48 protein-coding genes and 2 pseudogenes (2 of these 50 only partly in view) are annotated in these 57,303 nt (G+C 71.9%); 27 read left to right on the forward strand and 23 right to left on the reverse strand.

Annotated features, from left to right (window positions below; translation table 11 throughout):
- The 4 genes in view from RPX00_RS32085 to RPX00_RS32100 are tightly spaced (each overlapping or abutting the next) and all read right to left on the reverse strand, a layout consistent with a single transcriptional unit that may run on beyond the window.
- Positions 1–918, reverse strand: partial view of a non-ribosomal peptide synthetase gene (locus RPX00_RS32085; protein WP_406630961.1) — the beginning only. It extends 3,495 nt beyond the left edge of the window; the window shows 918 of its 4,413 coding nt (coding positions 1–918); the start codon lies at positions 916–918; its stop codon lies beyond the left edge, outside the window.
- Complete coding sequence (locus RPX00_RS32090) at positions 915–4,061, reverse strand: amino acid adenylation domain-containing protein (RefSeq protein WP_406630962.1); 3,147 nt, start codon at positions 4,059–4,061, stop codon at positions 915–917. The genes RPX00_RS32085 and RPX00_RS32090 overlap by 4 nt, the downstream gene beginning before the upstream one ends.
- Positions 4,058–4,753 (reverse strand): DUF6875 domain-containing protein, encoded by a 696-nt coding sequence (locus tag RPX00_RS32095; RefSeq protein WP_406630963.1) that lies wholly within the window; start codon positions 4,751–4,753, stop codon positions 4,058–4,060. Before RPX00_RS32095 ends, RPX00_RS32090 begins: the two co-directional genes overlap by 4 nt.
- Positions 4,753–6,111, reverse strand: a complete 1,359-nt coding sequence (locus RPX00_RS32100; RefSeq protein ID WP_406630964.1) for an FAD-dependent oxidoreductase — start codon at positions 6,109–6,111, stop codon at positions 4,753–4,755. The genes RPX00_RS32095 and RPX00_RS32100 overlap by 1 nt, the downstream gene beginning before the upstream one ends.
- A 516-nt stretch (positions 6,112–6,627) precedes the next feature.
- Between RPX00_RS32100 and RPX00_RS32105 the strand changes: the two genes are divergently transcribed.
- From RPX00_RS32105 to RPX00_RS32170, 14 genes and pseudogenes are all read left to right on the forward strand, one after another.
- On the forward strand, positions 6,628–9,210 hold the full coding sequence (locus tag RPX00_RS32105; protein WP_406630966.1) for a LuxR C-terminal-related transcriptional regulator: 2,583 nt from the start codon (positions 6,628–6,630) through the stop codon (positions 9,208–9,210).
- 173 nt (positions 9,211–9,383) lie between these two features.
- Positions 9,384–10,100: an HAD family hydrolase gene (locus RPX00_RS32110; RefSeq protein ID WP_406630967.1), complete on the forward strand. Its 717-nt coding sequence runs from the start codon at positions 9,384–9,386 to the stop codon at positions 10,098–10,100.
- A 911-nt stretch (positions 10,101–11,011) separates the two neighbouring features.
- Positions 11,012–11,842, forward strand: a complete 831-nt coding sequence (locus RPX00_RS32115) for an IclR family transcriptional regulator (RefSeq protein WP_406630969.1) — start codon at positions 11,012–11,014, stop codon at positions 11,840–11,842.
- A gap of 392 nt (positions 11,843–12,234) precedes the next feature.
- Positions 12,235–12,525, forward strand: a pseudogene (locus RPX00_RS32120) (universal stress protein); the annotation flags it as partial.
- Positions 12,526–12,598: 73 nt separating this feature from the next.
- Positions 12,599–13,048 carry a universal stress protein gene (locus tag RPX00_RS32125; protein ID WP_406643156.1) on the forward strand — a complete coding sequence of 150 codons (450 nt, stop codon included), beginning with the start codon at positions 12,599–12,601 and terminating at the stop codon, positions 13,046–13,048.
- Between the two features lie 137 nt (positions 13,049–13,185).
- Positions 13,186–13,587 (forward strand): Hsp20/alpha crystallin family protein, encoded by a 402-nt coding sequence (locus tag RPX00_RS32130; RefSeq protein WP_406643157.1) that lies wholly within the window; start codon positions 13,186–13,188, stop codon positions 13,585–13,587.
- A gap of 52 nt (positions 13,588–13,639) precedes the next feature.
- The gene (locus tag RPX00_RS32135; protein ID WP_406630971.1) at positions 13,640–14,137 is read left to right on the forward strand and encodes a universal stress protein; all 498 of its coding nucleotides are present in this window, start codon (positions 13,640–13,642) and stop codon (positions 14,135–14,137) included.
- A 472-nt stretch (positions 14,138–14,609) separates the two neighbouring features.
- The gene (locus RPX00_RS32140) at positions 14,610–15,284 is read left to right on the forward strand and encodes a CBS domain-containing protein (protein ID WP_406630973.1); all 675 of its coding nucleotides are present in this window, start codon (positions 14,610–14,612) and stop codon (positions 15,282–15,284) included.
- A 187-nt stretch (positions 15,285–15,471) separates the two neighbouring features.
- A complete protein-coding gene (locus RPX00_RS32145; protein ID WP_406630975.1) occupies positions 15,472–16,239 on the forward strand; it encodes a universal stress protein in 768 nt (255 codons plus the stop codon).
- A 17-nt stretch (positions 16,240–16,256) separates the two neighbouring features.
- Complete coding sequence (locus RPX00_RS32150) at positions 16,257–16,820, forward strand: CBS domain-containing protein (RefSeq protein ID WP_406630977.1); 564 nt, start codon at positions 16,257–16,259, stop codon at positions 16,818–16,820.
- A 171-nt stretch (positions 16,821–16,991) separates the two neighbouring features.
- A complete protein-coding gene (locus RPX00_RS32155; protein ID WP_406630979.1) occupies positions 16,992–17,588 on the forward strand; it encodes an HPP family protein in 597 nt (198 codons plus the stop codon).
- Positions 17,585–18,478 (forward strand): universal stress protein, encoded by an 894-nt coding sequence (locus RPX00_RS32160; protein ID WP_406630981.1) that lies wholly within the window; start codon positions 17,585–17,587, stop codon positions 18,476–18,478. Before RPX00_RS32155 ends, RPX00_RS32160 begins: the two co-directional genes overlap by 4 nt.
- 376 nt (positions 18,479–18,854) lie before the next feature.
- Positions 18,855–20,567, forward strand: coding sequence for a GAF domain-containing protein (locus RPX00_RS32165; protein ID WP_406630983.1), 1,713 nt, complete (start codon positions 18,855–18,857; stop codon positions 20,565–20,567).
- 79 nt (positions 20,568–20,646) lie between these two features.
- On the forward strand, positions 20,647–21,300 hold the full coding sequence (locus RPX00_RS32170; protein ID WP_406630985.1) for a response regulator: 654 nt from the start codon (positions 20,647–20,649) through the stop codon (positions 21,298–21,300).
- Here RPX00_RS32170 and RPX00_RS32175 read toward each other — a convergent pair.
- Positions 21,297–22,277 carry an Acg family FMN-binding oxidoreductase gene (locus RPX00_RS32175; protein ID WP_406630987.1) on the reverse strand — a complete coding sequence of 327 codons (981 nt, stop codon included), beginning with the start codon at positions 22,275–22,277 and terminating at the stop codon, positions 21,297–21,299. The genes RPX00_RS32170 and RPX00_RS32175 overlap by 4 nt on opposite strands.
- Positions 22,278–22,410: 133 nt before the next feature.
- Between RPX00_RS32175 and RPX00_RS32180 the strand changes: the two genes are divergently transcribed.
- On the forward strand, positions 22,411–24,132 hold the full coding sequence (locus tag RPX00_RS32180) for a GAF domain-containing protein (protein WP_406630989.1): 1,722 nt from the start codon (positions 22,411–22,413) through the stop codon (positions 24,130–24,132).
- On the opposite strand, the gene RPX00_RS32185 is transcribed toward RPX00_RS32180, so the two are convergent.
- Positions 24,071–24,385, reverse strand: coding sequence for a dsRBD fold-containing protein (locus RPX00_RS32185; protein WP_406630991.1), 315 nt, complete (start codon positions 24,383–24,385; stop codon positions 24,071–24,073). The two genes, RPX00_RS32180 and RPX00_RS32185, sit on opposite strands and share 62 nt — an antisense overlap.
- A gap of 324 nt (positions 24,386–24,709) precedes the next feature.
- Here RPX00_RS32185 and RPX00_RS32190 point away from each other — a divergent pair, with 324 nt between their 5' ends.
- The 3 genes from RPX00_RS32190 to RPX00_RS32200 all read left to right on the forward strand — a co-directional run bounded on the left by RPX00_RS32190 (position 24,710) and on the right by RPX00_RS32200 (position 26,933).
- Positions 24,710–25,447, forward strand: coding sequence for a GAF and ANTAR domain-containing protein (locus RPX00_RS32190; protein WP_406630993.1), 738 nt, complete (start codon positions 24,710–24,712; stop codon positions 25,445–25,447).
- 70 nt (positions 25,448–25,517) lie between these two features.
- A complete protein-coding gene (locus tag RPX00_RS32195) occupies positions 25,518–26,282 on the forward strand; it encodes a GAF and ANTAR domain-containing protein (protein ID WP_406630995.1) in 765 nt (254 codons plus the stop codon).
- A gap of 252 nt (positions 26,283–26,534) precedes the next feature.
- Positions 26,535–26,933 carry a hypothetical protein gene (locus RPX00_RS32200; RefSeq protein WP_406630996.1) on the forward strand — a complete coding sequence of 133 codons (399 nt, stop codon included), beginning with the start codon at positions 26,535–26,537 and terminating at the stop codon, positions 26,931–26,933.
- 4 nt (positions 26,934–26,937) lie between these two features.
- On the opposite strand, the gene RPX00_RS32205 is transcribed toward RPX00_RS32200, so the two are convergent.
- The gene (locus RPX00_RS32205; RefSeq protein WP_406630998.1) at positions 26,938–27,378 is read right to left on the reverse strand and encodes a hypothetical protein; all 441 of its coding nucleotides are present in this window, start codon (positions 27,376–27,378) and stop codon (positions 26,938–26,940) included.
- Positions 27,379–27,784: 406 nt separating this feature from the next.
- Here RPX00_RS32205 and RPX00_RS32210 point away from each other — a divergent pair, with 406 nt between their 5' ends.
- The 3 genes from RPX00_RS32210 (at position 27,785) to RPX00_RS32220 (ending at position 30,325) form a co-directional block, all read left to right on the forward strand.
- Entirely contained in the window at positions 27,785–29,407 is a 1,623-nt protein-coding gene (locus RPX00_RS32210) for a carboxylesterase/lipase family protein (RefSeq protein ID WP_406631000.1), read from the forward strand.
- Between the two features lie 134 nt (positions 29,408–29,541).
- Complete coding sequence (locus tag RPX00_RS32215; protein ID WP_406631002.1) at positions 29,542–30,036, forward strand: hypothetical protein; 495 nt, start codon at positions 29,542–29,544, stop codon at positions 30,034–30,036.
- Positions 30,008–30,325, forward strand: a complete 318-nt coding sequence (locus RPX00_RS32220) for a hypothetical protein (RefSeq protein WP_406631004.1) — start codon at positions 30,008–30,010, stop codon at positions 30,323–30,325. Before RPX00_RS32215 ends, RPX00_RS32220 begins: the two co-directional genes overlap by 29 nt.
- On the opposite strand, the gene RPX00_RS32225 is transcribed toward RPX00_RS32220, so the two are convergent.
- Entirely contained in the window at positions 30,303–32,351 is a 2,049-nt protein-coding gene (locus RPX00_RS32225) for a HelD family protein (RefSeq protein WP_406631006.1), read from the reverse strand. The genes RPX00_RS32220 and RPX00_RS32225 overlap by 23 nt on opposite strands.
- 142 nt (positions 32,352–32,493) lie before the next feature.
- Here RPX00_RS32225 and ligA point away from each other — a divergent pair, with 142 nt between their 5' ends.
- Positions 32,494–34,485 carry an NAD-dependent DNA ligase LigA gene (gene ligA / locus RPX00_RS32230; protein ID WP_406631008.1) on the forward strand — a complete coding sequence of 664 codons (1,992 nt, stop codon included), beginning with the start codon at positions 32,494–32,496 and terminating at the stop codon, positions 34,483–34,485.
- 577 nt (positions 34,486–35,062) lie between these two features.
- Here the strand turns inward: ligA and RPX00_RS32235 are convergent.
- Positions 35,063–36,016 (reverse strand): ketopantoate reductase family protein, encoded by a 954-nt coding sequence (locus tag RPX00_RS32235; RefSeq protein ID WP_406631010.1) that lies wholly within the window; start codon positions 36,014–36,016, stop codon positions 35,063–35,065.
- A 91-nt stretch (positions 36,017–36,107) separates the two neighbouring features.
- Between RPX00_RS32235 and RPX00_RS32240 the strand changes: the two genes are divergently transcribed.
- Together RPX00_RS32240 and RPX00_RS32245 are read left to right on the forward strand one after the other, a co-directional pair.
- Positions 36,108–36,674 (forward strand): TetR/AcrR family transcriptional regulator, encoded by a 567-nt coding sequence (locus RPX00_RS32240; RefSeq protein ID WP_406631012.1) that lies wholly within the window; start codon positions 36,108–36,110, stop codon positions 36,672–36,674.
- Positions 36,675–36,756: 82 nt separating this feature from the next.
- Entirely contained in the window at positions 36,757–37,143 is a 387-nt protein-coding gene (locus RPX00_RS32245) for a hypothetical protein (RefSeq protein ID WP_406631014.1), read from the forward strand.
- Between the two features lie 52 nt (positions 37,144–37,195).
- Here RPX00_RS32245 and RPX00_RS32250 read toward each other — a convergent pair whose 3' ends face one another.
- The 5 genes from RPX00_RS32250 to RPX00_RS32270 all read right to left on the reverse strand — a co-directional run bounded on the left by RPX00_RS32250 (position 37,196) and on the right by RPX00_RS32270 (position 44,876).
- Entirely contained in the window at positions 37,196–38,905 is a 1,710-nt protein-coding gene (locus tag RPX00_RS32250; protein WP_406631016.1) for an ATP-binding cassette domain-containing protein, read from the reverse strand.
- On the reverse strand, positions 38,902–40,554 hold the full coding sequence (locus RPX00_RS32255; RefSeq protein ID WP_406631018.1) for an ABC transporter ATP-binding protein: 1,653 nt from the start codon (positions 40,552–40,554) through the stop codon (positions 38,902–38,904). The genes RPX00_RS32250 and RPX00_RS32255 overlap by 4 nt, the downstream gene beginning before the upstream one ends.
- Before the next feature lie 115 nt (positions 40,555–40,669).
- Positions 40,670–40,804, reverse strand: a complete 135-nt coding sequence (locus tag RPX00_RS32260; RefSeq protein ID WP_182894993.1) for a class III lanthipeptide — start codon at positions 40,802–40,804, stop codon at positions 40,670–40,672.
- A 32-nt stretch (positions 40,805–40,836) separates the two neighbouring features.
- Positions 40,837–43,374 carry a class III lanthionine synthetase LanKC gene (gene lanKC / locus RPX00_RS32265; protein ID WP_406631020.1) on the reverse strand — a complete coding sequence of 846 codons (2,538 nt, stop codon included), beginning with the start codon at positions 43,372–43,374 and terminating at the stop codon, positions 40,837–40,839.
- Between the two features lie 608 nt (positions 43,375–43,982).
- A complete protein-coding gene (locus RPX00_RS32270) occupies positions 43,983–44,876 on the reverse strand; it encodes a LysR family transcriptional regulator (RefSeq protein WP_406631022.1) in 894 nt (297 codons plus the stop codon).
- Positions 44,877–44,958: 82 nt separating this feature from the next.
- On the opposite strand from RPX00_RS32270, the gene RPX00_RS32275 reads away from it, so the two are divergent.
- Positions 44,959–45,855, forward strand: coding sequence for a DMT family transporter (locus RPX00_RS32275; protein WP_406631024.1), 897 nt, complete (start codon positions 44,959–44,961; stop codon positions 45,853–45,855).
- A 37-nt stretch (positions 45,856–45,892) separates the two neighbouring features.
- On the forward strand, positions 45,893–46,612 hold the full coding sequence (locus RPX00_RS32280; RefSeq protein WP_406631026.1) for a DinB family protein: 720 nt from the start codon (positions 45,893–45,895) through the stop codon (positions 46,610–46,612).
- Positions 46,613–46,993: 381 nt separating this feature from the next.
- On the opposite strand, the gene RPX00_RS32285 is transcribed toward RPX00_RS32280, so the two are convergent.
- From RPX00_RS32285 to RPX00_RS32325, 9 genes and pseudogenes are all read right to left on the reverse strand, one after another.
- Entirely contained in the window at positions 46,994–47,767 is a 774-nt protein-coding gene (locus RPX00_RS32285; RefSeq protein ID WP_406631028.1) for a class I SAM-dependent methyltransferase, read from the reverse strand.
- A 52-nt stretch (positions 47,768–47,819) separates the two neighbouring features.
- Positions 47,820–48,650 carry an endo alpha-1,4 polygalactosaminidase gene (locus tag RPX00_RS32290; protein ID WP_406631030.1) on the reverse strand — a complete coding sequence of 277 codons (831 nt, stop codon included), beginning with the start codon at positions 48,648–48,650 and terminating at the stop codon, positions 47,820–47,822.
- A 178-nt stretch (positions 48,651–48,828) separates the two neighbouring features.
- Positions 48,829–50,133 (reverse strand): alpha-glucosidase/alpha-galactosidase, encoded by a 1,305-nt coding sequence (locus RPX00_RS32295; protein WP_406631032.1) that lies wholly within the window; start codon positions 50,131–50,133, stop codon positions 48,829–48,831.
- Positions 50,130–51,071 (reverse strand): carbohydrate kinase family protein, encoded by a 942-nt coding sequence (locus tag RPX00_RS32300; protein ID WP_406631033.1) that lies wholly within the window; start codon positions 51,069–51,071, stop codon positions 50,130–50,132. The genes RPX00_RS32295 and RPX00_RS32300 overlap by 4 nt, the downstream gene beginning before the upstream one ends.
- 26 nt (positions 51,072–51,097) lie before the next feature.
- On the reverse strand, positions 51,098–51,985 hold the full coding sequence (locus RPX00_RS32305; RefSeq protein WP_406631035.1) for a carbohydrate ABC transporter permease: 888 nt from the start codon (positions 51,983–51,985) through the stop codon (positions 51,098–51,100).
- The gene (locus RPX00_RS32310) at positions 51,982–52,896 is read right to left on the reverse strand and encodes a carbohydrate ABC transporter permease (RefSeq protein ID WP_406631037.1); all 915 of its coding nucleotides are present in this window, start codon (positions 52,894–52,896) and stop codon (positions 51,982–51,984) included. The genes RPX00_RS32305 and RPX00_RS32310 overlap by 4 nt, the downstream gene beginning before the upstream one ends.
- Positions 52,897–52,906: 10 nt before the next feature.
- Positions 52,907–54,190, reverse strand: coding sequence for an ABC transporter substrate-binding protein (locus RPX00_RS32315; protein WP_406631039.1), 1,284 nt, complete (start codon positions 54,188–54,190; stop codon positions 52,907–52,909).
- A gap of 37 nt (positions 54,191–54,227) precedes the next feature.
- The gene (locus RPX00_RS32320; RefSeq protein ID WP_406631041.1) at positions 54,228–55,409 is read right to left on the reverse strand and encodes a Gfo/Idh/MocA family protein; all 1,182 of its coding nucleotides are present in this window, start codon (positions 55,407–55,409) and stop codon (positions 54,228–54,230) included.
- A 75-nt stretch (positions 55,410–55,484) separates the two neighbouring features.
- Positions 55,485–56,356: pseudogene (locus RPX00_RS32325) on the reverse strand (DeoR/GlpR family DNA-binding transcription regulator).
- Between the two features lie 139 nt (positions 56,357–56,495).
- On the opposite strand from RPX00_RS32325, the gene RPX00_RS32330 reads away from it, so the two are divergent.
- A protein-coding gene (locus tag RPX00_RS32330) for an SIS domain-containing protein (protein WP_406643159.1) crosses the window boundary here: on the forward strand, positions 56,496–57,303 show its 5' portion. It continues 20 nt past the right edge of the window; the window shows 808 of its 828 coding nt (coding positions 1–808); the start codon lies at positions 56,496–56,498; the stop codon falls past the right edge of the window.

Consider the following 57,303-nt stretch of genomic DNA (forward strand, 5'->3'; position numbering starts at 1 on the left):
CATCCCGACGGACTGCTCGATCCCCGGCGCGGTCTCGTCGCGCATCGGCATGCCGACCACCACGTCGTCCTGGCCGGCGTGGCGGGACAGCAGGAGGACGTAGGCGGTAAGCAGCACGGTGTTGGCCGTGACGCCGTGCCGGTGGCAGAACTCGGTGAGATCGGCGGACAGGTGGAAGGAATGGCCGTTGCCGCGGAAGGATTCCGCGGGCGGTCGCGGACGGTCGGTCGGCAGTTCGAGCAGGGCTGGCGCGTCGTGGAGCTGCGAGCGCCAGTACCGTTCGCCCGCTTCGAGCGGCTTGGTCGCTTGCCAGGCCGCGTAGTCGCCGTAGCGCACCGGCGGTTCGGGCAGCGCCGGAGCGTTCGCTGGGTAAAGCGCGGACAGCTCGCGCAGCAGGATTCCGACGGACGCGGCGTCGGCGACGATGTGGTGCAGCGTCAGCACGAACAGGTGCACGTCGTCGGCGACCGCGACCAGGAGGCCGCGCACCAGCGGCGGTCTGGTCAGGTCGAACGGGCGGGCTCGTTCGGCGGCGAGGACCGAGTCCGCGGACTCCGGCGCGTCCCGGAGGTCTACATAGGACAGTTCGGGTGCGGTGCCCGGCAAGGCTGGCACCTGGACTGGTTCGCCGTCAGATTCAGCAAACCCGGCCCGCAGCGCCTCGTGCCGATCGACCACCGTGGCCAGCGCGCGGCGCAGCGCTTCGACGTCGAGGGCACCGGAAAGCCGCCAGGACTGGGAGATCGTGTACACGCCGTCGCGCGCGCCGAGCCGGTCCAGGAACCACAGCTGCCGTTGCGCGGGCAGCAGCGGGACGGGGGCGTCGCCGGTCCGGCGGGGGATCGAGCCGGTCGCGGTGCCGAGCCCGTCGCGCGCGGCCAGCAGCCGGAACAGCCGCTCACGCTCGTTGTGCGTCATCGATGCGCTCCTGGAGGGGAATCGGCTCGCAGCAGGGCGAGGACCTCGGCGTCGGGCAGTGCGGCGATCCGTTCCCGCAGGAGCGCGACCTCGTCGGTGGCCCCGGGTTCGGCCTCCGCCGCCCGCAGCGCGGTGGCGAAGGCGGCGATGGTGCGGGCGGCGAACAGCGTGCGCAGGCCGACGCTGGACTGGAAGTGCTCGCGCACCTTCGCCAGCAGCCGCGCGGCGAGCAGCGAATGGCCGCCGAGATGGAAGAAATCGTCGTACACACCGATCTCCTCGACGGCCAGCACCTCCCGCCACAGCCCGGCCAGCTCCCGTTCGACAGCGTCGCGCGGGGCGACTCGGTCTGCCTTGCGGGATTCCCAGACGGGTTCCGGCAGCGCGGTCCGGTCGGTCTTGCCGTTCTTGGTCAGCGGCAGCGCGGGCAGGAACACCGCGGTCTGCGGGACCAGGTACGCGGGCAGCTGGCCGGACAGCCGCTCCCGCAGCGGCGGCCACTCGTTATCGTCGGACACGACATAGGCGACTAGCCGCACGTCGTCCGGACCGGCCCGGCGGGCCAGCACGACCGCGTCCGAGACCTGCGGATCCGCGCGCAGCCGGGCCTCGATCTCGCCGAGTTCGATGCGCAGGCCGCGGATTTTCACCTGGTGGTCGGTCCGGCCGAGGAACTCCAGCGTCCCGTCGGCCCGCTGTCGCGCGAGGTCGCCGGTGGCGTAGAGACGGCTTCCGCCGGCGGCGAACGGATCCGGAACGAAGCGCTCCGCGGTGAGCCCGGGACGGCTCCGGTAGCCCCGGCTGACCCCCGCGCCGCCGACGTAGATCTCGCCCGCGACGCCGGACGGGACCGGGTTCAGGCCGGCGTCGAGCACGTGCAGCCGGGTGTTGGGCAGCGGCGGTCCCAGCGGCACGACCGGGCCGTCGGCGGTCACGGTGCCCGCCGAGACGATCATCGTGACTTCCGTTGGGCCGTAAAGGTTCCACACTCGCGCGCCGCCGGAGGACAGTGCGCCGACGAGTTCGCGGTCGAGCGCTTCGCCGCCGCACAGCCGTTCCCGGACGTTCGCGGGCACTCCGCCGGACGCCAGCAGCATCCGCCAGCGCGTCGGCGTGGCCTGCAGGATCGTCGCGCCGCAGTCGGCCAGCCGCCGCGCCAGCGCGACCGGCTCGGCTGAGTCCTCGGTGCTGATCACCGCGACGGCGGCGCCGCGGATCAGCGGGATCAGCAGCTCCCGCACCGACATGTCGAACGCCAGCGTGGTGACGGACGCCCAGACGTCGGTCCTGGTGACGCCGAGCCGGTCGGCGAAGCCGGTGAGCAGGTTGACCACGCCGCGGTGCGGGACCGCGACGCCCTTGGGCCGTCCGGTCGAGCCGGAGGTGTAGATGAGGTACGCCAGGTCGGCCGGGTCGTGCGCCACCTCCGGCGCGGTGTCCGGTTCGGCGTAGTCCAGGTCGACGTCCAGCACCGTGTCGAACCGGGGCAGCCGTCCGGCGTTTTCGCGGTCGACCACGGCGATCCGGACGCCGGCCTCCTCGACGACGTAAGCGTGCCGTTCCAGCGGCCACTCCGGGTCGAGCGGAACGTAGGCGCCACCGGCTTTCCAGACCGCGAGCAGCGCGACCACCATCTCGGCCGAACGGCGGACGCAGAGGCCGACCGGGACGTCCGGGCCGACGCCGCGGCGGCGCAGGGCGTGGGCGAGCCGGTTCGCGCGGGTGTCCAGTTCGCGGTAGCTCAGCGAACCGGCGATCGCGGTCGCCGAACCGCGCTCGCGGACGTGCGGCGCGATCAGGTCCAGCGCGGTCGCCGCGGCGGGCAGGGCCGGGACGCTGGCGAGCACCGGGCGGCTTTCCAGCAGGGCGACCGCGCCGATCCGCTGGGCCGGGTCGGCGGTGACGGAGGTCAGGAAGGTGCACAGGTGCTCGGCGAAGCGGACGACCGTGGCTTCGTCGAAGAGATCGGTGCGGTACTCGAGGTAGCCGTGCAGGGTGTCGCCTTCGTCGCGGACGCCGAGCATCAGGTCGAGCTTCGCGGTGCCGGTGTGCGGACCGGCGACGTCGGTGACCGTCAGCCCGGCCAGCTGCGGCAGCCCGCCGTCGCCGTGGCCGTTGAAACCGACCTGGTAGATCGGCGAATGGCCGAGACTGCGTTCGGGACGGACCGCCTCGACGACACGCTCGAACGGGATCTCGGCACCGCCGAGCGCGTCGACCAGGCTGTCGCAGACGTCGAGCAGCAGCTCGTCGAAGGTGGGGTCGTCGGCGGTCGAGATCCGGACCGGGACGGTGTTGACGAAGAAGCCGATCAGGTGCTCGGTGTCGACCTGCGAGCGTTGCCCGACGACGGTGCCGACGACCACGTCGTCCTGACCGCTGTGCCGGGCGAGCAGTGCGTGATAGGCGGCTAGCACGGTCATGAAAACCGTTGCGCCGGAAGCGTTCGCGAGCGCGCGCACGGCCTCGGTGAGCGCGGGCGGGAACCGGAACTCGTGGATGCCGCCCGCGTAGGTCGCGGTCGCCGGCCGGGGACGGTCGGTCGGCAGGGTGATCAGCTCGGGCGCGCCGCGCAGCCGGTCGGCCCACTCCTGCAGGAGGTCCACGCCTTCCGGGCCGCCGAGGTATTCCCGTTGCCACTGCACGAAATCCGCGTACTGCATCGGAAGCGGCGGCAGGTCCGGTTCGGTGCCGGACAGTTCGGCGCGGTAGCTCTCGGCCAGCTCGTCCAGCAGCAGCGAGACCGACCAGCCGTCGGCGATCGCGTGGTGCAGCGTGAGCACCAGGACGTGCTGGTCCTCGGCCTGACGCAGCAGCAGGACCCGGGCGAGCGGTCCGGCGGTCAGGTCGAACGGGGTCCGGATCTCGGCTTCGGCGGCCGCCTCGTCCTGGCTCTCGCGGACGGTGAAAGAGAAGTCGTTCTCGGTGACGACCTGCTCCGGAACGCCGTCCCGCTCACGGAAAACCGTGCGCAGGGCGTCGTGCCGGGCCGAGATCCGGGCGAAGGCGCGGCGCAGGGCTTCGACGTCGAGCGGTCCGGACAGCCGCAGCACGGTGGGCACGTGGTAGACCGGCGAACCCGGGTCGAGCCGGTCGAGGAACCACAGCCGCTCCTGGCCGGGGGAGCACGGGAAGACGTTCACGGCGCCCCGATCCCGGTCTCGTCGAGTTCGCGCGCGAGCCGGTCGTGCTCGACCAGTTCGCGCAGCTGGACCGGCACCTGGTCGCCGAACAGCCGCAGGTACGCGCGCGCCTGGTCCGGATCGGCGCGCAGGAACGGATAGTCGGTCGGCACCATGTGCCGCACCACCAGCATCGGCACCGGGCTGCGCAGCGGGCGGAACGCGGGGTTCCACAGGCCGCCCTTGTCCGGCGGCCCGTTGTGGAACTCGCCGATCATCAGCCCCTCGGCGACGTACTCCGACTTCAGCGCGTGCTGCACGGTGTCGACCACGCCGGAGCGGTCGTCGGCGGGCGCGTCCGGGAACAGCAGCAGGATCGTGGTCAGCTGCGCGCCCGGGGCACCGCGCGGCGCGAGGTCGAGGAACCAGTCGCGGTAGCAGTGCAGGGTTTCGGTCAGGCGCGGGCCCGCGGCCGGGACGCCCGGTTCGACGGCGAGGTAGAACCGGCCGCGCTCCAGGGACGGCTGGGCGAACGGGCAGACGTTGCCGCCGCGCCCGAGGTCCGGATGCGGGCCGGACAGGTACCCGCGTCCCCAGTCGAAGATCGCCCGCAGGTGGATCTCGTACCGCAGCAGGCGTTCGGGCAGGGCGAGCGGGTCGAGGTCGTGCCGCTCCACCAGGACGCGGCCGGGATCGGTCGGATGGATGAGCATCAGCTTCGGTCTCCAGGCGAGTGCGGTCCGGCGGCGCGGCGCCGGGCGAGCGCGCCGCCGGCCAGCGCGGCGGCGAGAGCACCGCCGGCCCAGGCCAGCGCGGCGTGCTGGCGGCGGGAGCGGCGCAAGGCGTCCGCGTACGGGATCGTGGTGTGCGAAACCATGGTGTAGAGCGGCATCCAGCGCTTCGGGAAGACGCGGCTGAGCACCAGGTCCGCCTTCTTGCGGGCCAGGAACAGCGGTGAGGCGACCCGGGTGCGCAGTTCGTCGAAGTTCTGCTCGGAGAGGTCGGCGAGGACGTCGGTGTGCGGCTTGCGGCGTCGCTCGAAGGTGCGCAGCGCTTCGGCCCAGTCGTCGTCGGCGAGGCAGTCGCGCAGCACCGCGCAGTCCTCCAGCGCCGAGTTCATGCCCTGGCCGTAGAAGGGGTACACGGCGTGCGCGGCGTCGCCGATCAGCACCACGCGGCCCTCGTGCTGCCACGGCGAACTCCGGACGGTCACCAGGTGTCCGGTCGGATGCGCGAGGAACTGCTCGACGATGTCGGGCACCAGCCGCCGCACGTCCGGGAACCGGGTGTCGAACAGCTCCCGCACGAGACTTGCGGTGGTGAGCGTGGCGAAGCTCCGCTCGCCCGAGAGCGGCAGGAACACCGTCGCGGTGAGTGAGCCGTTGACGTTGGGGTGCGCGACGATCAGGCCGTCGTCGCCCGGCCAGACGTGCAGTGCGTCCGGGCTGCTGCGCACCTCGCCGGAGCGGCCGGCGGCGATCGCGAATTCCTTGTAGCCCCAGGGCAGGACCCGCTGCCGGAAGTCGGCGGGCAGGCCGCGCAGCAGCCGGGTGCGCACCGCCGAGAACGCGCCGTCCGCGCCGACGACCAGGTCTGCGGAGGCGTGGTATGGACCACTGGCGCTGTCGAACGTGCAGACCGGTTCCGTCGCCGCCGACCCGCGGTCGAGATCGGTGAGCGTCACGCCGAAGCGGGCGCTGACGTTCGGGTACTCCAGGGCTTTGGCGAGCAGGATCCGGTTGAGGTCGTCGCGCAGCACCGAGCGCAGGATCTGGTCCTCGTGGCTGCCGTAGGGCTGGAAGTCCAGCTCTCCGTCGCGCTGGTGGATGACCCGCCCGCGCATCGGGGCCGCCGCGGCCAGCACCGGGTCGAGCAGGCCGACCTGGTCCAGCGCGCGGATTCCGCGCTGGGAAAGGCCGAGGTTGATGGAGCGGCCGCCGCCCGCGCCGGCCCCGCGCGGGTCCGGGCGGCGTTCGTGGATCTCCACCCGGTGCCCGAGCTGGGCGAAGTGGATCGCGGCGAGCGAACCGGCCAGCCCGGCCCCGGCGACGAGAACCCGCCTGCCGCTCATTCCGGCCGCCGGGCGGGCGCGTGAGGGCAATTGTGCCGTCGCCGTTCGGCGCGCTTTTCCGTTGAGCGGTTATTGCCGATCGGACGCGCAATCCGGCCGATCGGAGCAGTAATGCGCGCGGCTCGCCCGCGGCGCTCACCAATGGTGACACCGAAGAACGCCGGAGTAATCGCAGTCGAACGGTATCCGGTCGGCTGCGGAAAGTGTCGGGACCATTCCGGTAACGTTTCGCACGGGAGATCCGATTGCCTGCCCGGCCTTCGTCCCGGCCGCGGTAAACGCCCAGGTCCGCTGCTGCTCACCGATCCTCCTGCGAGATTCGTGGCCGATCGCACGCGCGGCCGAGGTTCTCCCTGTTGGCCGATAGCCCGGGCCGGGGCGCGGGCACTAGCCTGTTCCCGCTTGCCCGGCTGATTTACCGGCGTTCGTCTCGAGCACCAAATAAACCGGAAGATATCGGGTGGCAGCATCCGTAGAATTACCGAAAATTCGCCGGTCCGGCGAAGGGGGAGAAGCGTGGTCGAGAAGGAGTTTGTCGGCCGGTCGGCGGAACTGGCCGCGTGCCTGGACCGCGCGGCCGCGGTGACGGTGGTGGAAGGCCGGCCGGGGATCGGGAAAACCCGGCTGCTGGCCGAGGTCGCCCGGCGCGCGCCGGATCCGGTGTGCGCGGTGCCCGCGGCCGAGCACGGCGGCGAGGGGCCGCTGGGGTTCGCCCGCCGCCTCGCCGCGGCTCTCGGCACGGAAACGCGGGAAGCGCTCGTGGTCGTCGACGACGCGCAATGGGCCGACGAACCGTCCTTGCGGCTGCTGATGTCGCTGGTCGCGAGACCGGGCAGCGACCGGCGGCTGGTGCTGTCGGTGCGCGACGGGCAGCAGCAGCCCGCGCTGGCCCGCCTGCTGCGCGCCGGACGCGTGCCCGCCCGCTACGTGCCGCTGCCCGCGTTCACCGACGACGAGGTCGCCCGGCTCCTGCCGGGGCACGACGACGTCGAGCGCGCGCGGATCGCCGCCGCGGCCGAGCGCGTCCCGCTCTATCTGTTGCTGCTGGCCGATTTGCCGCCGCACGAGTGGCCGGGGCCCGACGGCGGCGCGACCGCCGGAGACCGCCCGATGCTGCCGGCGGAACGCGTGCTGTTCGCCGAAGTCTCGGCGCTGCCGGAACCCGAACGGCTGGTTGCCCAGGCCGCGGCGTGCGGCGGCGCGACGATCGACGCGGATCTCGTCCAGGCGATGACCGTGCTGCCCCGGGCCGAGGTCGGCCTGGCGATCGAACGGCTGCTGTACCGCGGCGTGCTGGCGGGCGGAGCCGCTGGGCTGCGCTTCCGGCATCCGCTGGTCCGCGCCGCCGCCGCGCGGCTGGCCGGGCGCGGCTGGGCGGCGGGCGCGCATCACCGGGCGGCGGAGTACCTGCGCGAACTCGACGCGCCGCTCACCTTGCGCGCCTATCACCTCGAGAAGTCGTTGTACCGCCACGATCTGGTCGCGGTCGGCGAGTTGGCGTCGGCGGGGGAGGAGGTGCTGGGCACTGATCCGGCGGCGGGCGCGCGGTGGCTCGGGGCGGCGGTGGCGAACCTGCCGGAACGGATGCGCGGCGGGCACGAACACTGCCGCCTGTCGGTGCTGCGGGCCGAAGCTCTGCTGACGTCCGGGCGGCCGGCCGAGGCCCGCGCGCTGCTGGTGGCGCTGCCGGACTCGCCTCGCGTGCTGGCCCTGCTTTCCCGGTGCGAGCACGCACTCGGCCGGACCCGGCGGGCGCGGGCGATCGCCGAGGCCGCCATCGCCGCCTCGGGCAAGGCCGACGCGCGGGCGCAACTCGAACTGGCGCACCTGGAATTGCTCGACGGCGACACGGCCGGCGCGCAGGAACGGCTCCGCCGGACCGCCGCGGACCCGAGTGCCGGACCGGCGGTGCAGGCGGCGATCGCGGCGCTCGCCGCCATCGGGCTGGCCTGCGCCGGGCGGACCGCCGAGGCCCGGCACGCCCAGCAGGCGGCGGCCGACGGCTTCGACCTGCTCGACGACAGCCAGGCGCGTTCGGTGCTCGACACCGTGCCCGCGCTGTGCTGGGCCTCGTGTTTCCTCGACGACGACCGGCGCGCGCTCGCCCTGCTGGACCGGGCGCTGCACCTCAGCGCCGCCGGATCGCGCCACGGCCTGCCGTTCTTGTATTCGGCGCGCGGCTACGTGCTCTGGAAACTGGGCAGGCTCGCCGAAGCCGCGGAGGCCGCCGCCGAGGCGGAAGCCGCCGCGACCCGCTCCGGCCACCACGACGTCGTGCCGATGGCCGCCGCGATCCGCCTGCGGGTCCTGCTCGCGACCGGGGACCGGACGGCCGCCGAACAGCAGTGGCGGACGGTGGAGAAACTGCCGCGGCCCACCGTCGAATGGTGGCGGCGGACGGTGGAGCACATCCTCGCCGAGGCCGGTTTCGAACTCGGGATGTTTCCCGGCGCGGTCGAACAGCCGGCGCGGCATACGGAGAATCCGTTGCTGGTGGCCAGATTGGCACAGGACTGCCGGGTCGCCCTCGCCGAGGGGATGCCCGCGGAAGCGCGCCGGTGTGCTGCGGCGGCGAAGGAACGCGCGGCGGCGACCGGGCTGAACAGCGACCTCGGCCTCGCGCTGCTGGCTCGCGCGACGGTTTTGGCGGCGGACAACGACCTCGCCGCCGCGCTGACCGACGCGACCGCGGCGGCCGTCGCGTTCGGCCGGGCGGCGATGGTGCTGCACCGCGGCCGTGCGGTGCTGCTGGTCGCGGAAGTGCTCGGCAGGCAGGGAAACTTCGACGCCGCGACCCAGCGGATCGGCGAGGCGCGGGAGGTGTTCCACAGCGCGGGTGCCGGCGCGCTGCTTCGGGAGACGACGAAGGTGCAGCGGCGCTTGGCGGGCCAGCGCAAGCTGGAGTCGCCGACCGGTGGGCGGGCCCTTTCACGTCGGGAACGCCAAGTGGCGGAAATGGTGGTGCGCGGGCTGACGACGAAGGAAATCGCGGCGGAGCTGTTCCTCAGCCCGCGCACGGTGGACGCGCATGTAGCTCGGGTGCTGAACAAACTCGACCTCACCACCCGCGCGGGGATCGCGCGCAGGCTGATCGGCTGAACCAATTCGCGATTATTCCCGTTCCGGACGGGCCGGGCAGCGGTGTCCCGGGGCATGGAACAAACCGCCGGACCGGGCTGCCCGCCGTTGTACTGTCAGCGCGGAAAAGGAGAATGCCTCAAGCGCGCGGAGGGCTGTTTCGTGACTGCGCCGGATCAGAAAGCGCGCGAAGAATGAACCGCGCGCCGAAATACGCCATTCTGAACTTGGACGGGACGCTGCTTCCCGGGCACACGTCGACGCATTACCTGCGAGTGCTCGTCGACGACGGAACCTGCGACCGGCGGGCCGGGCTGTCCTGCCTGGAAGCGGTCGAGCGGTTCGAGTCCGGGGAGAAAACGCCGGAGCTGCGGGCCGAGATCTACCGGCGGTACGCGGCCGCGATGAAGGGCGCGTCCGTCGCGCAAACCCGGTTCGCCGCCGCGAAAACGTGGCGGGCGAGCCGGGGAAAGCTGTTTTCCTTCGTGCCGGAACTGCTTTCGCTGCTGCGCTCGGGCGGATACCGGATCCATCTGCTTTCCGGCAATCACGATTTCCCGGTGCAGGCGGCGGCGCTCGACCTCGGCCTGTCCGGCGGGCACGGCGCCGTCGTGGAGGTCGTCGGCGGCACGTTCACCGGACGCCTCCTGTCCGCGCCCGGCACGCCGGGCGGCAAGCTCGCGTTCGTGCGCTGCCTCGCCGAAGCGGCCGGGCTCGACGCGGGGAACTCCCTCGCGATCGGGAACTCGCGCTCGGACGCGGAGATCTTCCCGTGCCTGGGCAACGCGATCGCCTTCGAACCGGACGCGGAGCTTCGGCGGCTCGCCGCCGAGCGGAACTGGCAGGTGGCCGACCGGCGCACGATCCTGCGCGTCTGCGCGCGAGTGGTCGGCGGCGCGGAAGCCGCGTGACCGAAAGGCTTGCCCGGCGGGAAGATCCATGCTTGGTCTGTCCGTCCGCGTACTCCGGATTCTCGAAGGCAACACCCGGTCGCTGAGCGCATTACGTTGCGATACAACGGCAACGCGACGGATTACGCAGCCGGGCTTGAGTCCTTCCCGTTCGTCGCGCGAAAATCAAGGGGTTGTTCCGCGCCCCGGAACATCGCTCTGCGTCCCCAAGTTGTCGCTCGCTGTCGACTGAGTGCTGGTATCGTCTGGCGGCGGAGGTGCGACGGCGGCCGCAATCGGCTCCGCCCGCCCTCCTGCCGGCACGGACGGCGCCATCCCCGCCGCCGTGGCCCCGGAACCGGCATCCGCCCGCCGATCGCGGGGATTCCGGCCCGGAGCGGCGACGGCCTGACCCGCTCCCGCGGCGGAAACGCGGGCCGCCGGGAATATTCTCCGTCCCCTATTCGCACGACGTTTCGCCCCGTTTTCCGCGGCGGGCGGGAAACGACTAAGCGGGCCATTGTCACGGCCGGCGACCGGGCCGGCGCGGCAGGCGCGCGAATGCGTTGCGGCGACGCAGCGTGATCGGTCGCGGCCGCGTTCCGGGGCAGTTCTGTCGCGCGACGAGGCGACCGGGCCACGACGCTGCGCCACTGGGGCGATCTCTTTCAGTGAACGGGTGCGTCCGGTTGTGCCGGAGGCGGTACTGGGCAAGCATGAAGGCGCAGGGCATCCGGCGGGAGAACAGGAATCCTTCGGAAAGACGCCGGTGGCGAGAAGCGGACGGCAGCGGGGCGCGGTGCCGGACGCGGCAAGGAGAGGGCGTCTGAGACCGCTCAGGGCAGCGGTCGCGCGGCCGCGCCGGGCGGGGTCCCCGGCGGCAGGACGGCGCGCGCGAGAGAGGAATCGTGGATTCGGTGGAGGTTGCAGTCGTGACTACGAGCGACGAAAACGGGCAATGGGATTGTCCGAGCGTGGCGCCGCGCAGACCCATTCCCCGGGCGCTTTCGATACTGAGCGCCATTCGCGAATCGGGCGGGATCGAAACGCTGAGCGAGATATCGCGGTCGACCCGGCTGCCGAAGAGCACGGTGCACCGGCTCCTGGCGGAGATGCAGGGATACGGAATGGTCGTGCGCGCCGGATACCATTACCGGCACGGGGAAGCCGTGTGCCGGCTCGCCCGGCCCGGTTCGACCCAGGAACTGCAACGGCTGCGCCGGGGCATTCTCCCTTCGCTGATCGACATCCACTGGCGGACCGGCTATCTGGTCGGCCTCGGCGTGGCCAGCGGCAACCTGGTCGATTTCGTGCACCTGATCTACAGCAGCGGCTACTGTTCGCTCGCCGAGCGGATCGAGAACGATTCGCAGCTGGCGGGCAGCGCGGCGGGCCGCGTGCTGATGGCGTTCGACCCCGGCCTCGCGGCGCGCTTCGCGGTGTTCGCCGGCTACCGCGGCGAGGACGAGAACGACGGGCTCCCGGCCTGGCTGAGCGCGGAACTGCGCGACATCCGGCGGCAGGAGCTGTCGTTCAACCCGCGAGTCCCAGGCACCCTGATCGCGGCGGCGGTCCCGGTCTTCAACGTGACCGGGACGGCGGTGGCCGCACTGAGCGTCGCGGCCCCGCGCCGGGTGTTCAACTGCCGGGAAGCGCAGGCATCGCTGCAGGCGACCAGGATGACCGCACAGCGCATCCTGCGCGAAACGGTGGCGGCCGACTGGCGGCAGCGCAGCCCCGGCGCCGGACGGCCGGTCCAGTAGCCGGAACCGGCCGGTACCGGTTTCCGTTGTGCCGCACCGAATGCCGCATCGGGCGCAGGCGGCGCATCCGGCCCAGTGCGGGGCACACTGCAGGAAAAGCGCCAGCGCGAGCCGGGTTTCTGTCCGCCGAACCCGTGCGAAGGGCCGCAGCGCCTCTCGAACCGGGACCAAAGACTCCCGCGCCGCGGACGTCCGCCCGCAGTGGCGCGCGGGTGCGTCCGCCTAGCCTCTGCCGGGTCACGACAAGGACCCGGCCGGAGGAGGCACGTGATGGACGAGGAGGGAACGGCCCCGATCGAGGGGACCGCCCGCCAGCCCGCCGGACGCGGCAAGCACGGGGCCGCGGGACGCGGGCGGGACGGAAAACGGGGTGCGAACGGCGAAAACGGGCCATGGCGGTGAGCCGGCCGGTGGTCGTCGGGGTCGACGGGTCCGCCGCCGCGCTCGCCGCGGTGCGCTGGGCGGCGGCCGAGGCCGGGCGGCGCGGCATCGGGCTCGTGGTCTTCCACGCCGAACTGTGCGACGACCCGGATCTCCTGCCGCACGGGAAACCGCCCGGAGACGCGGAAGCACTGCTCGAACCGGCGCACCGGCTGCTCCGCCAGGCGGCCGAAACCGCCCGGCTGGCCGCGCCGGCGGTTCCGGTGCGGAGGTGCGTCCGGCTTGGCACCGCAGCCGATCTGCTGGCGGCGCTGTCCGACGAAGCCGGGTTGCTGGTGCTGGGATCGCACGGGCTCTGGCGGCGCGCGCGGAGGGGTGATCGGGTCGGTGGCGCTGCGGGCGGCGGCGTCGGCGCGGTGCCCGGTGGTGGTCGTCCGGGGCAGCGCGGCGGCGGACGGCCCGGTGGTGGTCGGCCTCGACGATTCCGACGGCGGCGAGCGCGCGCTGGCCTTCGGGTTCGAGGCCGCCGTCGCGCGCGGGACCGGGCTGGAAGCGGTGCACGCGTGGCACGACGGACGTCCGGGGCGGGAAAGCAGGCTGCGGGAACAGGTGGCCGCGTGGTCGCGCAAGCATCCGCTCGTGCCGGTTCGCGTGCACGTGGTGCGGGTGCGCTCGGCGGCGCGGGCGCTGTCCGGGATTTCCGCTGGTGCGCAGCTGATCGTCGCGGGAGCCAGGGCGCGCGGCCCGGTCGCGGGCGGCCTGCTCGGCTCGACCGGGTACTGGCTGCTGGCGCACGCGGCCTGCCCGGTCGCGGTGGCCCGCTGACCCGTCCGTCCACAGTGGACAAGTGGCGGATTCGGGGACTTTCTGCCTTCGGCTTCGGGCAGTCCGGCCGCGTCGCGGCGGCGGGCGTTCGCGGTTTCCTAGAGGGGCGACCCAGTTCCCGAAGAGAGGAGTGCGCAATGACGTCGCTGTTGCCCGGTTCCCGGATGGCGCTGCCGAACATCGCGGCCTGGCTCGACCGTCCGTGGCCGTTCGCCGACCACAACCCGGTGCGCATCGAGGAATCCACCGACGGCGGGACCTACACCGTCCGCGCCGAGCTGCCGGGCTTCGACCCCGAGAAGCACATTTCCGTGACCACGCACGACGGGCTGCTGACCGTCGAGGCGGACCGAGAGGAACGCAAGCACGCCGACGGCCACAGCGAGTTCTCCTACGGCAAGTTCAGCCGCACGATCACCCTTCCCGCCGGAGCGGTGACCGCCGAGGTGACCGCCCGCTACGCCGACGGCATCCTCGAGATCTCCATGCCGCTGGCCGGACAGCCGCACGAGAAGCAGGTCAAGATCGAGATCGGGTAGCCCAGAAGTCCACTGTGGACTGAACGCCCCTCGCGACCGGAAGGAGCGGGCCATGACCGCGGCGAGCGAACAGGACATCGTCGTCGGCGCCGACGGATCGGCGGGCAGCGCGGCGGCGGTGCGCTGGGCGCTGGCCGAGGCGGAGGCGAGCGACCGGACGGTCGCCGTCCTGCGGGCCTGGACCTTCGACCCGCTCGCCGACCTGGAATCGGCGGTCGCCCGCTCGTACGAGGAGATCGCGGCCCGGTACCGGCGCGAGCTGGACGCCGTGGTCGCGAGGGCGTGCCCCGGCGCGGACCTGGCGCGGATGCGGACCGCCGCGATCGACGGCGCGCCCGGTCCCGCGCTGGTCCGCGCGTCGGCGGGCGCGGCGATGCTGGTGCTCGGCAGCCACGGGCACGGCCGGATGCTGCGGATGCTGGTCGGCTCGGTGTCGGAGTACTGCCTGCGGCACGCGCGCTGCCCGGTGGTCATCGTCCCGGTCCGGTCGCGGGAGGAGCGGGGTCCGTTGCCGGACGCGAGGGCGGCGGGTGCGGATCCGTTGTCGTGAGGAGTGTGGGATGAGGTGGCCCTGTCGGGTCGGTGCGGTGATGGCGGGCGGTGTTGCCGGGGTGGGGGCGTGCTGCCCGGTCCCGGTCCGGTCGCGGGAGGAGCGGGGTTCGTTGCCGGACGCGAGGGCAGCGGGTGCGGATCCGTTGGGGTGAGGAGTGCGGGATGAAGTGGCCCTGTCGGGTCGGTGCGGTGATGGCGGCCGGTGTTGCCGGGGTGGGGGCGTGCTGCCGGATCCCGGTCCGGTCGCGGGAGGAGCGGGGTTCGTTGCCGGACGCGAGGGCAGCGGGTGCGGATCCGTTGGGGTGAGGAGTGCGGGATGAAGTGGCCCTGTCGGGTCGGTGCGGTGATGACGGGCGGTGTTGCCGGGGTGGGGGCGCGCTGCCCGATCCCGGTCCGGTCGCGGGAGGAGCGGGGTCCGTTGCCGGACGCGAGGGCGGCGGGTGCGGATCCGTTGTCGTGAGGAGTGCGGGATGAAGAGGACCCGTCAGGTCCGCGCGGTGATGACGGCCGAGGTCGTCGCGGTCGCGCCGGGCATGCCAGTCAAAGCGGCCGCCGCGCTGCTGGAGCGGCGAGGCGTGGGCGGCGCGCCGGTAGCCGACGAGGACGGCAAGGTGCTGGGCGTCGTCACGCGCGGCGATCTGGCGGCGCGGAAACCCCGGCGGCGGGGCGGATTCGGCTGGCGCAAGGCCGGGGCGCTGTCGGTGGCCGAGGTGATGAGCACGCCGCCGGTCACCGTGCGGGCGGACGACGACGTCGTGTGCGCGGTCCAGCTGATGAACGACCGCCGGGTGCACCGCCTGCCCGTGCTCGATGCCGGCCGCATCCTCGCCGGCATCGTGGCGCGCGCGGACCTCGGGCGGGTGTTCCTGCGGCCGGACAGCGACATCCGCGACGAGGTGCGCGACGAGGTCCTCGACCGGGAGATGTGCATCGACCCGGCGTCGCTGGACGTCGCGGTGCGCGACGGGGTGGTGTCGCTCAGCGGGACGGTCGAACGGCACAGCATGGTGCCGGTGATCCCGGTGATCCTGGCCCTGGTCGCCCGGGTGGACGGCGTGCTGGCGGTGAAAGAGCATTTGCGGGTGGGAGTGGACGCCCGGATCGTCCTGGCCGACGAACCGGCCGGGGGCGGTCTGCCAGGGTGACCCCCGGTTCCCCGTCTCCGGACGGGAAGAACGGCCACCGTCCGCACCGGACGGTGGCCGCTTGCTTTCTCCGGCGACGCGCTTTCGTCCCTTCCGGAAGGGACTTCGGGCCCTGACCCGAGTGCTTCCCGGTGGTCCACCGTGGATCACGGCCGCCGGAAGCGGCGGCGGGACGGGAGGCGAGGCGGTGGCCGGGAGGAAACCCGACAGCACGGTGCTGGTCGGGGTGGACGAGTCGGAGGCTTCGCTGGCGGCGGTCCGCTGGGCGGCCGCGGAGGCGGTGCGCCGCGACGGCCGGCTGCGGCTGTTCCAGGCCGGTGTCCGCGAGGGGCGGGCGCACCGGTGGCTGAGCCGCGCCGCGCAGGTCGCCGAGGAGGCGGCACCGGGCGTGGCGACCCAGCCGCTCGTCCGGGCCGGGCTCGCGGTCGAGCTGCTCGTCGAGATGTCGCGGTCGGTTTCGCTGGTGGCGCTGGGCGCCCACGGGCTCGGCGGGCTGCGCGGCGCGGCGATCGGCTCGGTCGCCCTGCGGACCGCGGCGTGCGCGCACTGCCCGGTGGTCGTCGTGCGCGGCCGCGCGGCGGCGGGCGGGGCGGTCGTGGTCGGGGTGGACGGCGACGAGCGCGTCGGCGAGTTCGCGTTCGAGGCCGCGGCGAGCAGGCAGGTGCCCCTCGTCGCGGTGCGGGCCTGGCGGTCCGACCAGCCGGGCCGGGCCGACGCGGAGGACCGCGCGCTGCGCGAGTGCGTCGCCGCGCTGGCGGACAAGCATCCGGACGTCCCGGTGCGGACCCGGGCGGTGCGGGAACGTTCGGCGGGGCGGGCGCTGATGGCGGTCGAAGGCGCGCAGCTCGTCGTGATCGGCGGCCGGAGACCGGTCGGGGGAGGGCTCGGGTCGACCGGCAACCGGCTGCTCGCGCGCGCGGCGTGCCCGGTCGCGGTCGTCCGGGCGCTCCGGTGAAGAGGCGGGAGAAAACGGTGCGGGCACGGGACATCATGACGTGGCCGGTGGTCAGCGTCGGACCGGGCGAGCTGGTCCTCGACGCGGTCGCGGTGCTGGCCGGACACGCGGTCGCGGCGCTGCCGGTGGTCGGCGAGGCGAACCGGGTCGTGGGCATGTTCACCGAGGCGGACGCGCTGGCGGGCGTCCGGACGGGCGAACCGGGACTGCGGGTGCACGCCGTCATGACGAAACCGGTCGACCCGGTGGACGTCGAAGCGGGCATCGGGGCCGTGGCCGTCCGCATGCTCGCCGACCGGCTCCGCAGCGTCCCGGTGACCGACCGCGGCGAGCTGGCCGGGATCGTGAGCCGGCGCGATCTCCTTGCCCGGCTGGTGTGCCGGGACGACGCCATCGCGTCCCGGCTGCGCGCGCTGCTGAACGACTACGCCGGGCACCGGAACGAGTGGGAGGTGTCGGTGGCGGGCGGGGTCGTCACGATCCGCGGCGTTTTCGCCGACGAAGCCGAGCACCGGCTCGTCAAGGCGCTCGCGCTGACCGCGGAAGGCGTTGTCGCGGTGCGGCTTTCGCCGCCCCGGTGACGCCCTCGGCCGTGCCCGCCGAGGCCGGCCGGAGAGCCGTACCGCCGAACGGCGCAACGGCACGGGACGGTGGTGAGGACGTTGGTCCTTCGCGCCGGTGACTCCGGACCGGCGTGCGCGGCCGGTTCCGTGACTTACTTTCGGGTCAGCACAGGGGAAAGGACGAGTGTGATGCGCGCACGCGATCTGATGTCCTCGCCCGCGGAGACGGTCCGCCCGTGGACCTCCGCCGACGAGGCCGCCGAGATTCTGGCCGAACGCGGGTTCCCGGCGCTGCCGGTGGTGGACGACGACGGGCGGCTGGTCGGCATCGTCACCAGCGCCGAACTGGCCCGCGTCCGGACCCCGCCGGAACCGCGCCGTCCTTGCCACCCCGGCGCGATCGAGACGACCGTCGGCGCGGTGATGGCCTCGCCCGCCGCCGGCATGCCGCCCGGATGCGACCTCGCCGACCTCTGCCGGGCGCTGGTGGACGGGAAGAGCCAGGCGATGCCGATCGTCGAGGACTCCCGGGTGGTCGGCATCGTGACGCGCGGCGACGTGGTCCGCGTCCTCGCCCGCGCCGACACCGCGATCGCGGCGGACGTGCGGCACCGGCTCGAGGTCTACGGCGGGACCGGCCGCTGGAAGGTCGAGGTGCACGAGGGGATCGTGCGCATCACCGACCGGTACGACGACGAGACCGACCGGGACGTCGCGACCCTGCTGGCGCTCGCGGTGCCCGGCGTCGTCGGCGCGGGCCCGGCGGACGACGGGGCGGGGAGATGACCGGCCGCGACCGCACGGTGCTCGTGGGCATCGGCGGATGGGACGGGGCCGCCGAGGCGGTCCGCTGGGCCGCCCGGCTCGCCGAGGGACGCGACCTCGAACTGGAACTCGTGCACTGCCTGCAGACCGCGGCGCCGGCCGGTTTCGCCGGGCCCGACGTGCTTTTCCCGGATTCGCCCGCCGACAGCGGCTGCCTCGCGCCCGTAGACCGCGACCTGGCGGTTTCGGTCGAGGACGCGCCGCCGGTCCGCACCGAGGTGTACACCGATTCCGCGCCCGCCCTGCTGATCGACCGGTCCCGGGACGCCCGGATGGTCGTGCTCGGCCGCACCGGGACCGACGGCGTCTCCGGCATGCTCGCGGGCGCGACGGCCGCGGCGGTGGTGAGCAACGCGGGCTGCCCGGTGGCGGTGGTCCGCGGCCGCCGGGGCGACGGCCCGGTCCCGCTCGACGGCCCGGTGGCGGTCGGCGTCGACACCAGCCCGAACAGCGAGGCGGCCATCGCGGCGGCATTCGAGGAGGCGAGTTTCCGGAAGGTCCCGCTCGTCGCGGTGCACGCGTGGGCCGACGTCGTCTGCGACGCGATCGAGCGCTCCGCGCGCCCAGTCCCGGAGCGGGAACCGCGCCGCCAGCCGGTCGAGGAACGGCTGCTGGCGAACCGGCTCGACGGCTGGCAGGAGAAGTACCCGGACGTCGAGGTGCACCGGAAGCTGGTCCGCGACCGGCCGCGGCAGGTGCTGCTGGAGGAGTCGGAGCGGGCGCAGCTGATCGTCGTCGGCAGCCGCGGCCGCGGCGGATTCGCCGGGATGCTGCTGGGCTCGACGAGCCAGGCGCTGATCCACCACTCCTCGTGCCCGGTGCTCGTGGTGCGGCCGGAGGCGCGCCGCTGACCGTCCGAAATGGACCGGAAAGGTCACGGAACGGTCGCGGACCTCGGGCGAAAAGGGCGCCGGCTCCGGGAATCCGGGAATGGCCGGAAATTCCGCCGGAAGTACCATTCCGGGGCGGCGCCCGCCGCGAAGACTGGCCCGTTCGACCCGCTGGCGCACAACCGGATGGACCTGTTCCGCGCCCGGCGGTAACGCCGGTTTCCCCCGCGATTCGCCCGCCGTGCAACGACCCCGGCACGCGCGTTTTCGCGTGCAGTGCCGAAAATCGCGACGAGGCCCCTTTTCGAGCGCTTGACGGTTCGCCGCGCGACCCGCAAGACTGATTTCCCAGTGGTGCCGCGCGACCGGAAGCGGATCCGACGGGCAGGGAGCCGGGGTGAACCAGCGGGACACACCCGAAGACGCGAAGCTGACGTTTCCCGATCAGCCGAGGATGGAACTGGACCAGCTGCTCGGCGAGCTGGTGGAACGCGCCCAGGAGGTCATCAGCACGCAGGGCAGGCTGCGCGGGCTGCTGCGCGCGACCCAGTCCATCACCGGCAGCCTCGCGCTTCCCGCGCTGCTGCGGCGGCTGGTGGAGGCCGCGTGCGAGCTGGTCGGCGCGCGGTACGCGGCGCTGGGCGTGATCGGGCCGGACGGGCGGCTCACCGAATTCGTGCACACCGGCATGGACGCGGAGTCGGTCAAGCGGATCGGCAGGCTGCCCGAGGGCAAGGGCCTGCTCGGCGCGGTCGTCGAGGACCCGCGCCCGGTCCGGCTGGCCCGGCTGCAGGACGACCCGCGGTCGACCGGGTTCCCCGAGGGGCATCCGCCGATGACGAGCTTTCTCGGGGTCCCGGTCCGGGTGCGCGGCGAGGTTTTCGGCGACCTCTACCTCGCCGACGCGGAACAGGGCCAGTTCAGCGAGGAGGACGAACAGCTGGCGCTCGCGCTGGCCGCGGCGGCGGGCAGCGCGATCGAGAACGCGCGGCTGTACGAGACCGCGCGGAACCAGCAGGAGTGGCTGCGCGCTTCCGCCGCGGTGACCAGGGAACTGCTGTCGGCCGACCTCGGCGACCCGCTGGCCCGCGTCGTGGACTACGCGCGGGCGCTCGCGTCGGCGGACCTGGTCTCGGTCACCCGCCCGGCGGAGCGGGAGGGCTACCTCCGCGTCGAACGCGCGGTCGGCGCCGGCGCGGCGGAGCTGCGGGGACGGGAGCTGCTCGCCGCGTCCACTGTGGCCGGCACGGTGTTCGCCAGCGGCGAGCCGAAAATCGGGTCGTGGCCGGACGAGCTGGCGCGGCTGGCGGTGCCGTCGGTGCTGACCCTGAACCTCGACGCGGTCCTGCTGGTGCCGCTCGCCGGGAACGGGACGGTGGCCGGGGTGCTCACCGTCGCGCGGCTGGCCGGCCGCCCCGCGTTCACGCCGGACGACCTGGAGATGGCGGCCTGGTTCGCCGACCAGGCCGCGGTGGCGCTCGAACTGGCGCAGGCACGGGCCGAACGCGAGGACGCCGCGCTGCACGACGAACGCGACCGGATCGCGGCGCGGCTGCACAGCGAGATCCTGCAACGCCTTTACGCCGCCGGGCTGTCGCTGCAGACCACGGCGGGGCTGGCCAAATCGGCCGTGGTCGCCGCCCGGCTGCGCGAGACGATCGCCGACCTCGACGACGTCATCAACCACGTGCAGCAGACGGTGTTCCAGCTGGACGACGCCCTGCCGCCCGCGCCGGAACCGATCCGGGACCAGGTGCTGCGGGTGCTGGCGCGGGCGCGCGAGGAATTCGGGCTCGCGGTGTCCACCCAGCTCACCGGCAAGCTCGAACCGGTGCCGTCCGACGTCGTGGTGCCGTTGCTCGCCGACGCGCTGCGGCTCGTCGCCCGGCGGCTTTCGGCCGAGTCGGCGGAGGTCGAGATCCACGCGGAACCGGAGCGGACGACGGTGACCGTCCGATGCCCGGGAGCCGGGGACCTGGCCGCGGCAGCCGCGCCCGAACTGGCCGCGCTGGGGGAGCAGGCGAACCGCCGGGGCGGGACGCTGACCGTGGCCGGTTCGCGGCTGAGCTGGTCGATTCCGGTGCTGACGCGACCTCCGCCCGAGGATTGAGGACTTTCGCCCGCCGCCGGACCGGGGCGGCGCGCCGTAGGCTCGACACCCGAACGGATCCGGAAGTGGGGAACGACCGATGCTGCGGGTTTTCCTGGTGGACGATCACGAGGTGGTCCGGCGCGGGGTCGCCGACCTGCTGGAAGAGGACGACGAACTCACGGTGGTGGGCCAGGCGGGCGACGTTTCGCAGGCGCTGGCGCGGATTCCGGCGCTGCGTCCGGACGTCGCGGTGCTGGACGTGCGCCTGCCCGACGGCAACGGCATCGAGCTGGCCCGCGAACTGCGGTCCCGTTCTCCCGAGCTGAAATGCCTCATGCTGACGTCCTATACGGACGAACAGGCGATGCTGGACGCGGTGCTGGCGGGTGCGGCCGGATATGTCATCAAGGACATCAAGGGCCTCGACCTGATTTCCGCGGTCCGCGATGTCGGAGCGGGGAAGTCGCTGCTGGACGCGCACGCGGCGGCCGCGTTGATGGCGAAATTGCGCGACAGCGCGGAAAAACAGCGCGGCCCGTTGTCGCAGCTTTCCGAGCAGGAACGCACCCTGCTGGCGCTGATCGGGGAAGGATTGACGAACCGGCAGATTTCCGAGCGAATGTTTCTCGCGGAGAAAACGGTGAAAAACTACGTGTCGCGGCTGCTGACCAAACTGGGCATGGAACGGCGCACGCAGGCGGCGGTGCTCGCGACGGAATTGCGCGGCCGTCCGCATCGGCCGGGCGGCTAGACGCTGAGCGGCGAAGGGGTGACGAGGATGTCCTCCAACGCCCGGCGCGGCGTCCGCGGAACCGGCGCGCCGTAGCCGAGCCGCAGCACGATCTGCGGCCAGAGCCCGCCGCCGAGCAGGTCGCGGAGCCGGGCGCGGGTCGCGGGCACCTCGACCGGCTGGGAGATGAAGGAGGCGTCGATGCCGCGCGCGGTGGCGGTCAGCAGGACGCGTTGCATGGCCTGCCCGGCGCGGAGCCGGTCGATCGGCTGGTCGGCGAACGTCCCGATCACCACGACCATCGGCGCGGCCCCCGGCGCGCGGGTGCCGCCGCCGTAGTCGCGCAGCACCCAGGTGTCGTCGGCGGTGACGGCTCCTCCAGCAGCGAAGGGCACCCCGTCGCGCTTGCCGCGGCCGCGTCCGGTCCAGCGCTGCCATTCGGCGAGGAAGGCGGGGTCGGCGGTCTGGAGGCGGTGGCTTTCGCGGATCAGCTCCTTGAGCCCGGCGAGCTGCTCCGGGCCGAGCCGCGGCAGCCAGGCGTGCTCGACCTCGGCCGCGTGCCGCAGCGCCCCCATCGCCCCGGCGGGGACCGGTTTCGCGGTGAACGGCGTGCGGTTGGTGTGCCGCCGGGAAATGGCGGCGGCGAGCGAGGCGAGCTTGCGGTCGGTCGCGGCGGTTCCCCGCGGTCTGACGAGGGCGAGCAGGTCGGGGTCGCCGCGGCGGGGAAAGAAGCTGGTGGCCGGGTGGACGCCGGTCGCGTGGATGGCGGTGCGCAGGTTGAACAACGCGGCCCCGCAGGACAGCAGCAGTTCGCGCCGGTCCGGGTCGGAGACGGGCAGCGTGCGGTCGGGGTCGGCGTACAGCTCGATCCCGGCCGGTCCGACGCTGAACAGCCAGGGCTGAGTGTTGTGTGTGGAAGGCGCCAGGATGGCCGAATGCAGCACCGCCGTCACCTGTTCGGCGCTGAGCCGGCCGGACGGCGCCACCTGTAGGGTCATCCTTCCCCCTGGAACCGCGAAACGCGGGACACTGTCGTGCGTAGTCGTTCGCTTCAGCATGCGTCCGCCGGACGGGGGCGCACAGGGGCGAAAGTCATCTGTCTGAGAACGCCGAGGGGCGAAAGCGGGTCTGATGCCGGAAACCGGAGAGGGCGGCCGGAAGCTGTCCGGGACGCTGTCGCAGCTGCGGCTGCGGGAGACGCTGCGCGATCTGCAGGAGCGGATCGAGCTGCTGATCGGCACCCGGGACAAGATGGACGGCCTGCTCGAGGCGGTGCTCGCGGTCGCGTCGGGCCTGGAACTGGACGCAACGCTCCGCCGGATCGTGCAGGCGGCGGTGGAACTGGGCGAGGCGCACTACGGCGCGCTGGGCGTGCTCGGCGACGACGGCGCGCTGGCCGAGTTCGTGTACCTGGGCATCGACGCGGAGACCCGGGATCGGATCGGGCACCTCCCCGAGGGGCACGGGCTGCTCGGGCTCGTGATCGACGACGCGAAACCGTTGCGGCTGACCGAGATCTCGGCGCATCCGGCGTCGGTCGGGTTCCCGGCGAACCATCCGCCGATGCATTCGTTCCTCGGCGTGCCGGTGCGGGTCCGCGACGAGGTGTTCGGCAATCTCTACCTCACCGAGAAGAAGGACGGGGCGGAGTTCACCGACGACGACGAGGTGGTCGTGCAGGCGCTGGCCGCTGCGGCGGGGATCGCGATCGAGAACGCGCACCTCTACGAGCAGACCCGGCTGCGGCAGCGGTGGCTCGGCGCGACCAGCGAGGTGACTACGGAGCTGCTGGGCGGCACGGACCCGGTCGACGCGCTGGAGCTGATCGCGAGCCGTGCGCTGGAGCTGACCGGCTCGGACGTCACGTTGCTCGCGCTGCCGGGCACGGGACGGCTGGACGTGGACGAGGAGTGGGACAGCGAACCGGGCGAGCTGACGGTCACGGTGTGCGCGGGCGGCGACGCCGGCGACCTGACCGGGCTGCGGCTGCCGGTCGAGGGGACGGTGCCGGGTGCGGTCTACCGGGACCGGACTCCGCGCCGGATCGCCGAATTGCAGCTGCTGCACGACCGCGGCCGCGGGCCGGCGCTGGTGGTGCCGCTGCGGGCGGGCGACCACACGTCGGGCGTGCTGATCGCGGTGCGGGATGCGGGGTCGGCTCCGTTCGAGACGGCGCAGCTGCCGGTGCTGGCTTCGTTCGCGGACCAGGCGGCGCTGGCGCTGCAGCTGGCGGCGCAGCAGCGGGCGGCCCGCGAGCGGGACGTGCTGTCCGATCGGGACCGGATCGCGCGGGATCTGCACGATCACGTGATCCAGCGGCTGTTCGCGGTGGGCCTGTCGATGCAGAGCACGCAGCGCCGCACGAAAACCCCGGAGCTGCAGCGGCGGCTGCAGGAAAGCATCGACCAGATGCACGAGATCGTGCGCGAGATCCGCACCGCGATCTTCGACCTGCACGGCGGCGCGGCGGGCGGGGTCCGGCTGCGGCACCGGCTGCACGACGCGATCGCGGAACTCACCGACGACGCGCCGCTGCACCCGACGGTCAGCATGGCCGGTCCGCTCGACGCGGTGCCCGCGCAGCTGGCCGAACACGTGGAAGCGGTCGTGCGCGAAGCGGTCAGCAACGCGGTCCGGCACGCGGGCGCGGCGACGCTGTCGGTTTCGGTGTCGGTCCGCGACGAGACGGTGCGGATCTCGGTGATCGACGACGGATCGGGGCTGCCGCCGGACGTTTCGCCGAGCGGGCTGGGCAATCTGCGCGAGCGGGCGGAATCGGCGGGCGGGGAGTTCACGCTCGGAGCGGGTCCGGGCGGCGGCCTCCGGCTCGAGTGGTCGGCACCGCTGCGCTGAGCTGGTTCAGCTCGGCGTCGACGTCGACGACGACCGCCTCCAGCAGTTCCTGGGAGAGGTCGCACAGGGCGCGCCCGGCGGCGAGATAGCCGGCCACGTGGGTCAGCCCGCGTCCCTCGGCCGCGCTGTGCGCGAGGCCGACGCCGGAGAACTCGTCCCCGTCGGCGGTCCGCAGCACCGCTTGGGCGCGGGTGTAGTGCGCGGTCCGGTCGAACGCGATCGCGAGCGTCCACTGTTCTGGGGTCTCGGTCATGTCAGCTCCGTTCCGGGTTCACCGTCGCAGGCCCGGCCGGGGAGGGAAAGGGCCGGAAGTCCTCTGCGCGCCTCAGACTCCTTCCGGCGCGCGGGCCCGGCGGGCGTCCGCGTTGCCGGGACCCGCCCGCACGGGCGTCCGCACCACAAGCGAAGAGCCCGCTTCCGGCCGCCGTGAGTCCACTGTGGACCATCCCTTGCGGACGGCTCCGGCACCGGCGCGGCAGCTTCGGCGGGAAGCCGCCCCGGGGTAGGCTGGGAAAGCCGTCCGACGCTGCTGCGGAACTCGGCTGGTTCCGGATCTGGGAAGGCGGTGAAACAGGCAGTGACGGGAGTCGGAGACTTCGCCGATGCGGTGTCGCCCCTGCTCTCGGAACTGCTGGCGGCGCTGCGTGAAGGCCGGGACGCCGGCGTCCCGCTCGCCGGGGTGTGCCGGGCGGTCGTGGACCTGCTGCCGGTCGACGGGGCGGCCGTCTCGCTGATGGCCGACGGAAGGGACCGCACGCTCGTGCTGGCCAGCGATCCGGTCGTCGAGCACCTGGACGCGGTGCAGTTCAGCCTGGGCGAGGGCCCGTCTTTCGAGGCGTTCGAGACCGGACGCCCGGTGCTGGTGCCGAGCCTGTCCCAGCACCTTCCCGCGGCGTGGCCGGTGTTCGCCACCGAGGCCGGAATGGCCGGGATCGGCGGAATATTCGCGTTTCCGCTGCGGCGCGGGGCCGCCACGCTCGGCTCGATGGACACCTACCGGCGGGCCGCGGGGTGGCTCTCGGACGAGGAACTGGCGACGGTCCTGCGCGGAGCTGACCTCGTCACCAGCGCGTTGCTGGCCGTGGTTACCGCGAGCCTCGCGGGGGAAACCGACGGCGGGACAGTCGGCGTGCTGGCCAAGGACAGCGCCGTGGTGCACCAGGCCACCGGGATCGTGATCGCGGAGTTCGAGATTCCCGCGGAACAGGCGCTTGCCCGGCTGCGGGCGTACGCGTATTCCCGGGGAAGGCTGCTGGACGAGGTGGCGCGGGACCTCGTCGCCCGGCGGCTGCATCCGCGGGAGATCGAAGCATGACAAGCTGTCGGACCGCCGGGTTCCCGCGGGCAGCACGCGGAAACCCCGCCAGTGGGAGGGAGAGAGACCGATGAGCGACGGATTCGCCGGCGCGGTCACGTCGTCCAGCGAGAACGAGCTGTTGCGCGCGTTCGTGGACATGGCCGACACGCTGGTGGACGAATACGACGTGGCGGACATGCTGCACCGGCTCGCGAGGTACTGCGTCACGCTGCTCGGGGCCTCGGCCGCCGGGCTGCTGCTCGCGGACCAGCGCGGCGGGCTGGACGTGGCCGCTTCGTCGGACGAGAGCAGCCGGATGCTGGAACTGCTGCAGCTGCAGACCGAGGAGGGGCCGTGCCTGGACGCCTACCGCCGCGGAGAGCCGGTGCGCGTCGGGGACATCCCCGCTGAGCAGGCCCGGTGGCCGCAGTTCACGCGGGAGGCGATGGCGACGGGGTTCCGTTCCGTGCACGCGGTGCCGATGCGGTTGCGCAGGCAGGTGATCGGCACGCTGAACCTGTTCGGCCGCGGGCCGGACCCGGTGACCGGGTCCGCGGTGAACGTGGTCCGCGCGCTGGCCGACATCGCCACGATCGGCATCCTGCAGGAGCGCGCCATCCGGAAGGGCGAGCTGCTGACCGAGCAGCTGCAGCACGCGCTGAACAGCCGGGTCGTGATCGAACAGGCGAAGGGCGTGCTGGCGCACGCGGGCGGGCTGGAGATGGAGGTGGCGTTCGACCGGCTGCGTGCCTACAGCCGCGCGCACAACGCGCGGCTCAGCGAGGTGGCCGAAGCGGTGGCGCGCAGCGAACTCCGGCCGGAGCGGATTCTCGGCGAGGGCGGCGAGGCCTGAGCGAAGCGTCACCCCGCGGTGCGCGGGAATCCACCCGGAATCACCGTAACGGCCCCGCTCCGTGCACCGGGACGGGGCGCGGCAGCCCTAACGGACGTCTTGGCAAGGCCACACGGCCGCGGTTACTGTGGGTTTCCCGGGCCGGAATCCCGAAAGGGCTCCGTCCTGGGAACATGCAGATGCCGCGCGGCCCCAGCCCCTGGCTTCTGACATCTGCGACATGGAACCCGTACAGACAGTCCGGAGTGTCTGATGTCGCTATCGTCCCCCGAAGCAGCTTTCCGCACCCGCCGGCGGAAATCGTGCGAGCGGTGCGGCGAGCAGATCCCGCCCGGGAAACTGCAGACCGCGCTCGTTCCCGATTCCTCGCGCGTCGATCCGCACGATTTCGCCCGGCACGGCCAGCGGCTCGTCTACGCCTGCGGCGACGAGCACATGGCCCAGCTCGTGGAGCGGGCCCGCCGCGACTGGGTCGACGCGCAGTGGTGGTTCGGCCTGCTGTGCCAGGCCAGCCGGTCGGCGGGGCAGGCGCCGCTGGCCGAACTCGCCCGCCAGGCCCGGCTGTCGGAGGCCCAGGTCGACGCGGCGCTGGCGTGGAACGCCGCCTCCCCGCATCCGCTGCGCCGCCTGCCGGGCGGGCAACCCTGCTGACGGTTCAGCTCGCGCGCTTTCCGCGGTCGTCCGGATAACGCGGCCGGCTGGGCGGAGAGCCGATTCGCCGTGCCCGGATCAGGTCGTACCGGGGGAGCACGGGAACGTATTCGCGCGGCTTCGGAATTGCCCGCGGCTGTTTTCGCACCTTGGCGTACCGGATCGCCCAGCTGCACAGCAACAGAACAACCAAAAGACCGGCGGCGGACGCCACGAGCCCGCCGGCGCGGACAAGCCAGCCGAGAAGCATGCCGAGCATTCCGGCGGCGGCCGCGGTGAGCAATCTTCTCCGCAGCCGGCTCCCCGGGCGGACCGCGCACACCGCGACCGCGGCGGCGGCGAGGGTCGCGACCAGCGCGAACAGCCGGACGGGCAGTCCCGGGCTGAGCGTGCCGAGCAGGAAAACGCAGCCGCAGACCAGTCGCCATTCGGTTCGAGCGCGCACGGGACACCTCGGTTCGCCGGTTCTTTTCTTCGAGGTGCCGACCACGGTAGGTACGGCCCGGTCCGGCGGGCAGGGCCGGAGGACCCGACCGGGAGGACATGGGGCCCGAATCGGACACCCGTGCATTTCCGGCGTTATTCCGTCCCCGGCGCCGAGACGGAATAGTCGTATTCGGCCGATCCCCGACAAAGACCATTCTGCCCGGGAATTTGACAGTTTCCGCGCGACCGAACGGAGGTTGTGCCTTTTCCGGCGGCGGCCAGACTGGAAGGAGGCGGGAACGAGCGATCAGCGGGCGTTCCCGTAGCGAGGTCGAGTCCATGCCGGAAGGCCGCCTGTTCGACGCGTGGATGTCCCGCGTCTTCCCCTCCGGCCGTCCCGGCGAGGCGGAAGCGAAGGAGGACGGATGAGACTTGACGGGAAGGCAGCCGTCGCGCTGGCGGCGGTCGCGCTGGTGGCGACGTCGCTGGCCGGTTCGGCGTCGCTGGCGAGCGACCGGGCCGGGGCCGCGCCGCCGGCGTGCTCGCCGGGCACTACGGTCGCGACCGACGACGGCCCGGTGTGCGGCATCGCGGGACCGGACGTCCGGTCGTGGGAGGGAATCCGCTTCGGCGCGCCGCCGGTCGGCGACCTGCGCTGGGCGTCGCCGAAACGGCCGGCCAAGTGGACCGAGCCGTTCGCCGCGACCGCGCCCGGCAACGCGTGTCCCCAGCTGGCCGGCCTCGGCCCCGGCTCGGAGACCGAGGACTGCCTGAACCTGAACGTCCGCGTGCCGGCCAACCCCGGGCACGGGAAGCTGCCGGTGATGGTGCAGTTGCACGGCGGCGGATTCCTGATCCTGCAGGCGCAGAACGCGAGCCGCCTGGTGACCGAGGGCCGCGTGATCAGCGTCGAGGTCAACTACCGGCTCGGGATTTTCGGGTTCCTCGCCCATCAGGCGTTCGGCGCGCACGCGGGCGACTACGGGCTGCAGGACCAGCAGGCCGCGCTGCGGTGGGTGCAGCGCAACATCGCGAAGTTCGGCGGCGATCCGCACAACGTCACGATCTACGGCGCGTCCGCGGGCGGTTCGAGCGTGTGCGACCACGTCGTGTCGCCGACCGCGGCCGGGTTGTTCCAGCGCGGCATCAGCCAGAACGGCGAGTACAACTCGTTGCTGGGCAAGGACGTCCAGTGGCAGCCGCAGGACTGCAAAGCGGATCTGCCGGACGAGGAACAGGCGCAGCAGGCCGGGGCGCGGTTCGCCAAAGCGCTGGGCTGCCAGGACAACGCGGGAGCCTGCTTGCGCAAGGCCCCGGTGGCGGCCCTGCTGAAACAGGCGGGCAACGGGATGAAGCCGGACAGCGGCACGATCGCGCCGATCGTCAACGGCACCACGCTGACGATGTCGCCGGGGGAGGCGTTCGCCAAGGGGCGGGTCAACCGGGTGACGCTGATGCACGGCGTGGCCCGCGACGAGGTCCAGCTGCCGGCCGCCTCGACCCCGGAGGACTACCGGAAGCTGGTGGCGCAGCAGTACGGCGAGCACGCCAAGGAGGTCAGCCAGGTCTATCCGCTGAAGCGCTTCCCGAAACCGGCTCCCTTCCTGGCCTTCCGCACCATCGTGGCCGACTCCAACTCGGTCTGCCCCGCGCTGCTGAACGACGAGCGGCTGTCGCGGCACATCCCGGTGTTCGCCTACGAGATGGACGACACCGACGTCCCGCCGGCGTTCTTCCTCGACCGCACCAAACCGAACGGCGCCTACCACGTCGCCGAGGGGATGCTGCTGACCCCGCCGCCCGGGGTCGAACTCACCCCCAACCAGAAGGTGCTGTCCGACCAGCTGGTGGCGCAGTGGACCGGGTTCGCCCGGACCGGCAACCCCACCGTGGACGGCACTCCGCTCTGGGAGCCGTACACCGAGAGCAACCCGGTCGTCATGTCGCTCAACGCGGCGGGGGACAGCCAGCTCACCACCGAGATCCCGCGCCAGCACCACTGCAACGGGCTCTGGAACCCGCTGGCCCCGTTCGCCGCACCCCGGTAGAACAGGAGGTTCTTGTCCGGCGGCGGGTTCGGTTTGTCCGGACCCGCCGCCGTCGGCGAAAATCCCGTCACCCGCCGCGGCCCGGTCCGCATAGCCTCCGGGAATCGTGACGGAGTGAGAAAGGGCGGCGGATCGTGACGCTGCGGGAAAAGGTCGAGGCCCGCCTCGCCGGAGACCTCGTGCCGGACGAGCGCGTGCTGGACGCGCTGATCGCGTTTCGCACCGGAGGCGTGCGCAAGACGATGATCGGCGGCGCGGCGGGCATCGCCGGTCTCGCGGGCGCGGCCGGAATGGCCCTGGCCGCGCGCCGCGGCCAGGCCCCGCAAGTGTCGATCGCCACGTCCGGCCGGTTCGTCTTTTCGCTGACCTCGCACCGCGTCGTGCTGTTCACCGTTGGCGGTGTCGTGCGGGCCGCGCCGGGGAAGCTGCTGCATTCGTGGCCTCTCGATCAGCTCGCTTGGGTGTCGGAGCCGACACTGATTTCCGGGGTGGCGCAGGCGCTTCGGGGCGAGATCGGTGTCACCGGGGAGGGTGTCCTCGGCTACGAGTTCGCTCGGCTGCAGGTCGAGGACGGACGGTCGTTGATCAAGCGGCTCGCTCGTGCGCTCGAGGAACTCGAAACGTCCTGACCGCGCCCGGCTCGTCTTTTCGCTGACCTCGCACCGCGTCGTGCTGTTCACGGTCGGCGGTGTCGTCCGGGCCGCGCCGGGGAAACTGCTGCATTCGTGGCCGCTTGAGCGGCTGGCCTGGGTGTCGGAACCCGCATTGCATTCCGGGGTGGCGCAGGCGCTCCGGGGCGAGATCGGCGTTACCGGGGAGGGTGTCCTCGGCTACGAGTTCGCGCGGCTGCAGGTCGAGGACGGTCGGTCGTTGATCAAGCGGCTCGCTCGCGCGCTCAAGGAACTCGAAACGTCCTGACCGCGCGGATCTCGGCCGGTGCCGGTCCACAATGGACAATTCCCAGCCGCCGGGTCGCGCGCGTCATCGCGACGTAGAGGTCGTTGCGGCCCAGGGGAGCGCGGAGAATCGCGGCCGGATCCACGATCAGCACCGAATCGAACTCCAGCCCCTTGGCCCGCACGGGCGTCAGCACCACGACCGGGTCGATGATCGCCGTCGTCGCCAGCCCCAACGCGTCACGCAAAGACGCGAGATACCCTTCCGGAGCGACAATCGCCAACTGTCCACTGTGTCCCTTGGCAAGCCCGACCACCACCCGCACCAGCTCCGCGCGCGTGGTTTGCCGCCGCCAAGGTGTTTCGCCCGCCGACCGCACCGACTGGGGCGGCCGGAGATCCGGATGCTGCGCGGCGAACACCTCGCCGGCCGCCGCCATGATCTCGGCCGGAGTCCGGTAGTTGACCGTCAGCTCGGCCAGCCGCCAGCGGTCCGCCACGTGCGGCCCCAGCACCGAATCCCACGTCGTGGCCCCCGCCGGATCGCTGGTCTGCGCGAGATCGCCGACGACTGTCATCGACTTGGCCGGACAGCGCCGCAGCACCATCCGCCACGCCATCGCGGACAGTTCCTGTGCCTCGTCGACCACCACATGCCCGAACGTCGGCGTGGTCTCGCCGAGCACCGCGGCCGCCTCGTCGAGCAACGGAATGTCCGCCGCACTCCAGCTCCGGCCCGGGTTGCCGAACACCTCGGCCACCACGTCCTCCGCAGTCAGCGAAGGCCACACCTCGTCCAGCACCGCGCATACCGCCGCGTCGGCCAGCAACGCCTTGCGCAGTTCAGCGACGTCGTCCTCGTCCAGCAGCCGCCGAGGCCCGTCCTCCTGATCCGGTCCGAGCACCACCCCCGCCGCGGCCAGCGCCCGCAGATCGGCCGCGCTGAGCCGCCCGTCCGCACTGCCGCCGTCGAGGGCCTCACCGCTCTCGGTGAACACCACGCTCTCCAGCCGATCGGCCAGCCGCCGCGCGAACAGGTCCACCATCCGGTGCTGAAAGGCCAACCGTGCCTGGCGGTAGGGCAATCCCTTGCCAGAAGCCCATTCCACCGCTTCCCGGCACTCGTCCGGTTCCAGCCGCAGGGTCTGCTGCTCGAACTCCGCCTCGACCGCCTCGCCGCGCGGCCGCGCCCACACCGCGTCCGCGATCCGGCCAGCCGCCTCCGCCTGCCCCTTCGCCTCCGCGACCTCGGCCGGATCCTCCCGGCTGACCTCGACGTCCGGCCGCAGCCGGGCGATCGTCCCGGTCACCACGGCCCGTTCGCCCAGCCCGGGCAGCACCTGCCCGATGTAGTCGAGGAAGACGTCGCTGGGCCCGATCACCAGCACCCCTCGCGTGCGCAACTGCGGCCGCGTGTACAGCAGATACGCCAGCCGATGAAGCGCCACCGCCGTCTTGCCGGTCCCCGGGCCGCCCTGCACCACCAGCACCCCCGCGTACCCGTCGCGGACGATCCGGTCCTGCTCGGCCTGCAGCGTGGTGACGATGTCTCCCATCCGCCCGGTCCGGTCCGCGGTCAGCGCCGCCATCAACGCGGCTTCGCCGACCAGAGCCCCCGTGTCGGCGGCATCCGGATCAAGCAGCTCGTCGTCCAGCGCGAGCACCCTCCGGCCCCGGGTGGCGATCCGTCGCCGCCGCCGGACTCCGTGCGCTTCCGCCATCGTCGCGGTGTAGAACGGCTGCGCCGCCGGAGCCCGCCAATCGAGCAGCAACGGCTCGTCAGTGCCGTCCTGGCCGTCCTGGAACAACCCCAACCGGCCGATGTACCGCCGGCTCCCGTCGCGCAGGTCGAGCCGCCCGAAGCACAGCCCGTCCTCGACGCTTTCCAGCCGGGCCGCTTCCGCCCGCCAGAGCGCCGCCGCCTCCCGATCGGGACTTTCGCGCCCCCTCGCGGCCTCCTCCCGCATCGCGTCGAGCCGGTCGTACAGGGCGGTCACGTACTCCTGCTCGAGGACAAGCTCGCGCTCGACGTCCTTTTCCGCTGGCACCCCTGGAGGGTGCGCGGGGAGCTAGCGAAAGAACAGTCTTGTCTTTCGGAGCGGTGTCAGCCGGGTGGTCGCCGCCGTCCTGATCGCCCCGGTTTGCGTCGCACCCCGGTTTTGTCGGTGCGGGAAGGTAGCGTTCCGGTCCGTGGACGTTCGGGAACGCATTCAGGAACTCGCCGATCAGGTCGTGGCGCTGCGCGACGCGTACTACCGGGGCTCGCCGACGGTGGCGGACGCGGAGTACGACGCGATCGAGGACGAGCTGCGCCGGCTGGTCGAGGAGAACCCGGAGCTGGCTCCCGACCCGAACCCGCTGGACCAGGTGGGCGGGCCGGCGGTGCTGCACGCGCCGATCCGGCATTCGCGGCCGATGCTGTCGCTGGAGAAGGCGACGCGGCCCGAGCAGGTCGAGGCGTTCTTCGCGCGGTTCCCCGGCCAGCCGGTGGTGGTGATGCCGAAGCTCGACGGGCTGTCGCTGGCGCTGGTGTACGAGGACGGCCGCCTGGCCAGGGCGGTCACCCGAGGCGACGGCACCACCGGGGACGACGTGACGATGCTGGTGCGCGCGCTCGCGGACGGGATCCCGCACCAGGTCGGCGCGCCGGGGCGGGTCGAGGTGCGCGGCGAGGCGGTGATGCTGCGCTCGACGTTCGCCGCCTACAACACCGCGCACCCGGACAAACCGCTGATCAACCCGCGCAACGCGGCGGCGGGCACACTGCGCGCGAAAGACCCGGCCGCGGTCGCCGAGCGACGGCTGCGGTTTTTCGCCTTCGACCTGGACACCGAGCCCGGCAGCGCGGAAACCGACCTCGGCAGCGGCCTGCTGGCGCTCGGGTTCACCGCGGCGGACATGCGCCGCTGCGAGGACGCGGAGACCGCGCAGGAGGTGATCACCACCATCGAACAGCAGCGCAACGACCTGGACTACGACATCGACGGCGCCGTCCTGCGGCTGGCCGACCGCGGTGCGTACGCCGCCGCGGGCACCCGGTCGAGTTCGCCGCGCGGGGCGCTGGCGTACAAGTTCGCCGCCGAGGAGAAGACGACCCTGCTGTCCGATGTGGTCTGGGACGTCGGCAAGACCGGCAAGATCGCGCCGGTCGCGTGGCTGGAGCCGGTGTTCGTGGGCGGCACCACGGTCACCCGCGCGACGCTGGCCAACCAGGAGGTCATCCGCGCCCGCGGCATCAAGATCGGCGACACGGTCCTGGTGCGCCGGGCGGGCGACGTGATCCCGTTCGTCGCCGGGGTGCTGGACGAGTCGAAACGCACCGGGGCGGAGCGGGAGATCGTGCCGCCGTCGGTGTGCCCGTCGTGCGAACAGCCGCTCACCGAACAGGGCAACAGCCGGGAACTGTTCTGCACCAACGTTTCCTGCCCGGCCCAGACCGTGCGCCGGCTGATCCACTGGGCGTCCCGCGCGGCCGCGGACATCGACGCGATCGGCGGCGTGTGGATCGAACGGCTGGCCGAGGCCGGAATCCTGGAACACCCGTCGGACTTCTACCGGCTGACCAAGGAACGCCTCCTGGAATTCGACCGCATCGGCGAGGTCTCCGCGACGCGGATGATCGAGTCGATCGACGCGAGCCGCCAGGTAGGCCTGCGCCGCGCGCTGATCGGGCTCGCGATCCCGATGGCGTCGGAAGGCACCGCCGCCCGCCTGTGCCGGGCCGGTTTCGCTTCGCTGGAAGCGGTGCTGGACGCGGGCGAGGACGGTCTCGTCGCGGTGGAGGACATCGGCCCGAAGGTGGCCGCCTCGCTGGTCGAACACCTCACCCGGCTGCGCCCGGAACTGGAACGCCTGCGCGAACGCGGGGTGTCCCTGGACGTCCTGGAGGAAGACCTCCCGCCCGCGGTCGTCGCAGGCGCCCCGCTGGAGGGCAAGACGGTCGTGGTCACCGGCGCGATCAGCGACCCGCGCTCCGGCGAGAAGGTGCCGCGCCCCACCTTCCAGCGCCTGTGCGAAACAGCGGGCGCGACCACCGCCTCCTCGGTGTCGGCAAGCACGGACCTCCTGATCACCGGAGCCGACGTCGGCGCGAGCAAACTCACGAAGGCGGAGAAACTGGGCGTCGAGGTCGTCGACCAGGGGGTGATCTGGGACCAGCTGATCGCCGCCGGGGTGGTCTGAGCCTGGGTTCGCTTGCCTGCCAAGAAGAACCCGCGCGAAGGCCGCGGAACCGGACTGCGGCGAGCGCTGCGCTGGCTCGGCCGGACGGCGGCGATGCGGACCGGGCGGGAGGGCCACGGATCTCTTGCCCCGCAAGGGGAGTGGGCAAGCGACTGGTGCCGGGCTGCGGATCGGGCACTGGCCGCCCAGAACCCGACCGCGCCAGGACGAGGACGGCCGGTGCCGATGCGGCAACCTTGCATCGGCAGCCGGTGCCCGGTCCTGCCGGGCGACAGCATTCCCTGCCACATCAGGCGATCCGCGGTCACCGGCGAGGTCGCGCTGGCGCGGCGGTCTGCGGCCGTCTGCGAGGGTGCGCTATCGCGGCCGCCTTCGGAGGCGTGCTGGCGCGGCGATCCGCAGTCACCGGCGAGAGGCGCGCTAGCTCGGCGATCTGCGGTCGCCCGCTGAGGCGCTCCAGCGCTGCAATCTATTGCCATCTGCGGAAGCGCACCGGTGCGCCATCCGTAGCCGTCTGCGAAGGCCCGCCAGACAACCCGCAACCACCCGCAACGGCGCACCAACGCGGCAACCCGCCTCACTCCCTCCCCTCCAGCGCAAAATACCGCTCCGCCGCCTCCAACCGAGGCACCCGCACGCCCAGCCGCCGGGCCTCCGTCAACGTGTCCCGGCAGACCTCCCGCGGTTCGCGGGCGTCCGGGTCGGAATGCGCCGCGAAACTGGTCCGCGCGGCCGCGGAATGGGTCAGCAGCCAGGAAAGCACCGGGACCGTCAGCCAGGTCGGCGCTCGGAACGGCAGCACCGCACCCCGATGTCGCCGCAAGTCGACGCCGCGGGCTTCGAGGAGCGGCAGAAGCTCCCGCCCCGCCAGCAATCCCTCCCGCAAGTCATGCCGGGCTCCGGCCAGCAAACTCAACGATCCCACCCGCACGCCTTGCGAGTGCAACCCCGCGTCCGAAGCGAAATGGACCCACAGCCAGCCCCGGAAGTCCGGTCGTTCCCGGACCCGGAACCCGGCGTCGCGAAAGACCCGGCGGACCGCCTGGGCGCGTTCGCCCGGGGGCTCGCCGAGCGTGCCGAACACCGCGAGCGGCATCAGCATCCCGCGCAGCACCCCGTCCTCGCCGAAGCCGCCGCCTCCTTGCGGGAAGCCCCACGCGACCTGGCCGACCGGAAGAGCCCCGATCGCGGCCAGCGGTTCGGACCAGATGTTGCCGAAGACCAGCACCGTGGCGTCGCCGACCCGAGGCGCCAGGAACGCCGCTGCCTCCTCGAGCCGGTAATGCTGCACGCTCAGCACGATCAGGTCGAAGCCGTGGTCCGGCTCCAGTTCCTCGCGATAGCGCACCGGCCAGTCCTCGACCACCCGCCGTCCCCGCTTCCGCAGGTCACGGAGATCGAAGCTGATCGAATCCCCGTACGCGGCCGCGCGGCCCGGGCGGACGTAGAACTCGACCTCGTGCCCGGCCCGGGCGAAGGCCCAGCCGTACATCGCGGCGATCGTGCCGCGGCCGAACATCAGGATTCTCATGCCGCACCTCAGTGGGATACCCTAGAACTGGAGATTGTCTCCACTTGCCAAAATATGGAGACAATCTCCAGTTGTCAACGAGAGGCCCCGCATGACCGACGCCAAACCCCTGCGCGCCGACGCCCGGCGCAACCGCGACGCCCTGGTCGGCAAGGCCCGGGAACTCTTCGCCGCCGGCGAATTCTTCGACCTGCGCTTCGACGATTTCGCCAGCCTGGCCGGCGTGGGCACCGGCACGCTGTACCGCCATTTCCCCACCCGCGAAGCGCTCGCCGAGGCGGTCTACCACGGGGAAGTCGCCACCCTGTGCGACCGCGCCCGCGAAGCGCTGGCCACCCTGCCCGCCGAAGAAGCGCTGGCCGCCTTCCTGCGCGGCATGATCGACTACCTCGACGCCCACCAAGGCCTCGCCCAAACGCTGGCCACGCTCATGGCCACGAGATCGGACGCGCTCGCCGAGGGCAGCCGGGCGCTGGAGGAGGCGGTCACCGACCTGGTCTCCGCGGCGGCGAAGGCCGGAGCGATCCGCGACGACGTCGGCGCCGGCACCGTCCTGATGGCACTGCACGGCATCGGCGCGGCCCACGACCGCCCCGGCTGGCGCGCCGAAGCGGACGGCGTCGTCACCCTCATGCTGGACGGATTGCGACCCCGCTAGGGGAGTTCACGCATAATTCCGCGCCGCACCGTCCGGCACAGTACGATTCCGCCCAGAATCGACCATCCCTGGGGGAAACGCCATGAAACGCATCGCCGTCAGTCTCGTCGTGTCCGCGCTCGCCGCGCTCGGCAGCGCCGGGATCGCGAATGCCGCCAGCTACCCGACGTCGGACTTCGGCGACCACATCAGCGGCGGCGCCGCCGGGGGCACGCTGACCTGGTACAACCGCGCGGTCGGGGTCAGCGGCTATGTCCGCGACGACGCCGGGTCCGGGAGCACCACCGTCACCTTCGAGTTCCGGCAGGCGGGCACGCTGCTCGACGTCCAGACCCGCACGGCGTCGGACGACTACAAGACCTTCGGCTGGACCGAGCCCGGACCGTCCGGCGGGTTCAGCAAGGTGGACATCTACCTCGGGCACGGCACCAGCAAGATCCTCATCGCCTCGGTGCCGCGCAAGGTCTGAGCCGGGGGAGAAAGAGGAACCAAGCGGAGCGGGGACGGTTCCGGTTCGCAGTTCAGCTGGCCGCTCGCCGTGCGGGCAGCCACGCCTGCATCATTTCGGCGTACCGGGGCGAGACGGCCAGGAGGTCTTCGTGCCGGCCGTGCAGCGTGGCCTGTCCGTCCATCAGGAGCACGCTGCGCGCCCGGGCCGCGGACGACAAGCGGTGCGCGATGACCACCAGGGTGCCTCCCCTGGCGGCGAAGGCGCGTTCGGCGTGGACCTCGGCCGCCGGATCCAAAGCGGATGTCGCTTCGTCCAGCACGACGATCCCGGCCGGTGCGGCATAAGCCCTGGCCAGGGCGAGGAGCTGGGCTTCACCGGCGGAGAGGGTCGCGGGGCCGTGGGGCAGTTCGGCGTCCAGGCCGCCCAGGCGGGCCAACAGCGGGGCGGCGCCTACTGCGCTGGCGGCTGCGATCAGGCGGTGGTCGGTGGCTTCGGGGCAGAAAAGGGACAGGTTTTCGCGGACAGTTCCGGCGAACACGTAGGCCTGTTGCGGGACCAGGACTACGTGCCGGGGCCGGTTGGCCAGCTCGCTGACTCGCACGCCGCCTAGGCGGACTTCGCCGTGCTGCGGGGGCAAAAGGCCGGTGAGCAGGTTGGCCAGGGTCGATTTTCCGATTCCGCTCGGGCCCACTACGGCCAGGTGCTCGCCCGGGCGGAGGTCGAGGTTCAGGTTGCGGACGACGGGTTCCGGGGCCGCTCCCCAGCGGAAGGTCAAATCGCGCACGGCCAGTCCTAGTCCCGCTGGGCTCTCGGTTCCGGGGTGGACGTTGGGCGGAGCGGTGGTTTCGGCTAGCCGGCGCAGCGCAACCAGCAGGCGCAGCACGACTGTGGACGCGGTGGCGGCGAGGCCGCGCAGCGCGGGTTGCAGGGTGGTGGCCAGGTAGACGAGCGCGCCCAGCGCGGCACCGGCGGTCAGTTCGCCGCGCGCGACCATCGAGGGGGCCAGGGCGAGTGCGAGCACGAGCGGGATGAAACCGCCGAGGGCCACGATCAGGGACCGCAGCGCTCCCGAGCGGGCTACGCGGATCGCGGCGGACGCCTGGCGGTCTATCGCTTGGTCGGCGGTCAGGGCGGCGACTGGTTCGGCTCCGCAGGCGACGACGTCCCGCATTCCGGCGAAGATCGAGCCGGTGGTCGCGGCGGTGCCTTCGTCGGCGAGGGTGAGCGCGCGTTGTCGCCGCGCGAGTGACGGGAGCAGTGCGGCGAAACCGGCCAGCGCGAGCACTACTGGCACGACGACCGGCAGCGCTAGCGAACCCGCGACAGCGAGCAAGCCCGCGATCGCCGCTACCGTGGTCACGATCATGCCGCGGGCCTGCACCAGGAGCCCGCCGGTGGCGTCGCGGACGACCTCGACGTGCTGGGTGATCCGGGCGACGCCGCTCGCGTCCGGTCCGCTTCGCGGAGGAGCGGGGTCGTGCAGTACTCCGCGGACGACTGCGGTCACCAGTGCGTCGCGCAACGGCTCGACGACCTTGCCCAGTTGCCGCCACACCAGGCGGGAGCCGAACGCGCCCGCGAGCGCGGCGATGCCGAACACGCCGAGCCAGGCCAGGCCGATGCCGGGCCGCCCGGCGGAGAATCCCTTGTCGACGGCCAGCTCGACGAGCCGTCCGGAGAAAAACGCGGGCAGTCCTTCGAGGACGGAGCAGGCCAGCAGGACCAGCCCGCCGCGCCACTGCCCGGCGAGGGCATTCCCGTAGAGGCGGCCGACGGTCACGTCTCCTCCGTGAACACCGCGCGATACCCCGGCATCTGCCACAGCCGCGCGTGCGGCCCGACCGCCCGGACCTGGCCCGCCGCCAGCCACACCACCACGTCCGCCCGCGCGGCCATCGCGGCCCGGTGCGTGACGACCACCCGCGTCCGGCGGCCCAGCTCGGCCGTCACCGCGCGTTCGGTGACTGTGTCCAGGCTCGCGGTCGCGTCGTCGAGCAGCAGCACCCGAGGGTTGCGCGCGAGCGCGCGGGCGAGCCCGACCCGGGCGCTTTCCCCGCCGGACAACGGAGTTTCGGCGAGCGGCGTGTCGTAACCGTGCGGCAGCCGCACGAGGACGTCGTGAATCCGCGCGGTCCGGCAAGCCTCGTCGACCGCCGGGACGCTGGCCCAGGAACCGTAGCCGACAGCGTCCGCGATGGTCCCGCCCAGCAGCGCGGGCTCGGCGGCGGCGTATCCGACGACAGCCCGAAGCTCGTCGGGGCGCAGGACGGCGAGGTCGCGACCGTCCAAAAGGGCCTGTCCGGAATCGGGACGGCGCAGCCCGGCCAGCAGACTGACCACAGTGGACTTTCCGGAGCCGGAACTGCCTACCAGCGCGGCGAAACACCCGCCGGGAATGGTGAGGCTGACGTCGGCGAGCGCGCCGTGCACCGTCGCGCCGCGCAGTTCCAGAGTGCCGTTTCCGGGCAGCAAACCCAATGTGCCGCGCGGCGGCGGCTCGGTGTCGAGGACCTCGGTGATCCGGTGCGCCGCCGAGCGGGCCCGGGAAAGCGTGGTGAGCAACGGGATTTGCGTGACCAGGCCGAGCCCGAGCGCGACGTAGCCGAGGGCGGCGAGGACGTCGCCGGCGCTGAGCCGTCCGGCCAGGACGCCGAACCCGGCGGCGGCGAGCGTGAGGATTTCCACCGTCGGGAGCAGGAGACCGGCGCGCCACACCATCCGCGCCTGCGTGCGCCACATGCCTTGCCCGGCGAGGTGCAGCCGGGGCAGCGGGCGCAGCACCCGCGCGGCTTCGGCGTCGGCGGTGCCGGACGCGGCGATGGTCCGCAGGCCGGTGACGGCGTCGAGCAGCCGGGCGGACAGTTCGCCGGAAACCCGTTGGTAGGCAAGCACGTCCTCCGCGGTGCCGCGCAGATGCGACCGCGCCAGCAGCAAGGCGAACGGCAGGCTGCCCAGGAACACCAGCGCGAGCCGCCAGTCCAGCAGCGCGAGCAGGACCACCGCGCCCAGGGACATCAGCCCGGTCGCGACCAGCCGCACCAGGACTGCGGCGATCCCGCCCGCCGCCGCGCAGTCGCCGCTCACCCGGCTCACCGCGTCGCCGGAGGAGAACGGCGAGCCGGTCCCCAAGGCGAGCAGCCGGTCGGTGACCTTGCGGCGCAGCCACGCGCTCGCGTCGCTGGTCAGCCGGGCGGGCAGGACGATGAGGACGGCGTCGGCGGCGATCTCCGCGACGCCCACGACGAGCAGCCACACCACCGCGCCAGTGCTGCCGCGGCCGCTGAGCACCGCGTCGGTGGCGGCGGCGAGAGCGCCGGGCAGCAGCAGCCCGGCAGCGGCGGAGACCAGCGACAGCACGATCAGCGCGGCCAGCCGGGGCAGGTCCAGCCGGACGGCCGACATCAGCAGGCGGTCCGCGGATCCAGCCATGGCGCTTCCTTCTGGTGGTCGTCCGCCCCGTCGCGACCGGGGCGGGCCGGCGGGGCAGAATGAACGGGGCGGGAACGGCGCACTTGGCCTGCGCCGTTCCCGCCCTCGCCCGCGGTCAGTAGCAGAGAAGCAGGCTGAGCGTGCTGTCTCCGCACCACGCGCTGTAGTGGCTGTGGCCGTGGTGGTCGAGTCCCTGGCCCTCGAGGGCTTCGGGGGCCTCGAGCGCCTGCAGCTCCAGGACGTTTTCCATGGGTGTTCCCTTCTCTCGGGGTCCGCCGGCGCTCATCGGCCGGAGGTGTGCGGGGACGGTGCGGAGCCCAGGAAAGGCAGCGGTTCCGCGCCGTCCAGTAGTGCGGCGAGCGTGCGGAGGACCCCCGCGCCGCCGGTGCTGACGTCGGTCGACAGGCGAAGCAGCTGATTGCCGGGGAAGGCCAGCCCGCCGCGGTACGCGACGGCGTGCCAGGACAGCCGGGCCAGGTGCAGGTCGATAGCTTCCCGGTCCGGCTCGGGGGCGAAGGACAGCGCGGCGGCCAGCCCGCACCGGCCGTACAGCAGGCCGGGATGGATCACGAACTCCCCGCGGCACGCCGCGCGCAACCCGGGCAGGCTCCGGGCTGTCGCCGACTCGGGGAGATGCCGGGCGACCTGTTCGGCGACCATCAGGATTCCGGCGCTGCCGATCGCGGCGTAGGGGAGGGTGCGCAGGGCGCCGTCGCGGACCTGCAGCGACCCGTCGGAGGCCGGAACGCATTCCTCCAGGTCACGGCCGACGGCTCGCTCGGCGAGGGCCAGCCAGGACGGTTCGCCGGTGTGCTCGTGCAGGCGCAGGAACAGCAGGGCCGGTCCGGACCACCCGCTCAGGAGCCCGGCCCGGGCGAAGCGGCCCGGCGGCTCGGCGGTGTCCAGCGCGGTCGCCAGCCGGACCGCGGTGTCACGGGCTTGCCGGGCGAATTCCTTGTCGCCGCGGGTGTTCGCGAAATGCAGGCGGGTGAGGCCGATCCCGGCCAGCCCGCTTTCCAGACCGTGGTCGACGGTCTGCTCGACCAGCGCCTGCGACGCACCGAACAGTTCGTCGGCCGCGTCGGAGTAGCCGAATTCCTCGAGCACGTACGCGATGCCGTGGCTGCCGTCGAAGAAGCCGGGCCGCGTGGGCGGTTGCCGTCGCGCCGCGGCCAGCAGCCACTGTTCGTATTCGGGATAACGGCCCGCCCCGGCGACGTGCAGCGAATGCAGCACGCCCGCGGCGCCCACGCCGAAACCCGCGCCGCCCGAGCGGAACTGTTCGATGTCGCCGGGGAACAGCCGGTCGGTGCGCTCCGGAGTCGCGCTCGCGAGGATGGCTTCCGCGATCTGCTTGCGCACCAGCGTCCAGTCGGGCCGCTGCTCGTCCAGCGCGGTGTGCGTCGCGATGGGCGGGGTGCGGCGCGGGGAGAGCACGGCGACCACGCGATCGGCGTATCCCTCGGGCAGGCGGAACCGCTGTTCGGCGAAATCCGCGATCCCGCGCAGCTTTCCCGGCGCGAGTTCCAGCAGCATCACCAGCGGCAGGAAGAGCCAGAGCCGCAGCGCGGCCAGCGCGTGCTCGTCGATCTCGAACCCGTGCCGGTCGGCGGGCGCGCGGAAGCCCGGGGCGCCGAGCCCCGGCCGGTCGCCGGAATCCGCCTCGACGGCCAGTTCGAAATCGATCAGCGAGACCCGGTCGTGCTCGTCCACCAGGATGTTCTTCCCGTGCAGGTCGCCGAAGACGATCCCGTGCCGGTGGATGTCGGCGACGATGCGCTCGACCTGCGCGAGCACGGCCAGCGCGCGGTCGCGGTAGGCGGTCAGATCGGCTTCGGCGCGGGAACCGCTGGTGAGCGGGTAATGCCGGGCCAGCCAGCTGCTCAGCGTAATGCCGGGCAGATGCTCCATCGCCAGGTAATGGTGCTCCCACACGGTGAACTGCTCGTAGACCCTCGGGACGCCGGGGACGTCCGCGAGCCGTTCGAGCACCTCGCGCTCGTGGTTCAGCCGGGCGACCGCGTCGGCGCCGTCGCGGTCCAGCCCGGCGTGTGGCCGCGCCTCCTTCAGCACCAGCGTTTTCTGGCCGGCCCCTCGTTCGGCCAGATACACGCCGCCGCCGTTGGAGAAGTGCAAGGAACCGGCGACCCGGTACGGGAACCGGGCCCCGTTCTTGCGCGCGGCCACGCTTTCGGACAGGCAGTCCGGGATCGGCGCCCACTCCGGCGCCGAAAAGGAAGGTTCCCGCCGGTCGGGCACGAGCGCGCCGTCCGGACGGCGGATCGCGAGCACCCGCGTCCCGGCGTGTTCGGTCCACTGTTCGGCGAATCCGCCGTACCGGACGTAAAGCGGTCCTTCGCGGTACCGGAGATCGCTCAGAATATAAGGGCCGGGCTCGCCTTCCAGCTCGGCGGAAAGGTCGTGCAGTATCCGGGCGAGGCTCTCCTCGGACTCCGGGTAAATCGTGACGAGCTTGCCGCTTCCCTCGCGCGGCGCGTATTTCGAATTCCGGCTCTGCAGGATCGCGCGGGACCGCAGATGCTTGTACGCCACCCGATGGTCCACACAGTACTGATGCACGGTGGCCAGCACGCCCTCGGCGTTGTCCAGACCGGCGGAGACGTGGATTTTCCAGCCCTGCGCGGGAAGTCGATGCCCGGCCGGGCGCAGCGAACGCCAGATCCCGCGCGCCTCGACCGTCCACTCGGGTCCCGGCCGGGACAGCCCCGCGGCCAGGTCGCCGGCCGCGCCCGGGGTTTCCCGCGGTTCGTCGAAGAACAGCGGATCGGCGAAGCAAAAAGCCTCGTACCGGACGTCCATGAAAACGAACCCTTCCCTTTCCTGGGAAAAACCGGGCGACCCCGATGTCGGACGGTGACACCATTCCCGCACGGAGGGGGTGCCCCGGCCAATCCGCCAACCCGGGGGTTCGCCGCTCCTCGTCAGGGTGACGGAGACCGGTTTCGCGCCCGGGGACGGGGACCGTGCGTGAGTCGGCCCTACCCGATCGGGGTGTAACGATCCCGGGTTTCCGGTCGACCTCCCAGGTCGGCGCGGAAAGGGCCAGGGAAATTGGCGGAAGGCCATCAACCCGTTCCGGTGAGCCGCCGTCCACCTGGCGTCCGGCACGGACCCGGACCCGGCTGGTCCGTTCGGGGCGGCGGCCGCGCATTCGCGTCGGGAATGTGGCGGATTCGTTACCGGAGAACGCCCTTTCGCGCTCCTCGGCCGTCGTGCCGTGAAGGACTCCTTGAGGGAACCAGGTTCCTCCAAGGAGTCCTTCACGGACTCCGGGCCTGGGTAGAGGTTACCCGGGCGGCCGCGATGCGAAGCCGCGGCAATCCCGGGCTTGGCGAGCTTGCTTGCCCGTGAAGGGGCCCCTCACGGAATCAGATTCCCGCAAGGAGTCCTTCACGGACCGTGCGTGCTCAGCTGGCGAGGGTTTTTCCGCCGCACACCAGGTTTTCCAGCAGTTCCACCGCGCGCCGGGCGGCGGGGTGCGCGGCGATCGGCTTCTTCACCGCGAGGCTGAGGTGCCGGACCGGCGCGGGGGCGGCGATCGGGACGGTCGCGAGGCCCTCGGGCAGGTCGCCGATGCCGAGTTCCGGCACCACGGTCAGCCCGATTCCCGTTGCCACGAAAGACATCGCGGTCCGGTAGTCGTGCGTCTCGACCACGAAACCCGGCGAGAACCCGGCTTGCGTGCAGGCGTTGAGGAGCACCTGGCGGCACGGTCCGTCGCGGAGGTCGTTGTCGACCCAGTGCCGCTCGGCGAGCGCGGCCAGCGGCACCTCCGGCAGCGCGGCGAGCGGGTCGTCGCGGCGGACGACCACCAGGTACGGGTCCTCGGCCAGCCGGTGCACGACGACCGATCCGGGATGCTCGGCCCCGGTCTCCTCCACGAAGATGTCGATGTCCGGGTCGCCCGGCGTGAACTCGGTCAGCATCAGGTCCAGCCGAAGGCCGGGGAACTCGGCGCGCAGCGCGGCGACCGTCGGGGCCAGCCACGTCGATCCGGCCGAGCCGAAGTAGCCGATCGACAGCCGCCCGACGCGTCCGGCGCGCAGTTCGCTGACGACCTGCTCGATCCGGCTCGACGCCTCGAACAGCGCCTCGGCCTCGGCGGCGAGCGTGCGTCCGGCTTCGGTCGGCTCGATGCCACGGCCGGACCGTTCGAACAGTTGCAGCCCGGTCTCCCGTTGCAGCGTGGTGATTTGCTGGCTCACTGCGGACGGTGTGTAGCCGAGTGCGACGGCGCTCGCGCGGATCGACCCTGACGCGACGACTGCGCGCAGAACGCGGAGCCGGGAGATGTCCAGCATGCTGCGAATGTACAGCCCTTCTTAACGGACGTACAGAACTAATCGCTTGTGCTGTACATAGGGGCGAGGCGACGATGGCCAGGTGACCGATCTCGTGGAAACCGTCCAGCCCGCCCGCAAGACCGACTTCGGCAAGATCGCGGCAGCCGCCGGGCTCGCCGTGGTGCTGTGGGCCTCGTCGTTCGTCGCTATCCGGAGCGTCGGGCACGCACTGTCGCCGGCGCCGCTCGCGCTGCTGCGGCTCGCCGTCGCGGCCGTCACGCTCACCGTGCTCGTCGTCGCCAAGGGCGCGTTCCGGGTCCGGTTGTCGCGCAAGGCGTTCCTGCTGGTCGCGGCGTACGCCGTGCTCTGGCTGGCCGCCTATACCGTCGTCCTCAATGCGGGGGAGCGGCACGTCGACGCGGGCACGGCGGCGTTGCTGGTGAACCTCGCGCCGCTGATGGTCGCCGTCGCGGCGGGCAAGTTCCTCGGCGAGGGCTTCTCGCGCTCGCTCATCGTCGGCTCGCTCGTCGCGCTGGGCGGGGCCGCGCTGATCGCGACCGGAGCCACCGGAAGCAACGACTGGGCGGGCGTTCTCCTGTGCTTGCTGGCCGCCGTGCTCTACGCGGCCGGAGTCATGGTCCAGAAGATCACGCTGCGCCACGTCGACGGGCTGACCGCGATCTGGCTGGGCTGTGTCGTCGGCACCGTGGTGCTGCTGCCGTGGACGCCGCAGCTGGTCGGCGAACTGCAGGTGGCGCCGGCGGGAGCGGTGCTCGGCAGTGTCTACTTGGGAGTGTTCCCCACTGCCATCGGCTTCACCGCGTGGGCCTACGCCCTGCGTCGCACGGACGCCGGACGGCTGACCATGGTGACCTACGCCGTTCCGGCGGTGGCGGTGCTGCTGTCATGGCTGCTGCTCGCGGAAACCCCGACCGCGTACGGACTCGTCGGCGGGGCGCTGTGCCTGGCGGGCGTGGCTATCTCGCGCCGGCGTTGACCAGGTTTTGTCGGTGGCCGGGCCTAACATGCGGAGCATGACCCGATATGTCGGCGAGGACCTGAACGGCGCGGAGTTCCGTGAGTGCGATCTGACCGGCGCACGCCTGATCGGCGTCGTCATGCAGGACGCGGTGATCGACGGGCTCGTCACCAACCTCGTGGTGAACGGGGTCGAGGTCGCCGGGTACGTCGAGGCGGAACTGGACCGGCGGCATCCGGTGCGCGTGCTGATCCGCTCCGACGACCTGGCCGACCTGCGCGAGGCGGCGCGGCAGCTCCGTGCTGACTGGGCCGCCACGATCGAGCGGATCCGCCGTGCGCCCGGCATCGAACGCCGCAGCGTGAACGACGAGTGGTCGGCGGTGCAGACGCTGCGCCATCTGGTCTTCGTCCACGATTCGTGGTTCCGCCGCTCCTGCCTGGGCTCGACGGAGCTGTTCACGCCGATGGGCATCGGGCCGGATGTCGAGCCCTACCGCGAAGCGCACGGGCTCGACCTCTCGCTCGATCCGGCCCTCGACGAGATCGTGCGCGTGCGGGAGGCGCAGGCTGCCGAGTTGGAGGCCTGGCTTGATCAGGTCACCGCGGACCAGCTGGCCGCGCCGGCGCCGGTGCCCGACGACGACGTCTGGCCGCCGTACGCCCGCGGCCGCACGGTGCGGCGGTGCCTCGGCACGGTGCTCAGCGAGACCTTCGAGCACCACGGCTTCTGCGTCCGCGACCTCGACCTGATCGAGGCATCGGATGGTGGATAGGCCGACCGTGTGCCGGGCCTGGTTTGTCTGAGGGAACCAGCCGTGCCGATCGACACCGGCGGAATCGCTGGCAGCAAGCCGATTCCGCGGAGAGTGGACTGGTGAGCGCTCGGCGGGATTTTCTCCAGTTCGGTTGGGGCTCGCGCCCTCCGTGGTCGGTTCGCCGGTCAGCTTCGGTGCATTCCTCCGGGCCTGCGGCGAGGTCAGCGGCGTCCCCAGGCGGAGACCAGGAGGTAGGACGGGACCGCGGGTCAGCGAGCACTGCGCGGGACTGTTCAAGTTTTCCGGGCCTGCGGCGTCCAGGGCCGGGGCCAGGGGGTAGGCCGACGCCGTGAACTGCGGGTCGGCGAGCATTCAAGCTCCTCCGGGCCCGCAGCGACCTCAGCCGCGCCCCCAAGCCGAGACCAGGGGATAGGACGACACCGTGAACCGCGGATCGGCAAGCACCGTGCGGAACTGCTCCAGTTCCTCCGCCCGCACGCCCTCCGCGGCCAGCTTGTCCGCCAGTTCCAGCGAATTCGCCGCCAGCACCCGGATTTCCGTGCCGCCGCCCGGCCACCGGGTCGTCACCCGCCCGCTGCCGATCTCGCGTAACCCGGCCTCGGCCAGGACCTCCGGCAGCCGTCCGGCCCATTCGACGTCGCTGCCCGCTCGTTCGAGCAGGTCGATGATCCGGCCTTGCACCGAACGGAAAATCGCCGCGCTCGCCTCGTCGGGCGTCTCCAGGACCGTCTGCCCGCGCGCTTCGATCTCTTCGAGGACCAGCCAGCCGCCGGGGGCGAGCGCGGTGGCGAGCTTGGCGACCAGTTCGTCGCGTTCCGGGAAGTGGATCAGCACCAGCCGGGCGTGGATCAGGTCGAATTTCCGGTCCGGCACCGGTTCCTCGCGCACGTCGTGGTGCACCACCGAGGTATTCGCGGGCAGATCGGTGAGCAGCCGGGTGTCTACGTCGGTGGCCAGCACGTGACCGGCCCGCTCGGCCAGCCACCGGGCGATCGACCCGCCGCCCGCGCCGATTTCCCAGCACGACCACCCGGAGCCGACGCCCAGTTTCTCCAGGTGCTGGACCGTCGCCGCGTCGTAACTCGCTTGGAGGGCGGACATCCGGTCGTTCGCCGGAGCGCTCGCGTTGTCGAACGGGTAATCGTCGTCCATTCCCTCACCCTGCCAGCGTCCGCGAGACGGCGCTGGCAGGGTGGCGGAAGTCTCAGCAGGTTTCGCGGACGTAGGCGGAATTGCCCTTCGGCGTCACGTCCCGGTCGCGGCGGACGACGCTGAGGGTGTTGCCCCACTTGGCACATGCGTTCCGCAAACCGGCTTCGGTGTATTCGATGACGATCACGTGGTTGTCGAAGTATTGCGTGTACTCCGCGCAATTGTCCTGTTCGCCGCATTCCTCGGCGACGGCGAAGTCGAGACCGTTGGCCGCGCGCGAAGAGGCCAGCTCCGAGGTGTTCTTCTGCGCGATCGCGAGGCCTTTTCCGTGTGCGTGCGCGGAAAGCAGCTTGGCCAGGTCCTGCGCGTTCTGCGCGCTGAGCAAGCCCTGGGACCGGGTGAAGCTGTCGTAGTTGTCCGGCTCGACGGCCTGGTAGCCCTTGCCCGCGCACTCGTCGATCCAGCCGCCGACCTTGTCCGCGATCCGGCCTCGCTTGTCCTCGGTGCGCAGGTCGAGCAGCGCCTCGTTCCAGTCGGGATCCTTCACGACGTTGCCGTCGGCGTCGCGCAGGACCAGGTCGCCCCATTCTTCTTCGGCGTCAGGCTGGGCCTGGAAAGCGTTGACGTAGCAGATGTTGTAGAGCCCGGCGGCCGCCGGCGCGCTGTGGTCGCGGCTGACCACCTGGACGCCCGCCGGCGGAGCGTAGGGGCCGCCGATCTGGTAATCGAATCCGGCGTGCGGGGCGGGCAGCGTAATGCCTTGGGTCGAGGGCAGCGGCGCGCTTTCCGCCGTGCCCGCGGTTCCGAGCGCGCACGCCGAACTGCCGATGAGCAGCGCGGCCGCTGCGGTCGCGCGAGAAATCCGACCAGGGAGCGAATGCATCTGGTGACTCCAGCGAGTGGTGAGTACGGCCCCGCCTCGGAGGTTCCGAAGACATCCTGGCGACTGGGTCCGGGCTCGCGGGGAAATCCGCATTACCGGCTGGGCGTACTTCTGGTGCCTGCCCGTCCGGCAGGCACCAGAAGTTTAGCGGATCACCGCGACGCGCCGTCAAGGCTCATTAGCTGCCTAGAGTCGCGCGCAATCCCGGCTGAAGCGCGTCGCCGTGCGCGCGCACCATTTCGTCGCACAGTTCCCAGATCCGTTCCACCGGAAGCGCGGCCGCGGTGGCCGGATCGGTCATCGCCGCGTGCCGGATGTGCCGCGGATCGTCCTCGATCGCCGCGCGCACCACGAGTTCCGTGGTGCTCAGGTAGGTGCGGTTGAGCGCGGCCAGCTGCGGCGGGAGCGCGTCGACGCGGGTGGGCCGGATTCCGGTGGCATCGGCGAGGCACGGCACTTCGACGGCTCCGGTCGCCGGGAGATTCGGGATCAGCCCGCGGTTGAGCACATTGCCGTAAACGGTGCGCGGCGTGCCGGTGACCACGCTGTGGATGATCTGCGGCGCGTATTCGTTGGTGCCTTCGACAGTGAGCGGTTCGTCGCGCTCGATGGCCTGGCGAGTGCGTTCGTATTCGGCTTCGTTCTCCGCCACCACGTCGAGATACGCGCCGATCGGCAGCCGCAGCCGTTCGATTTCGCTGGCGTGGCCGAGATACCAGGGCACGTATTCGGAGGAATGCTCGCTGGTTTCGGTGGGGTAGTAGCCGAGCCGCCGGAACATGTCGAACCGGACGCGCCGCCGCAGCTGCGGGTCCTCGGCGAGTTCGGCGAGCCGCGGGTACAGGTCGGCGCCCTGGTGTTCCAGCCGCAGGATCCAGGCCTGGTGATTGATCCCCGCGGCGTGGTAAGTGACCTCGGACAGCGGCACCTCCAGCAGTTTCGCCAGGTCGTGCACCGTCCAGTACACCGAATGGCACAGGCCGACCACGCGGTCCGAGCCGAGCGTTTCGGACAGGTACTGCACGTTCATCGCCATCGGGTTGGTGTAGTTCAGCAGCCACGCCCGCGGGCACACCTCGGCGATGTCCGCGCCGAGGTCGCGCAGGAACGGGAAAGTGCGCAGGGCGCGGAAAATCCCGCCGACGCCGAGCGTGTCGCCGATGGTCTGCTTCACGCCGAACCGGGCGGGAATGTCGAAGTCGACGCGGGTGGCCTCGCCCATTCCGATTTGGACCATGTTGACGACGAAGTCCGCGCCCTCGAGGGCTTCGCGGCGGTCGGTGTGCGCGGTGAGGACGGGCTTGGCGCCGCGGGCTTCGGCGATCCGCCCGGCCGCCGCGTGCGCGACGCGCAGGCGTTCCGGGTCGATGTCGTGCAGCGCGACGTGCACCTCGGCCAGTTCGGGATAGGCGAACAGATCCGCGAGCAGGCCCTGGGTGAACACGACGCTGCCGGCGCCGACGAAGGTGATCTTGGTGGTCATGCGCTTTCCGTTTCGGTGAGGGGGAAAAGTTCGTTCCAGGTCGGTTGGCCGTCGATCCCGCCGCGCGCGAGCGTCGACCGGCCGCCGCCTTCGACGCCGGCCCGCAGCGCGTCGGGGAGCGGCAGGCCGCGCAGCGTCGCGGCGAGGAACGCGGCGTTGAAGCTGTCTCCGGCGCCGACGGTGTCGAGCGGGGTGATCGGGGACGCGGGAACCGTGACGATTTCGCCGCGGTGGTGGGCGATCGCGCCGTCGGCGCCGTTCTTGACGACGACCGTCGGACCGTGCCCGGCGAGCTGCGCGGCGGCGTCGAGCAGCGCGGATTTCCCGGACAGCTGCCGTGCTTCGGCGGCGTTGGGCAGGAGGAAGTCGGTTTCCTTGAGCACCAGCGGGATTCCGGCCGGATCCCACTGCCGTGCCGGATCGTCGTTGGTGTCCAGCGAGGTCGTCGCGCCGTGCGCCCGGGCGATGCGGAACAGTTCGGGCAGCCCGGCGGCCAGTTGGGGCAGCAGGAAATAGGACGACGCGTGGACGTGCCGGGCGCTCGCCAGCAGGCGTTCCGGGACATCCGCGGCCGACACCGCGCCCAGCACGCCGGAACTCGTGACGATGGCCCGGCTGTCGTCGCGGGTCAGGATCGCGGTGAGGGGCGTCGGCAGGGCGGGATCCACCGTGAGGGCCTGGGTATCGACGCCGCGCTCGGCGAGGATGTCGCGAACGAAGCGACCGGCGGCGTCGTCGCCGATCCGGCCGGCGAAGGCGACCTTCAATCCCAGCCGGGCGGCTCCGGCGGCGGTGATCGCGGCGGACCCGCCGAGCGTGAGCGAGCCGTGGCCGACGAGGTTCTCCCGTTGCCGGAAGTCGAGATCGCCGGTCAGCGGCCCGAGGACGACGTCGGGGTTGACGTCGCCCAGCACGAGCAGGTCGAAGGGGTGCGGCATGCGTGGTTCCTCTGGAGGAGTGCGGTTCAGCCTTTGAGACCGCTGGAGGTGATGGACTGGATGAACGTCTTCTGCGCGCCAAGGAACGCCAGCAGCACCGGCAGCACGGTGATCACGTTCCCGGCCATCACCGCCGCCCAGTTGGTGTGGTGCTGTCCCTGGAAAGTGGTGAGGCCGAGCTGCAGCGTGTACTGGGTGTCGTGGTTGATCGCGATCAGCGGCCAGGTCAGGTCGTTCCAGGTGCTGAGGAAGGTCAGCACCGCGACCGTGCTCAACGCCGGCCGCGACAGCGGCAGCACGATCCGGACCAGCACCCGCAGCCGCGAACAGCCGTCGATCCAGGCCGCCTCCTCCAGTTCGCGCGGCAGCGACAGGAAGAACTGCCGCAGCAGGAACACCGCGAACGGCGTGACCAGCGACGGGACGATCAGCGCGCCGAGCGAGTCGATCAGGCCGAGCTTCTTCATGACCAGGAACGTCGGGATCATGGTGAGCTGGAACGGCACCGCCATGGTCGCCATCATCAGCCCGAGCATCACCTTCGACCCGCGGAACCGCATGCGCGCGAACGCGTAGCCGCCGAGCGAGCCGAAGACGAGGTTGGCCGCCACGGTCACGACCGACACGATGAGCGAGTTGGTGAACCAGCGCAGGAACAGCGCGTTCTCCAGCACGTACCGGTAGCCGGAGAAATCGATCCCGGACGGCCACAGCGACGGCGGGAACCGGTTGATCTCCGCGTTGCTCATCACCGAACTGAGCAGCAGCCACACCAGCGGCGCGGCGAACAGCAACGCCAGCGGGGCCAGCAGCAGATGCCACGGGCTGAACGGCAGCCGCCAGCGCCGGCGGGAGCGGAGCACGTCGGGCAGCTGAGCAGCGGACACGGGGGCAGCGTGCGCGCGCGTCGTCATTGAGCCTCCTTGTTGCGGCGCAGCAACCGGACGCCCAGCCCGAGCGCCAGCAGCACGACGGCGAGCACATACGCGGCGGCGGCGCCGTATCCGGCGGTGAAGTTCTGGAAGGCCTGTTGCCAGATGAAGTAGACGATCACCGTGGTCGACCCGAGCGGTCCGCCCTTGGTGGTGACGTACGTCAGGTCGAACACCTGCAGCGATTGGATCAGCTGCCACAGCGTCAGGAAGGTGGTCACCGGCAGCACGGCGGGCAGCGTCACGTGCCGCAGGATCCGGAACGGGCCGGCGCCGTCCAGCCGCGCGGCTTCGATGAGCGAAGGCGGCACATCCTGCAGCGCGGCCAGGAAAACCACCATGCAGAAGCCGGTGCCGCTCCACAGCGTGATGGCCACCAGCACCAGCAGCGCCTGCGACGGATCGGTCAGAAACCCTTGCGGGCTCAGCCCGATCCGGTGCAGCAGCGAGTTCGCGACGCCGAATTCCGGGTCGAGGATGAACGAGAACAACACACCCTGCGCGGTGGCCGACAGCACGAACGGGACGAACATCAGCGTCCGGTACGCGCCGATGAACCGCACCCGCCGGTTCAGCGCGAGCGCCAGCGCGAGGCCGAGCACGATGCTCAGCGGAACGTATAACGCCGTGTACACCAGCGTGTTGCCGACCGCCTGGCCGAAGTGCGGGTCCTGGGCGAGCGCCGCGTAGTTGTCGACGCCGACGAACCGGGACGGGGTGACGAGGTCGTCGGCCTGGAACGACAGGATCAGCGACCACACCACGGGCACCAGCCCGAGGCCGATGATGACGACGACCGAGGGGCTCAGGTAGGCCCAGGCGGCGGCGGTCTCGCGCCGCCGGCGGGTCTTGGCGGCCGGAGCGACTGTGATCGGGCCGGGATGTACGGACATGTGCGGGGTCCTAACGGGGGATGACGAGGGCGGCGTTGGCCGCGGAGGCGCAGTCGCGCATGGCGTCGGCGGGCGTGGCGCGCCCGAGCAGCACGGACACGATCGCGGCGGCGACGGCCTGCGAAACCTGCGGGTAGGCGGGGTGGTTGGCGCGGACGTGCGAGTTTTCGAGCGACTTGACGAACACGGAAATCCCGGCGGTGTCCCGCGATTTCCGCTGCCAGTCCGGAAGGCGCTGCGACTGCGTGCTCAGCGGGAGGCTGCCCGCTCCGACGTCCCAGACGACGTCCTGGGCCGGGGCGGTGAGCCACCGCAGGAAGGTCTTGGCCGCGGCGAGGCGGCGGTCGCCGTTGTCGAACACCGTCCAGGTGTCCGGACCGGAGATGGTGATCGGGTTTCCGGTGAACGTGGGGAGCGGGACGATGTGGTAGTCGAGGCCCGCGTCGACGATGTCGGGCAGCTGCCACGGCCCGGTCGGCACCATCGCGATCCGGCCGGAGGCGAACGCCTGGTACATCTGCTCGGAGCCCGGTTTCGGGTCGATGTAGACACTGCGGTCGGCGGCCAGGTTCCGGATGACTTCGAGCGCCTGCACCCCGCTGTCCGCGAAGCCGATGCTGCGGCCGTCCTGTCCGACGATGGTGCCGCCAAGGTCCCAGATCATCGGCCACAGCCGCCAGACGGTGTCCTCGTCGCCCGCGCCGGGCCACGCCGTGCCGAACTGCCCCTTGTTCCGGTCGGTCAGTTTCTTCGCGGCGGCCACGAAATCCGGCCAGCGCCAGGAATCGTCCGGCAGCGGGACGCCGTGCTGCTCGAAGAGTGTCTTGTTGCACGCGACGGCCAGCGAGTCGAGCATCGCGGGCACCGCGCGGACGCGGCCGTTCACGGTGACCGCTTCGAGCGCGGGCTTCCAGAACTCCGTGCCGCTGTGCACGACGTCGTCCACGTCCGCCACCCGCGGGCTGCGGGCGATGCTGGACAGATCGGAGCCGAAGATGTAGGCGATGTCGGGGTAGGAGCCGGACGCGAGCGCCGCGGTCACCTTCTGCAGCATGGCGTCGGCGAGCACGCCGCCGCCGAGGTCGATCCGGATGTCGGGGTGCTCGCGCTGGAACGCGGCGACCAGCTGCTTGAGGACCTTGAGACCGGTGTCGTTCTGGCCGTGCCACATTTCGACGGTGACCGGCCCCGAGGTGGCGGCGGGGGCTTCGGCGCAGGCCGCGGCGGCGGGCACCAGCGCCATGGCCGCCGCGCCGCGGAGAAACCCGCGCCGGGTCAGAGTGCGCACGCGCATGGGATTCCTTCCTAGCGGTGCTGGCGGGCTGGGGACGTCATCTGCGGGTTCCTTCCGGCGGGGAGAAGTGGGCGGCGACCGCGGCGGGCAGCGGCGGGACATCGATCGGCACGGAGCCGGAGCGCAGGGATTGCGTGGCGAGCGCGCCCGCGGCGACGGCCTCGCGGGCGGCGACCGGCGACAGCTCCGGCGGGTCGCCGCGGGTGACGTAGCGCAGAAACTCCGTCATGGTCAGGAGATCCGCGTCCGAGTGGCCGGAGGTGACACCGTCGATCGGGTACTCGCGGTCGCCCTCGGAGGACCACTCGCGGCGGCGGTTCCACACCTTCACCACGCCGCCGCCGGTGTCGCCGAAGTTCTCCGCGCGGCCTTCGGTGCCGATCACGGTGTAGTTGCGCCAGTAGTCGGGGGTGAAGTGGCACTGCTCGTAGCTGGCGAGCACGCCGTTGTCGAGTCGCATGTGGACCATCGACAGGTCTTCGACGTCGACGACCGGGTTGAGGCCGGTTTGCGCGGCGGGCGGCCAGTTGTCGAAGGAGAACCAGTCGTCGGCGAGCCGGTCGCCCTGGCCGCTTCGGTCGGTGATGCCGCCGTAGACGGTCAGGTCGCCCATCGCGGTGACGCGGCGGGTGAAGCCGCCGGCGAGGTAGTGGATGACGTCGAGGTCGTGGCTGGCTTTCTGCAGCAGCAGCGAGTTCACTTTGCGCCGGTCGGCGTGCCAGTCCTTGAAGTAGTAGTCGCCGCCGTTGCCGACGAAATGGCGGCACCACACGGCTTTCACCTCGCCGATCTCGCCGCGCTCGACCACGTCGTGCAGCGCGCGGACGACTCCGGAGTGCCGGAAGTTGTGTCCGATGTAGAGCGGGGTGCCGGTCTCCTGCGCGGCGGCGAGGACCGCGTCGGCGTCCGGAAGCGTGGTGGCGAGCGGCTTTTCGAGGTATACCGCCACTCCGGCGCGCAGCAGGTCGACAGCGATCTCGGCGTGCGTCCAGTCCGGGGAGGTGACGATCGCGGCGTCGACCAGCTTCGCCAGCTCCGCGTGCCCGGCCACGACGTCGACCGCGCCGAACAGGTCGCGCGCCCGCGCCCGGCCCCGCTCGTGCGGATCCGAAGCGGCGACGATCTCGGCCGCGATCCCGGATTTCGTTACGTGCCGCGCGATCCCGGCTCGAAGGCCGACGCCGACCACGCCGACCCGCAGCACCCCGGGGTTCACCACGTCGCCACCTCACCTCTGCGTGATATTGATCTGCATCATGGCAAATCAATCAGAAATGCGCAACGACGGGATGGCTTACCGGGCCACGATCAGGTCCACTGAGGCCGCGGTGAGGTCGGCGGCGAACGGAGCGGGCACCTCGGCGTCGGTGACCAGCACGTCGATCGCGTCCAGCCGGCAGATGCGGGCGAAGGTCGCCTTCGTCAGCTTGGTCCCGTCCGCCACCACGATCACGCGCCGGGCGACCTGGCTGAACCGCTTGCTGACCTCGGCTTCCCCTCGTGCAGCGTGGTCGCGCCGTACTGGGCGCTCAGCCCGTCGACGCCGAGGATGACCGTGTCCAGCGCGAACGCCGAGAGCGCGTCCGAGACGAGCGAGCCGACCAGTTCGTAGGACTGGCGCCGGGCGACGCCGCCGGTCACGACGATTTTGACGTGCGCGCGCACGGACAGCTCGTAAGCGATGTTGAGCGCGTTGGTGACGACGGTCAGCCCGGTGTCGCCGTCGGCGCGGGCGAACCTCTCGCTCTTGCCCAGCGCGCGGGCGACCTCGGTGGTCGTGGTGCCGCCGTTGAGCCCGACGGTTTCTCCCGGCTGCACCAGGTCCGCGGCGCGGGCGGCGATCGCGGTCTTCGCCTCGGCCTGCCGGGCGATCTTGTACTGCAGCGGCAGTTCGTAGCCGGCGCCCAGCGCGGCGGCCCCGCCGTGGGTGCGGGTGATCAGCCGCTGGTCGCCGAGGATCGAAAGGTCCCGCCGCGCGGTCGCGGGGGAGATGCCGAGCGCCTCGCCGATCTCCGAGATCGTGACGTTGCCCCGTTCGCTCACCAATTCGAGCAGGGCGTTCAGGCGTTGCTGAGGCGTCATGCCGGGTCTCTCGTTCCTGGTCGGAGGCGGTCCGCTGCTCATCCTAGAGGCCGGGACCGCGCGTTCTGGTGATTGAAACTGCATTATCAGTCATAGACTGATCAAAAATGCTCAAGTATGGTGACGGATGCGAGCACATCCCCTTGGATCGAAAGGCCTCCATCCCGTGTCCTCCCTTCCGGATGCCCCCTTCGTGGCCGCCGAGCTGGCGTCCCAGCCCGAGATGTGGCGCGCGGCCGCCGCGCTCGCCCCGTCCGCCGCCCTGCCCCAGCCGGGCGAACGGGTGGCGGTTGTCGGCTGCGGCACGAGTTGGTTCATCGCGATGAGCTACGCCGTCGCCCGCGAACAAGGCGGCTACGGGGTCACCGATGCCTTTGCCGGCTCCGAATACCCGGCGTCGCGCGAGTACGACCGCGTCGTGGCGATCTCCCGGTCTGGCACCACGACGGAGATCATCGACCTGCTCGCCGCGATGCCCGAGCAGCGCACCGTGCTGATCACCGCGGTCGGCGACAGTCCCGCTGCCGCGCTCGCGGACGAGGTCGTCGAACTGCCCTTCGCCGACGAGAAATCCGTTGTGCAGACCCGATTCGCCACCTCGGCGCTCGCCCTGCTGCGCGCCGGCCTGGGCGATGACGTCGAGCAGCTGGCGGCAGCCTGTGCCGAAGCGCTGGCCGAGCCGATCGACGACCTCCTCGACGCGGAACAGGTCACCTTCGTCGGCCGCGGCCCCGCTGTCGGGCTCGCTTACGAGGCCGCGCTGAAAACCCGCGAGGCCGCGCAGTTCTGGGCCGAGTCCTATCCCGCCATGGACTACCGGCACGGCCCGATCGCGATCGCGCAACCAGGGCGTCTCGTGTGGTCGCTGGGCCCGGCCCCCGCCGGACTGGCCGAGGACGTCGCCCGCACCGGCGCGCGCTTCGTGCACCACGACCTCGACCCGCTCGCCGCGCTCGTGGTGGCGCAGCGTTTCGCGGTCGCGCTGGCCGCCCGGCGCGGCCTGGACCCCGACCGCCCGCGCTCGCTGACGC

The organism is Amycolatopsis sp. WGS_07, assembly GCF_045278895.1.
Classification (GTDB): Bacteria; Actinomycetota; Actinomycetes; order Mycobacteriales; family Pseudonocardiaceae; genus Amycolatopsis.

What these genes read in the sequence shown, in the direction of transcription:
- RPX00_RS32295 (WP_406631032.1), bottom strand. Translation starts at nt 50,133, where the DNA reads ATGACCACCAAGATCACCTTCGTCGGCGCCGGCAGCGTCGTGTTCACC.
- RPX00_RS32195 (WP_406630995.1), top strand. Translation starts at nt 25,518, where the DNA reads ATGAGCGACGGATTCGCCGGCGCGGTCACGTCGTCCAGCGAGAACGAG.
- RPX00_RS32185 (WP_406630991.1), bottom strand. Translation starts at nt 24,385, where the DNA reads ATGACCGAGACCCCAGAACAGTGGACGCTCGCGATCGCGTTCGACCGG.
- RPX00_RS32135 (WP_406630971.1), top strand. Translation starts at nt 13,640, where the DNA reads ATGACCGCGGCGAGCGAACAGGACATCGTCGTCGGCGCCGACGGATCG.
- RPX00_RS32170 (WP_406630985.1), top strand. Translation starts at nt 20,647, where the DNA reads ATGCTGCGGGTTTTCCTGGTGGACGATCACGAGGTGGTCCGGCGCGGG.
- RPX00_RS32240 (WP_406631012.1), top strand. Translation starts at nt 36,108, where the DNA reads ATGACCGACGCCAAACCCCTGCGCGCCGACGCCCGGCGCAACCGCGAC.
- RPX00_RS32210 (WP_406631000.1), top strand. Translation starts at nt 27,785, where the DNA reads ATGAGACTTGACGGGAAGGCAGCCGTCGCGCTGGCGGCGGTCGCGCTG.
- RPX00_RS32310 (WP_406631037.1), bottom strand. Translation starts at nt 52,896, where the DNA reads ATGTCCGTACATCCCGGCCCGATCACAGTCGCTCCGGCCGCCAAGACC.
- RPX00_RS32155 (WP_406630979.1), top strand. Translation starts at nt 16,992, where the DNA reads ATGCGCGCACGCGATCTGATGTCCTCGCCCGCGGAGACGGTCCGCCCG.
- RPX00_RS32255 (WP_406631018.1), bottom strand. Translation starts at nt 40,554, where the DNA reads ATGGCTGGATCCGCGGACCGCCTGCTGATGTCGGCCGTCCGGCTGGAC.
- lanKC (WP_406631020.1), bottom strand. Translation starts at nt 43,374, where the DNA reads ATGGACGTCCGGTACGAGGCTTTTTGCTTCGCCGATCCGCTGTTCTTC.
- RPX00_RS32260 (WP_182894993.1), bottom strand. Translation starts at nt 40,804, where the DNA reads ATGGAAAACGTCCTGGAGCTGCAGGCGCTCGAGGCCCCCGAAGCCCTC.
- RPX00_RS32235 (WP_406631010.1), bottom strand. Translation starts at nt 36,016, where the DNA reads ATGAGAATCCTGATGTTCGGCCGCGGCACGATCGCCGCGATGTACGGC.
- RPX00_RS32130 (WP_406643157.1), top strand. Translation starts at nt 13,186, where the DNA reads ATGACGTCGCTGTTGCCCGGTTCCCGGATGGCGCTGCCGAACATCGCG.
- RPX00_RS32305 (WP_406631035.1), bottom strand. Translation starts at nt 51,985, where the DNA reads ATGACGACGCGCGCGCACGCTGCCCCCGTGTCCGCTGCTCAGCTGCCC.
- RPX00_RS32270 (WP_406631022.1), bottom strand. Translation starts at nt 44,876, where the DNA reads ATGCTGGACATCTCCCGGCTCCGCGTTCTGCGCGCAGTCGTCGCGTCA.
- RPX00_RS32290 (WP_406631030.1), bottom strand. Translation starts at nt 48,650, where the DNA reads ATGCATTCGCTCCCTGGTCGGATTTCTCGCGCGACCGCAGCGGCCGCG.
- RPX00_RS32280 (WP_406631026.1), top strand. Translation starts at nt 45,893, where the DNA reads ATGACCCGATATGTCGGCGAGGACCTGAACGGCGCGGAGTTCCGTGAG.
- RPX00_RS32315 (WP_406631039.1), bottom strand. Translation starts at nt 54,190, where the DNA reads ATGCGCGTGCGCACTCTGACCCGGCGCGGGTTTCTCCGCGGCGCGGCG.
- RPX00_RS32285 (WP_406631028.1), bottom strand. Translation starts at nt 47,767, where the DNA reads ATGGACGACGATTACCCGTTCGACAACGCGAGCGCTCCGGCGAACGAC.
- RPX00_RS32140 (WP_406630973.1), top strand. Translation starts at nt 14,610, where the DNA reads ATGAAGAGGACCCGTCAGGTCCGCGCGGTGATGACGGCCGAGGTCGTC.
- RPX00_RS32180 (WP_406630989.1), top strand. Translation starts at nt 22,411, where the DNA reads ATGCCGGAAACCGGAGAGGGCGGCCGGAAGCTGTCCGGGACGCTGTCG.
- RPX00_RS32100 (WP_406630964.1), bottom strand. Translation starts at nt 6,111, where the DNA reads ATGAGCGGCAGGCGGGTTCTCGTCGCCGGGGCCGGGCTGGCCGGTTCG.
- RPX00_RS32300 (WP_406631033.1), bottom strand. Translation starts at nt 51,071, where the DNA reads ATGCCGCACCCCTTCGACCTGCTCGTGCTGGGCGACGTCAACCCCGAC.
- RPX00_RS32160 (WP_406630981.1), top strand. Translation starts at nt 17,585, where the DNA reads ATGACCGGCCGCGACCGCACGGTGCTCGTGGGCATCGGCGGATGGGAC.
- RPX00_RS32095 (WP_406630963.1), bottom strand. Translation starts at nt 4,753, where the DNA reads ATGCTCATCCATCCGACCGATCCCGGCCGCGTCCTGGTGGAGCGGCAC.
- RPX00_RS32200 (WP_406630996.1), top strand. Translation starts at nt 26,535, where the DNA reads ATGTCGCTATCGTCCCCCGAAGCAGCTTTCCGCACCCGCCGGCGGAAA.
- RPX00_RS32110 (WP_406630967.1), top strand. Translation starts at nt 9,384, where the DNA reads ATGAACCGCGCGCCGAAATACGCCATTCTGAACTTGGACGGGACGCTG.
- RPX00_RS32245 (WP_406631014.1), top strand. Translation starts at nt 36,757, where the DNA reads ATGAAACGCATCGCCGTCAGTCTCGTCGTGTCCGCGCTCGCCGCGCTC.
- RPX00_RS32175 (WP_406630987.1), bottom strand. Translation starts at nt 22,277, where the DNA reads ATGACCCTACAGGTGGCGCCGTCCGGCCGGCTCAGCGCCGAACAGGTG.